The sequence below is a fragment of the Rhizobium sp. PAMB 3182 genome, assembly GCF_052908355.1.
Genome location: NZ_CM128607.1, coordinates 2,343,179 through 2,390,000, shown reverse-complemented (window position 1 = coordinate 2,390,000; position 46,822 = coordinate 2,343,179). Strand labels below are relative to the sequence as shown.

Annotated in this window: 49 protein-coding genes and 1 other annotated feature (2 of these 50 cut by a window edge); of the genes, 17 read left to right on the top strand and 32 right to left on the bottom strand. The window is 62.7% G+C overall.

Annotation, left to right across the window (positions count from 1 at the left end):
- The 5 genes from ACU5AZ_RS11640 to ACU5AZ_RS11620 form a co-directional block, all read right to left on the bottom strand.
- A protein-coding gene (locus ACU5AZ_RS11640) for a SulP family inorganic anion transporter (protein WP_446822538.1) crosses the window boundary here: on the bottom strand, positions 1-1,005 show its 5' portion. 480 nt of this gene lie to the left of the window's left edge; the window shows 1,005 of its 1,485 coding nt (coding positions 1-1,005); the start codon lies at positions 1,003-1,005; its stop codon lies beyond the left edge, outside the window.
- A gap of 62 nt (positions 1,006-1,067) precedes the next feature.
- Positions 1,068-1,123: a sequence feature (sul1 is cis-regulatory element that is thought to sense ions involved in sulfur or methionine metabolism; They are found in Alphaproteobacteria), on the bottom strand.
- Positions 1,124-1,217: 94 nt separating this feature from the next.
- A complete protein-coding gene (locus ACU5AZ_RS11635; RefSeq protein WP_446822537.1) occupies positions 1,218-2,618 on the bottom strand; it encodes an efflux transporter outer membrane subunit in 1,401 nt (466 codons plus the stop codon).
- Positions 2,619-2,740: 122 nt separating this feature from the next.
- A complete protein-coding gene (locus tag ACU5AZ_RS11630; RefSeq protein ID WP_446822536.1) occupies positions 2,741-5,881 on the bottom strand; it encodes an efflux RND transporter permease subunit in 3,141 nt (1,046 codons plus the stop codon).
- 46 nt (positions 5,882-5,927) lie between these two features.
- Positions 5,928-7,130 (bottom strand): efflux RND transporter periplasmic adaptor subunit, encoded by a 1,203-nt coding sequence (locus ACU5AZ_RS11625; RefSeq protein ID WP_446822535.1) that lies wholly within the window; start codon positions 7,128-7,130, stop codon positions 5,928-5,930.
- Between the two features lie 124 nt (positions 7,131-7,254).
- Complete coding sequence (locus tag ACU5AZ_RS11620) at positions 7,255-8,202, bottom strand: phosphoribosylaminoimidazolesuccinocarboxamide synthase (RefSeq protein ID WP_446822534.1); 948 nt, start codon at positions 8,200-8,202, stop codon at positions 7,255-7,257.
- Between the two features lie 155 nt (positions 8,203-8,357).
- On the opposite strand from ACU5AZ_RS11620, the gene ACU5AZ_RS11615 reads away from it, so the two are divergent.
- Positions 8,358-9,005: a LysE family translocator gene (locus ACU5AZ_RS11615; protein ID WP_446822533.1), complete on the top strand. Its 648-nt coding sequence runs from the start codon at positions 8,358-8,360 to the stop codon at positions 9,003-9,005.
- On the opposite strand, the gene ACU5AZ_RS11610 is transcribed toward ACU5AZ_RS11615, so the two are convergent.
- From ACU5AZ_RS11610 to ACU5AZ_RS11585, 6 genes are all read right to left on the bottom strand, one after another.
- Positions 8,898-10,271: an RNA polymerase sigma factor gene (locus ACU5AZ_RS11610; protein WP_446822532.1), complete on the bottom strand. Its 1,374-nt coding sequence runs from the start codon at positions 10,269-10,271 to the stop codon at positions 8,898-8,900. The two genes, ACU5AZ_RS11615 and ACU5AZ_RS11610, sit on opposite strands and share 108 nt — an antisense overlap.
- Positions 10,271-10,624 (bottom strand): YciI family protein, encoded by a 354-nt coding sequence (locus ACU5AZ_RS11605; protein ID WP_446822531.1) that lies wholly within the window; start codon positions 10,622-10,624, stop codon positions 10,271-10,273. Before ACU5AZ_RS11605 ends, ACU5AZ_RS11610 begins: the two co-directional genes overlap by 1 nt.
- Positions 10,625-10,743: 119 nt before the next feature.
- On the bottom strand, positions 10,744-11,916 hold the full coding sequence (rlmN, locus tag ACU5AZ_RS11600; RefSeq protein WP_446825995.1) for a 23S rRNA (adenine(2503)-C(2))-methyltransferase RlmN: 1,173 nt from the start codon (positions 11,914-11,916) through the stop codon (positions 10,744-10,746).
- Positions 11,917-12,226: 310 nt separating this feature from the next.
- Positions 12,227-12,730, bottom strand: a complete 504-nt coding sequence (locus ACU5AZ_RS11595; protein WP_446822530.1) for an invasion associated locus B family protein — start codon at positions 12,728-12,730, stop codon at positions 12,227-12,229.
- A gap of 249 nt (positions 12,731-12,979) precedes the next feature.
- Positions 12,980-13,360, bottom strand: coding sequence for a YkvA family protein (locus ACU5AZ_RS11590; RefSeq protein ID WP_446822529.1), 381 nt, complete (start codon positions 13,358-13,360; stop codon positions 12,980-12,982).
- A gap of 90 nt (positions 13,361-13,450) precedes the next feature.
- Positions 13,451-13,747 carry a 4a-hydroxytetrahydrobiopterin dehydratase gene (locus ACU5AZ_RS11585; protein ID WP_446822528.1) on the bottom strand — a complete coding sequence of 99 codons (297 nt, stop codon included), beginning with the start codon at positions 13,745-13,747 and terminating at the stop codon, positions 13,451-13,453.
- A 57-nt stretch (positions 13,748-13,804) separates the two neighbouring features.
- Here ACU5AZ_RS11585 and ACU5AZ_RS11580 point away from each other — a divergent pair, with 57 nt between their 5' ends.
- Positions 13,805-14,278: a low molecular weight protein-tyrosine-phosphatase gene (locus ACU5AZ_RS11580; protein WP_446822527.1), complete on the top strand. Its 474-nt coding sequence runs from the start codon at positions 13,805-13,807 to the stop codon at positions 14,276-14,278.
- On the opposite strand, the gene thpR is transcribed toward ACU5AZ_RS11580, so the two are convergent.
- Positions 14,218-14,805, bottom strand: coding sequence for an RNA 2',3'-cyclic phosphodiesterase (thpR, locus tag ACU5AZ_RS11575; RefSeq protein WP_446822526.1), 588 nt, complete (start codon positions 14,803-14,805; stop codon positions 14,218-14,220). The genes ACU5AZ_RS11580 and thpR overlap by 61 nt on opposite strands.
- Positions 14,806-14,882: 77 nt before the next feature.
- The gene (locus ACU5AZ_RS11570) at positions 14,883-15,518 is read right to left on the bottom strand and encodes an arylesterase (protein ID WP_446822525.1); all 636 of its coding nucleotides are present in this window, start codon (positions 15,516-15,518) and stop codon (positions 14,883-14,885) included.
- 76 nt (positions 15,519-15,594) lie between these two features.
- Between ACU5AZ_RS11570 and ACU5AZ_RS11565 the strand changes: the two genes are divergently transcribed.
- The 4 genes from ACU5AZ_RS11565 (at position 15,595) to ACU5AZ_RS11550 (ending at position 20,717) form a co-directional block, all read left to right on the top strand.
- Entirely contained in the window at positions 15,595-16,311 is a 717-nt protein-coding gene (locus ACU5AZ_RS11565; protein ID WP_446822524.1) for an ABC transporter ATP-binding protein, read from the top strand.
- Positions 16,308-18,854: an ABC transporter permease gene (locus ACU5AZ_RS11560; protein WP_446822523.1), complete on the top strand. Its 2,547-nt coding sequence runs from the start codon at positions 16,308-16,310 to the stop codon at positions 18,852-18,854. Before ACU5AZ_RS11565 ends, ACU5AZ_RS11560 begins: the two co-directional genes overlap by 4 nt.
- A gap of 209 nt (positions 18,855-19,063) precedes the next feature.
- On the top strand, positions 19,064-19,831 hold the full coding sequence (locus ACU5AZ_RS11555) for a Bax inhibitor-1/YccA family protein (RefSeq protein ID WP_446822522.1): 768 nt from the start codon (positions 19,064-19,066) through the stop codon (positions 19,829-19,831).
- 127 nt (positions 19,832-19,958) lie between these two features.
- Positions 19,959-20,717 (top strand): TSUP family transporter, encoded by a 759-nt coding sequence (locus ACU5AZ_RS11550; protein WP_446822521.1) that lies wholly within the window; start codon positions 19,959-19,961, stop codon positions 20,715-20,717.
- A gap of 57 nt (positions 20,718-20,774) precedes the next feature.
- On the opposite strand, the gene leuC is transcribed toward ACU5AZ_RS11550, so the two are convergent.
- From leuC to ACU5AZ_RS11535, 3 genes are all read right to left on the bottom strand, one after another.
- Entirely contained in the window at positions 20,775-22,184 is a 1,410-nt protein-coding gene (gene leuC, locus ACU5AZ_RS11545; protein WP_446822520.1) for a 3-isopropylmalate dehydratase large subunit, read from the bottom strand.
- A gap of 234 nt (positions 22,185-22,418) precedes the next feature.
- On the bottom strand, positions 22,419-23,270 hold the full coding sequence (locus ACU5AZ_RS11540) for an amino acid ABC transporter permease (RefSeq protein ID WP_446822519.1): 852 nt from the start codon (positions 23,268-23,270) through the stop codon (positions 22,419-22,421).
- Between the two features lie 226 nt (positions 23,271-23,496).
- Entirely contained in the window at positions 23,497-24,294 is a 798-nt protein-coding gene (locus ACU5AZ_RS11535) for a transporter substrate-binding domain-containing protein (protein ID WP_446822518.1), read from the bottom strand.
- Positions 24,295-24,534: 240 nt separating this feature from the next.
- Here ACU5AZ_RS11535 and ACU5AZ_RS11530 point away from each other — a divergent pair, with 240 nt between their 5' ends.
- The gene (locus tag ACU5AZ_RS11530; RefSeq protein ID WP_446822517.1) at positions 24,535-25,041 is read left to right on the top strand and encodes a nuclear transport factor 2 family protein; all 507 of its coding nucleotides are present in this window, start codon (positions 24,535-24,537) and stop codon (positions 25,039-25,041) included.
- Between the two features lie 78 nt (positions 25,042-25,119).
- Here ACU5AZ_RS11530 and rplS read toward each other — a convergent pair whose 3' ends face one another.
- Positions 25,120-25,650 carry a 50S ribosomal protein L19 gene (rplS, locus tag ACU5AZ_RS11525; protein WP_446822516.1) on the bottom strand — a complete coding sequence of 177 codons (531 nt, stop codon included), beginning with the start codon at positions 25,648-25,650 and terminating at the stop codon, positions 25,120-25,122.
- A 275-nt stretch (positions 25,651-25,925) separates the two neighbouring features.
- Between rplS and ACU5AZ_RS11520 the strand changes: the two genes are divergently transcribed.
- Complete coding sequence (locus tag ACU5AZ_RS11520; RefSeq protein ID WP_446822515.1) at positions 25,926-26,669, top strand: sulfite exporter TauE/SafE family protein; 744 nt, start codon at positions 25,926-25,928, stop codon at positions 26,667-26,669.
- Here ACU5AZ_RS11520 and trmD read toward each other — a convergent pair.
- Together trmD and rimM are read right to left on the bottom strand one after the other, a co-directional pair.
- Positions 26,654-27,343, bottom strand: a complete 690-nt coding sequence (gene trmD / locus ACU5AZ_RS11515) for a tRNA (guanosine(37)-N1)-methyltransferase TrmD (protein ID WP_446822514.1) — start codon at positions 27,341-27,343, stop codon at positions 26,654-26,656. The genes ACU5AZ_RS11520 and trmD overlap by 16 nt on opposite strands.
- Positions 27,340-27,912 (bottom strand): ribosome maturation factor RimM, encoded by a 573-nt coding sequence (gene rimM / locus ACU5AZ_RS11510; RefSeq protein ID WP_446822513.1) that lies wholly within the window; start codon positions 27,910-27,912, stop codon positions 27,340-27,342. The genes trmD and rimM overlap by 4 nt, the downstream gene beginning before the upstream one ends.
- Positions 27,913-28,033: 121 nt before the next feature.
- Here rimM and ACU5AZ_RS11505 point away from each other — a divergent pair, with 121 nt between their 5' ends.
- Positions 28,034-28,399: a YigZ family protein gene (locus ACU5AZ_RS11505; protein WP_446822512.1), complete on the top strand. Its 366-nt coding sequence runs from the start codon at positions 28,034-28,036 to the stop codon at positions 28,397-28,399.
- Between the two features lie 60 nt (positions 28,400-28,459).
- Here ACU5AZ_RS11505 and rpsP read toward each other — a convergent pair whose 3' ends face one another.
- The 5 genes from rpsP to ACU5AZ_RS11480 all read right to left on the bottom strand — a co-directional run bounded on the left by rpsP (position 28,460) and on the right by ACU5AZ_RS11480 (position 31,915).
- Entirely contained in the window at positions 28,460-28,834 is a 375-nt protein-coding gene (gene rpsP, locus ACU5AZ_RS11500; RefSeq protein ID WP_446822511.1) for a 30S ribosomal protein S16, read from the bottom strand.
- Positions 28,835-28,886: 52 nt separating this feature from the next.
- Positions 28,887-29,195, bottom strand: a complete 309-nt coding sequence (locus ACU5AZ_RS11495) for a chorismate mutase (protein WP_446822510.1) — start codon at positions 29,193-29,195, stop codon at positions 28,887-28,889.
- A 12-nt stretch (positions 29,196-29,207) separates the two neighbouring features.
- Positions 29,208-30,773 (bottom strand): signal recognition particle protein, encoded by a 1,566-nt coding sequence (gene ffh, locus ACU5AZ_RS11490; protein WP_446822509.1) that lies wholly within the window; start codon positions 30,771-30,773, stop codon positions 29,208-29,210.
- Between the two features lie 219 nt (positions 30,774-30,992).
- Positions 30,993-31,424 carry a DMT family transporter gene (locus tag ACU5AZ_RS11485; RefSeq protein WP_446822508.1) on the bottom strand — a complete coding sequence of 144 codons (432 nt, stop codon included), beginning with the start codon at positions 31,422-31,424 and terminating at the stop codon, positions 30,993-30,995.
- Positions 31,421-31,915 carry a DMT family transporter gene (locus ACU5AZ_RS11480; protein WP_446822507.1) on the bottom strand — a complete coding sequence of 165 codons (495 nt, stop codon included), beginning with the start codon at positions 31,913-31,915 and terminating at the stop codon, positions 31,421-31,423. The genes ACU5AZ_RS11485 and ACU5AZ_RS11480 overlap by 4 nt, the downstream gene beginning before the upstream one ends.
- 289 nt (positions 31,916-32,204) lie before the next feature.
- Here ACU5AZ_RS11480 and ACU5AZ_RS11475 point away from each other — a divergent pair, with 289 nt between their 5' ends.
- The 6 genes from ACU5AZ_RS11475 (at position 32,205) to ACU5AZ_RS11450 (ending at position 38,356) form a co-directional block, all read left to right on the top strand.
- Positions 32,205-33,200 carry an MBL fold metallo-hydrolase gene (locus ACU5AZ_RS11475; protein WP_446822506.1) on the top strand — a complete coding sequence of 332 codons (996 nt, stop codon included), beginning with the start codon at positions 32,205-32,207 and terminating at the stop codon, positions 33,198-33,200.
- A 76-nt stretch (positions 33,201-33,276) separates the two neighbouring features.
- The gene (gene dapF, locus ACU5AZ_RS11470) at positions 33,277-34,185 is read left to right on the top strand and encodes a diaminopimelate epimerase (RefSeq protein ID WP_446822505.1); all 909 of its coding nucleotides are present in this window, start codon (positions 33,277-33,279) and stop codon (positions 34,183-34,185) included.
- Entirely contained in the window at positions 34,182-35,456 is a 1,275-nt protein-coding gene (gene mtaB / locus ACU5AZ_RS11465) for a tRNA (N(6)-L-threonylcarbamoyladenosine(37)-C(2))-methylthiotransferase MtaB (RefSeq protein WP_446822504.1), read from the top strand. Before dapF ends, mtaB begins: the two co-directional genes overlap by 4 nt.
- A 23-nt stretch (positions 35,457-35,479) precedes the next feature.
- Entirely contained in the window at positions 35,480-37,054 is a 1,575-nt protein-coding gene (gene ftsY, locus ACU5AZ_RS11460) for a signal recognition particle-docking protein FtsY (protein WP_446822503.1), read from the top strand.
- Between the two features lie 70 nt (positions 37,055-37,124).
- On the top strand, positions 37,125-37,769 hold the full coding sequence (locus tag ACU5AZ_RS11455) for a septation protein A (protein ID WP_446822502.1): 645 nt from the start codon (positions 37,125-37,127) through the stop codon (positions 37,767-37,769).
- Positions 37,766-38,356 (top strand): DUF2585 domain-containing protein, encoded by a 591-nt coding sequence (locus ACU5AZ_RS11450; RefSeq protein WP_446822501.1) that lies wholly within the window; start codon positions 37,766-37,768, stop codon positions 38,354-38,356. The genes ACU5AZ_RS11455 and ACU5AZ_RS11450 overlap by 4 nt, the downstream gene beginning before the upstream one ends.
- Positions 38,357-38,360: 4 nt before the next feature.
- Here ACU5AZ_RS11450 and ACU5AZ_RS11445 read toward each other — a convergent pair whose 3' ends face one another.
- The 5 genes from ACU5AZ_RS11445 to ccmA all read right to left on the bottom strand — a co-directional run bounded on the left by ACU5AZ_RS11445 (position 38,361) and on the right by ccmA (position 41,477).
- Positions 38,361-38,978 (bottom strand): DsbE family thiol:disulfide interchange protein, encoded by a 618-nt coding sequence (locus ACU5AZ_RS11445; RefSeq protein ID WP_446822500.1) that lies wholly within the window; start codon positions 38,976-38,978, stop codon positions 38,361-38,363.
- A 1-nt stretch (position 38,979) separates the two neighbouring features.
- On the bottom strand, positions 38,980-39,150 hold the full coding sequence (gene ccmD, locus ACU5AZ_RS11440) for a heme exporter protein CcmD (RefSeq protein ID WP_446822499.1): 171 nt from the start codon (positions 39,148-39,150) through the stop codon (positions 38,980-38,982).
- A 13-nt stretch (positions 39,151-39,163) separates the two neighbouring features.
- Complete coding sequence (locus ACU5AZ_RS11435; protein WP_446822498.1) at positions 39,164-39,925, bottom strand: heme ABC transporter permease; 762 nt, start codon at positions 39,923-39,925, stop codon at positions 39,164-39,166.
- 69 nt (positions 39,926-39,994) lie between these two features.
- Positions 39,995-40,654: a heme exporter protein CcmB gene (ccmB, locus tag ACU5AZ_RS11430; RefSeq protein ID WP_446822497.1), complete on the bottom strand. Its 660-nt coding sequence runs from the start codon at positions 40,652-40,654 to the stop codon at positions 39,995-39,997.
- Positions 40,655-40,835: 181 nt separating this feature from the next.
- Positions 40,836-41,477, bottom strand: a complete 642-nt coding sequence (gene ccmA / locus ACU5AZ_RS11425; RefSeq protein WP_446822496.1) for a heme ABC exporter ATP-binding protein CcmA — start codon at positions 41,475-41,477, stop codon at positions 40,836-40,838.
- A 288-nt stretch (positions 41,478-41,765) separates the two neighbouring features.
- Here ccmA and acnA point away from each other — a divergent pair, with 288 nt between their 5' ends.
- Positions 41,766-44,453 (top strand): aconitate hydratase AcnA, encoded by a 2,688-nt coding sequence (acnA, locus tag ACU5AZ_RS11420; protein WP_446822495.1) that lies wholly within the window; start codon positions 41,766-41,768, stop codon positions 44,451-44,453.
- A gap of 133 nt (positions 44,454-44,586) precedes the next feature.
- Here the strand turns inward: acnA and ACU5AZ_RS11415 are convergent, their stop codons facing one another.
- A complete protein-coding gene (locus ACU5AZ_RS11415; RefSeq protein WP_446822494.1) occupies positions 44,587-45,120 on the bottom strand; it encodes an SRPBCC family protein in 534 nt (177 codons plus the stop codon).
- Positions 45,117-45,485, bottom strand: a complete 369-nt coding sequence (locus ACU5AZ_RS11410) for an ArsR/SmtB family transcription factor (protein WP_446822493.1) — start codon at positions 45,483-45,485, stop codon at positions 45,117-45,119. Before ACU5AZ_RS11410 ends, ACU5AZ_RS11415 begins: the two co-directional genes overlap by 4 nt.
- Positions 45,486-45,751: 266 nt before the next feature.
- On the opposite strand from ACU5AZ_RS11410, the gene ACU5AZ_RS11405 reads away from it, so the two are divergent.
- Positions 45,752-46,633 carry a GGDEF domain-containing protein gene (locus ACU5AZ_RS11405; protein ID WP_446822492.1) on the top strand — a complete coding sequence of 294 codons (882 nt, stop codon included), beginning with the start codon at positions 45,752-45,754 and terminating at the stop codon, positions 46,631-46,633.
- Between the two features lie 3 nt (positions 46,634-46,636).
- Here the strand turns inward: ACU5AZ_RS11405 and ACU5AZ_RS11400 are convergent, their stop codons facing one another.
- On the bottom strand, positions 46,637-46,822 hold the 3' end of the coding sequence (locus ACU5AZ_RS11400) for a cupin domain-containing protein (protein ID WP_446822491.1). Its footprint extends 273 nt past the window's final position; only the last 186 of its 459 coding nucleotides appear in the window; its start codon lies beyond the right edge, outside the window; the stop codon is at positions 46,637-46,639.

Below are 46,822 nucleotides of genomic sequence, written 5' to 3'. Positions count from 1 at the left end.
CGAGAAGGTGCCGATCGACACCATGATCATCACCGCGACCAGCGCGGCCATCGGGATGATCCGGACGATATCGTCGAGGATGAGGATCAGGAACAGGAGGAACGCGCCGGCCACGAAGGTCGAAAGCCTGCCGCGCCCGCCGGAGGTGACGTTGATCACCGACTGGCCGATCATCGCGCAACCGCCCATGCCGCCGATCAGGCTGGCGGCGATATTGCCCGCCCCCTGACCGATGCATTCCTGACTCTTGGAACTGGTGGTGTCGGTCATGTCGTCGACGATCTGCGCGGTCATCAGCGATTCGAGCAGGCCGACGGCCGCCAGCGTCACCGAATAGGGGAAGATGATCTTCAGCGTCTCGAAGGTGAGCGGCACATGCGGCAACGAGAAGAACGGCAGGCTGGACGGCAGCTCGCCGAGGTCGCCGACCGTGCGCACATTCATGCCGAAATAGAGCGAGATGCCGGTCAGCACCGCAATCGCCACCAGCGGCGACGGGATGACCTTCGTCACGCGCGGAAAGAGATAGATGATCGCAAGCCCGCCGGCGATCATGTAGTAGGTCGCCGTCGGTACGCCGATCAGTTCCGGCAGCTGTGCCATGAAGATCAGGATCGCCAGCGCATTGACGAAGCCGGTGATCACCGAGCGCGACACGAAGCGCATCACCCTGCCGAGCTTGAAGAAGCCCGCGATGATCTGCAGGATGCCCATCAGGAGCGTCGCCGCGAACAGATAATCAAGGCCGTATTGCTTGACGAGCGAAACCATGACGACCGCGGTGGCGGCGGTCGCGGCCGAGATCATGCCCGGCCGGCCGCCGGTAAACGCCGCCGTGCAGGCGATGGCGAAGGATGCGAAAAGACCGACCTTGGGGTCGACGCCGGCAATCGCCGAAAAGCCGATGGCTTCGGGGATCAGGGCGAGCGCGACGACAATGCCGGAAAGGATGTCGGCCCGGATGTTGCCAAACCAGGAGCGGTAATAGGGGGAGTGTGTTTTCATATGTCCGTCAAATATGGCGAACCGGCTCTAGGAGCGCGCCGGCATCATGCACATCGAAATGGTGTTGTCTGGCGGATAGGCGGCCAGAAGAGCCATCCGGAATTGCACCGGATCCATATGGGATGTGTTCTTATAGCCCGACGGATTGCTGCATCGCAATGAGAAAAGAACAAATTTCTGCCGCAATGCCGGGAGGCACGCGGCAGAAACGCTTACTGGGTGAGCCGTCCCGCCGCATATCCGCCGCCGATGGCGACGTTGAGCGTGACGTAATCGGCCGCCATCTGGCGGACGGCCTGCGCGAGGTTGGCCTGCGCGGTCGAAACCGAGCGCTGCGCGTCGAGAACGTCGAGCAGCGACGACGCGCCGTCCTTGTAGCTCGCCGTCGACAGCTCCAGCGCCTCGCTATAGGAGGCCACTTCGGCACGCGATGCGGAGACGGCCTTGGAGTCGCGCGACAAGGCCACCATGGCGTTTTCGACTTCCTCGATCGCGTTCAACACGGTCTGCTTCCAGGCGAGATAGGCGCTGCGGGCAGCCGATTCCTTGCTCTGCACATTGGCCCTCAACGCGCCGCCGTCGAAGATTGGCAGGTTGAGCGTCGGTCCGAAGGACCAGCTGGTGATGCCGCCGCTGGCCCCATTCGACTTGATGTAGGACGGCGAGATCGATCCGCTAAGCTTGATGCTCGGGAAGAGCTGCGCCTTGGCAACGCCGATCTCGGCAACGGCGGCCGCGAGCTCGCGCTCGGCCTTGCGGATGTCCGGACGGTTGCGAACGAGGTCGGCTGGAATGCCGGTGCGAACTGCGTCATGCGCCACCGGCTGGCCGCTCGACTTCGACAGATCGGAGACGAGCGAGGCAGCCGGCAGGCCGATCAGGGTCGCGACATGGTGGGCCGACTTGCGGAAGCTCGTCTCCAGCGTCGACATGTCGGCCAGCGTGGAATTGACGAGGCCTTCGGCCTGCACGACGTCGAGGCGCGAAGCCGCACCCGCGTCGAGGCGGAACTTGGTCAGCTCCAGCGTTTCCTGGCGGGACTTCAGGTTGTCGCGGGCAATCGCCATGCGTTCCTGATAGTAACGCACGTCGATGTAGGATGTGACGAGATCGGACAGCAGCGACAGGCGCGCCACATCGGCGCTGGCATAGGCGGCATCGAGCGAGGCCCGGGCGCTTTCCTTGGAGCGGCGGTATTCGCCAAACAGGTCGAGCAGCCAGGAGACCGACAGGCCGCCCTCGCTGGTGGATTTGTTCGTCCGGCCGGAATAGCTTCCATCGGAGCCGCTGTAGGTCTGCGATCCGGATGCCGTCAGGCTCGGCAGCGAACCCGCCCCGGCCGAGAGGACGCTGGCCTCGGAAGACTGGATACGCTCGACAGCCTGCAGCACGTCGAGGTTCTGCGCCAGGCCTTGCGCCACGAGACTGTTGAGGCGCTGGTCGGTAAACGCAGTCCACCAAGGCTTCAGGCTCACATTGCCGATGCTGGCGTTGCGGCCTTCGGAAAACTTGACCGGAAGCGGCGTTTGCGGCGCCTCGTAATCCGGTCCGACCATACAGCCGGACAGGGCAACGAACATCAAGGGCGCAAATCGACGAATGGAAAGCGTCATGTTATTCCAACTCTGGTACTGCTGATGACCCCTCGGGCCGGCGTGAGATCTCACCCGGCCTTATCGGCGCAGAGAGTGCCCTGAATGGCGGTTTCATACAATCCCGGCAGGTGACGATCGGGTCACTCATTAGGATCGGCTGACTTATCTGCCACACCTGGCTTGCGCAGGGCCTTCGCTCCGGCGAACTTGCGGATCACCACGAAGAAGCTCGGAACGAAGAAGATGCCGAGCAGCGTCGCCGCCAGCATGCCGCCGAGCACGCCGATGCCGATCGAGTTCTGGGCCTTGGATCCCGCGCCGCTGGCGACGGCGAGAGGCAACACGCCGAGAATGAAGGCGAGCGACGTCATGACGATCGGCCGAAGCCGGAGCCGTGCCGCCTCCAGTGCCGATTCCATCAGCCCCATGCCGGATTCCTGCCTGTCTCGCGCAAATTCCACGATCAGGATGGCGTTTTTCGCCGCCAAGCCGATCGTCGTCAGCAGCCCGACCTTGAAGTAGACGTCGTTGGATTGCGAGAACAGCGTGGCCGCGACAAGCGCGCCGAACACGCCGATCGGCACGGCCATGATGACCGAGAACGGGATCGACCAGCTTTCATAGAGGGCGGCAAGGCAGAGGAAGACCACCAGAACCGAGATCGCGTAAAGATAAGGTGCCTGGTTGCCGGAAAGCCGCTCCTGGTAGGAAATGCCTTCCCAGGCGACGGTATAGCCGCCGTCAATCTCCGAGACGAGGCGTTCCATCTCGTCCATCGCGGCGCCGGAGCTGACGCCCGCCCCCGCCGACCCACTGATGGAAATGGCATTGGTGCCATCGAATCGCGCCAGCGAAGGCGATCCCTGCACCCATTCGACACGCGCGAAGCTCGAGAAGGGCACCATGTCGCCGCTGGTGTTGCGGGCATACCAATAGTTCAGGTCCTCCGGCTGCATCCGGAAGGGCGCATCGCCTTCGACATAGACAGGCTTCAGGTCGCCGTTGAGGTCGAAGTCATTGACATTGGTACCGCCGTAGACCGTCGACAGCATTGCATTGACCTCGCTGAGGCTGATGCCCATAGCACCGGCCTTTTCCTGGTCGATGACGATCTTCATCTGCGATTCAAGCGACTTCGAATTGCCGCGGATCGAGTTGACCAGGGAATTCTGCGCGCCGAGTTCGGCCAGTCGGTTGGCAGCGCTGTTGAGCGCGGTCACCCCCTTATTGCCGGTGTCGACAAGATACATGGAGAAACCGTTGGTGTTGCCCATGCGGGGAATCGCCGGCGGCTGCAGCGCGAAGACCTGCGCGTCGCGAATCGTCGAGAAGAATCGCATCGCCCGTCCGGCAATCGCGCTCGCGCTCTGGTCTGCCCCCTTGCGCTCGTCGAAGTCCTTGAGCTTGACGAACAGCATGGCCGAATTCTGACCCGAGCCGCCGAAGCTGAAGCCGAGGGCCGCGAACACCGCCTGAACGTCGCCCTTCTCCTGAGTCAGATAATAGTTCTCGACCTTCTCGACGACCGCCTTCGTGCGATCTGTCGTCGCCCCGTCCGGCAGCGTGACCATCGTCATCAGGACACCCTGGTCCTCCTGCGGCAGGAAGGAGCTCGGAATCCTGGTGAACAGCCCGGCGCAGCCGATGCCAATTGCCAGGAAAACGACAAGCACCCGTATCGGCCGCTTCAGAAGCCCGCCGACCGTCTTTCCGTATCCGTTGGTGGCGCGTCCGAACCAGCGGTTGAACCATGCGGCCAGCGCATTCGGTTCCTTGTCGTGGTCGATCGGCTTCAGCATCGTGGCGCACAGGGCCGGGGTCAGGACGATTGCGACCAGCGCCGACAAGAGCATGGCCGAGACGATGGTCACCGAGAACTGCTGGTAGATGATCCCGACGGATCCGCCGAAGAAGGCCATGGGAATGAAGACGGCGGTCAGCACGAGCGCGATACCGATGATCGCGCCGGTGATCTCGCCCATGGACTTTTCCGTCGCCGCCATGGGCGACAGGCGTTCGGTCGCCATCAGGCGCTCGACGTTCTCGACCACGACGATGGCGTCGTCGACGAGAAGGCCGATCGCCAGCACCATTGCGAACATGGTGAGCGTGTTGATCGAAAACCCGGTCAGCGACAGAATGCCGAACGTGCCGAGCAGAACGACTGGCACCGCAATCATCGGGATGAAGGTCGCCCTGAGGTTCTGCAGGAAGATGAGAAGCACGAAGAAGACGAGGACAATCGCTTCGACGAGCGTTTCGACGACCTTCTCGATCGACAGCTTGACGAAGGGCGTCGTGTCATAGGGATAGACGATCTCTACGCCGCTCGGCAGACCCTTGCCAATGGTGGCAAGGGCGCTTTCGACGCGTTCCGACGTATCGATCGCATTGGCGCCGGTGGCGAGGTTGACCGCGAAACCGGCGGACGGGCTGCCGTTGTAGCGCGATTCCGATCCGTAGCTCTCCTGCCCGATTTCGATGCGCGCTACGTCACCGAGCCTGACGGTGGAGCCGTCCGCTTCCGTCTTCAGGATGATCGCCTGGAAATCGCTGACCGTCCTCAGCTGGCTCTGGGCGGTAACCGTGACGTTGATCTGCTGCCCTTCGACAGCCGGCAGGCCGCCCAGCGAACCGACGGCAACCTGCTTGTTCTGCGCCTCGACCGCCGATGTCACGTCACTCGGGATCAGCTGGTACTTGTACATCTTCATGGGATCGAGCCAGATACGCATGGCGTAGCCCGAACCGAAGACATTGATCGATCCGACACCCTCAACACGCTGGATCTGATCCTCGATCGAGGTCGACATCAGGTTGCCGAGCTGCGCGGAGGTGCGCTTGCCATCGGTCGACACGAGCGCACCCACCATCAGGATCGAGGTCGAAGAGCGTGTCACGCGCACGCCCTTCTGCTGGACGCTGTCCGGCAGCTGCGATTCCACCAGCTGCAACTTGTTCTGCACCTGGACCTGCGCAATGTCCGGGTCGATCGAATTGCCGAAAGTCAGCGTCACCGAGGCAGAGCCGGTCGATGAAGACGATGTCATATAGGTCAGGTCATCGAGACCGGTCATCGCATTCTCGATGACGGTCGTCACCGAATTCTGCACGGTATCGGCGGAAGCGCCGGTGTAGGTGGCGGAAATGCGCACCGTCGTCGGCGCGATGTCCGGATATTGCGAAATGGCCAGCGTATAGATCGACAGCGCGCCGCCGAGCATGATGACGATCGCGATAACCCAGGCAAAAATCGGTCGTCTGATGAAAAAGCTTGCCATTCAAAAATCCTGTATGGGAATGCCGTCTTGAAAGCGGGGTCAGGACCTATTTGGTCGGCTTTGCTGCGGCGCCGTCCCCTTGCGCTTCCACGTCATGCGCGACGCCGACCTTGTCCAGCGTCACCTCTTTGGTCTTCACGGCCATGCCGTCGGAAATGAATTGCAGTCCCTCGACGATCAGCTGGTCGCCGTCGGCAATCTGCGACTGGACGAGCCAGCTGTTGTTGGAAGCGGTGGCCTTGGCGAAGGTCCGCGTCTCGACCTTGCCGTCCTTGCTGACGAATTGCGCCGTCAGATTGCCTTCCGAATCGCGGCTCGCTGCCCGTTGCGGGATCAGGTAGCCCTTCTGTTCGCCGACGGTCAGGGTCGCGCGGACGAACATGCCCGGCACCAGCATGCGCTTCGGATTGGGGAAGGACGCGCGGATGCTGAAGGAGCCGGTCGCTTCGCTCACCGTCGACTTCGGCACATCGAACGTCCCCGTCTGGTCATAGCGCTCGCCGTTTTCCAGCGTCAGGCTGATAGGAGCCTCACGAACATTGCCCGTCAGTGACCCGGATTCGAGTGAGTTGCGGAAACGCAAGAGGTTCACGCTCGAATCGCTAAGATCGACATAGATCGGATCGGTCTGGCGAATGGTGGTCAATGCATCGCTCTGGCTTGCCGTCACGAGGTTTCCGACGCTGAAGGCGGAAACATCGGCGATGCCGTCGAAGGGTGCCCGGATTTCGGTATGCTGCAGATTGATCTTGGCCGACTGCAGCGAGGCCTGTGTCGAAGAGACGTCTGCCTTGGCCTGCAGGAGCGCCACCTGGGCTTCGTCGAGCGCGATCTCGGTGGCCCCGCCGCTCTTGACCAGTCGCTGATAGCGTTCGTAATTCGCTTCTGCGGAAGGCACGCTCGCCTGCGCCTTGGCCAGCGCCGCTTCGGCTTCCGCAACGGCGGCGACATAGGTGTCGTCCTCGATCTTGAAGAGCAGGTCGCCCTGTTTGACCGGCGTCCCCTCCTTGTAGGCGATTTCCTGGATCATGCCGCCAACCTGCGGCCGGATGTCGGCGGAACGGAAGGAGACAGCGCGACCTGGCAGCACGATGGTCACCGGAGCCGTCACGGCTTGCAGCTTCATGATGCCGACCGTGACTTCACGCCCGCCGGGAGGCCCTCCCGCCTTCTTGCCATCGCCTGAATCGCTACAGGCGGAAAGCGCAAACAAAAGCGGTGCGAGAACAAGGAAAATGCGTCTTTTCATGAAAATCCCGAAATATTGCGCGGCGACCGATAAGCATGCGCTAACATGTCACATCGGTGGCTGCCAATTAATTTCCGGTAATCTAACATCAATCGCCCGCATGACCAGCCCGCGGGCGGATGCCTTATTCCGGGAACAGATGCCGGAGATGCTCGCGAACCCGCGCAAGCGGCGTTTCGAAGCTGTCATCGGGAACGAACGGGCTGCCCGTAATCATCTCATAGGCTTCGATATAGACCTTCGAGGCCTCGGCGATCAGCGATGCGGGAATTTCCGGAATATCGTCCTTGTAGGGGTCGCAGCGTTCGACGACCCAGGCGCGAATGAAATCCTTGTCGAAGCTCTGCGGCCGCCTGCCGGCTTGAAAGGCTTCGTCGTACTTCTCCGAGAACCAGTAGCGCGAGGAATCCGGCGTGTGAATTTCATCGGCAAGGATGATCTTGCCGTTCTCGTCGGTGCCGAACTCGTACTTTGTGTCGACCAGGATCAGACCGCGTTCGGCCGCCAGCTCCTGCCCGCGGGCAAAGAGCGCTAGCGCATAGCCGGAAACCGTGTCCCATTGCTCCTGCGTCAGCAGACCCTTTTCGATGATCTCGGCCGGCGTCAGCGGTTCGTCATGGCCGCCGTCGAATTCCTTGCTCGTCGGCGTGATGATCGGCGCCGGCAGCGCCTGATTGTCGCGCAGCCCGTCCGGGAAGATCACGCCATACATTGTGCGCTCGCCCTTCTTGTAGAGGGTGAGGATCGATGTCGAGGTGGTGCCGGCGAGATAGCCGCGCACGACGATCTCGACCGGCAGGATATCGAGACGCTTGCCAATCACGACGTTGACGTCCGGATAGTCGATGACATGGTTCGGGCAGATGTCGGCAGTCTTCTCGAACCAGTAGCGCGCCGTCTGCGTCAGAACCTGTCCCTTGTAGGGGATGCAGGTCAGGATGCGGTCGAAGGCGCTGATGCGGTCGGTGGAAATGATGACGCGGCTGCCGTCCGGCAGGTCGTAATTCTCGCGCACCTTGCCGCGGTAATAATTCGGCAGTTCCGGAATATAGGCTTCGGTCAGGATGCGCACATCGGCCTCGCATGATGTCTTTGCCGCAACGCGGCGATTGCTGATCCGCGATAGCAAGAAGGCTTGGTGTTGGCAAGGATCGGGGCCGCCATCTTCCCCCGCGTCCGAGCCCGGTGTAAGACGGGCGCTTCGTCTTCGAACCTTGAGAGCAAACCATGGACTTCGTTCCAAGTTTCCCCACCCTGCTCACCTTCGCCGCCGCCTGCATGCTGCTGACGCTGACGCCGGGGCCGGACATGACGCTGCAGATTGGCCGGGCGCTGAAGGATGGCCGGACGGCCGCCTTCATGGTGCTGCTCGGCACCAATATCGGGCTGGTCATCCACACGGTCCTGGTCGCCTTCGGCGTTTCGGCGCTGATCGTGGCATCGCCGGCCGCCTTCTTCGTGCTGAAGACCGGTGGCGCCGCCTATCTCCTCTGGCTTGCCTTCCACGCCATCCGCAAGGGCTCGAATTTCGTCATGGCGGCGGAAGCCGGCGTCGAGCGACGCGGTTCGCACATGGAGGCGCTGCTGAACGGTTTCTGGGTCAACCTGCTGAACCCCAAGGTCGTCATCTTTTTCATGACATTCCTGCCGCAGTTCGTGCAGGCCTCCGATCCGCATGTGACCGGCAAGCTGCTCTTCCTTGGCTTCTATTTCATCGTCCTCGCCCTGCCGGTGACGATCGCCATCATTCTCGCCGCCGGTTGGCTGTCAGGATGGCTGATGGCCAATCGCCGCGTCCTGCGCTGGATCGACTACACCTTTGCCGGTGTCTTCTCCATCTTCGCGGTCAAGATCTTCTTCACCCACGCCCGCTGACGGCAGGGACGGCGTCTCGCAGCGGGCAAGTCGGCGCTCCAGGAAGCGTTTCTCCGCGCTCGACTGCGACAGGTCGATCGCGCTGCGATAGGCGAGACGCGCCGCCTCGATCTGTCCGGAGCGGACGAGAAGATCAGCATGCAACGCATGAAATGGCTGATACTGAACGAGCGCCGGCGCGATCGGCCTCAACAGCGCAAGCGCCCGTTGCGGGCCTTCATGGAACGATATAGCGGCAATCCTGTTCAACTCGAACACCGGATTGTTCGCCATGGATGTCAGCACGCAGTAAAGCAGTGCGATCTGTCGCCAGTCGGTGCGTGCGAAATCCGGCGCCTCGGCATGTAGCGCGGCGATGGCCGCCTGGAGCTGATAGGGGCCGGCCCTGCCGCGCCGCATGGCGGTATCGAGCAGTTTCGTGGCGCGGACAATCTCTTCGTGATCCCACAGCCGACGGTCCTGCTCCTCAAGCGACAGCGGCGTTCCGTCGGACGCTGTGCGCCCATGCCGGCGGGCGTGATGCAACGCCATCAGTGCCGCTAACCCTTCGACCTCGGCCTCGCCGGGCAACAGGCTCATCACCAGGTGGGCAAGCCGGATAGCCTCCTCGCAGAGATCGGTGCGCAGGATCTGGTCGCCGGCCGCGGCATAGCCTTCGTTGAAGGTGAGGTAGATGACCGCCAGGACGCTTTCCAGCCGCTCGGCCCAACTCTCTGGGCCCGGCACCTCGAAGGCGATCCCTGCTGCGGCAATCTTCTGGCGCGCCCGCACCAGCCGCTGCGCCATGGCCGTCGGACTGTCGACGAACGCGTCGGCAATCTCCTCCGTCTTCAGGCCGCTGACGGACCGCAATGTCAACGCCACGCAGGTTTTCCGATCGATCGCCGGATGGCAGCAGGCAAAGATCAGCTTGAGGCGGTCGTCTTCGATCGGCTCGTCCCGGCGCTCGTTCGCCTCAGTGATCGCGTTTTCCAGAAGAAAGGCGATATCTCCGGCCTTCCCGTCGAAATTGGCCGCGCGCCGCAGGCGGTCGATGGCCTTTCGCCGCGCGGCCTGCAGGAGCCAGGCGGCCGGCGATTGCGGCAGCCCGCTTCGCCGCCAGTGCACGAGCGCCGATTCCATCGCGTCCTGAAGACTGTCTTCGGCGAGCTGAAAGTTGCGCAGCGAGCGCACGAGGACGGCCAGCAGCCGCCCCTGGTCTTCGCGCGCGATCCGTTCGACCGCGCGCGAGACTGCATCGGCGCATTCTTCCGCGCCGGCTGGCATCAGCGATCGAACACCATGATCGGCCGCACCTCGACCGAACCGGTCGCAGCGTGCGGGATCATCGCCGCATAGCGGATGGCCTCGTCGAGGGACTGGCAATCGAGGATGTAGAAACCGCCGAGCTGTTCCTTGGTCTCGGCAAACGGGCCGTCCATGGTCTCCGTCTTGCCGTCGCGCACCCGGACGGTCGTCGCTGTGCTGGCCGGCTGCAGCGCGTCGCCGGCCACATAGACGCCGTCGGCATGATAAGTCTTGTTGCAGAGTTCGTAGCCGCCCATCATGCGGCCGAAATTTTCCGTTCCCGGAGCGGGCAAAGTCTGGGGATCCGAATAGATCAAGGCAATGTACTTCATGGTGAACCTCCGTTCGAGCAGCCTGCGCGACTGCCGCACAGGTCACCGCCTTGACGAACAGGATAAGCTCACATCGACATTGCCGACGCAATTTTTTTCGCAGACCGAAAAAAAGGGGATCAGTCGTCCTCCCCGTGGCCTGCGATCATCATCGCCTCGAAGGCCAGCCGCTCGGTCTTGCGCATCCGCTCCGACTCGGACTTCAGCTGACCGCAGGCCGCGAGAATGTCGCGACCGCGGGGCGTGCGGATAGGCGAGGCATAGCCGGCGCTGTTGACGAACTCGGCGAAGGTTTCGATCGTCTCCCAGTCGGAACACTGGTAGTTCGTGCCGGGCCAGGGATTGAACGGGATGAGATTGATCTTGGCCGGGATGCCCTTCAGGAGCTTTACCAGATCGCGGGCATCTTCCAGGCTGTCGTTGACACCCTTCAGCATGACGTATTCGAAGGTGATGCGGCGGGCATTCGACAGGCCCGGATAGGCGCGGCAGGCCTCGATCAGCTCCTTCAGCGGATACTTCTTGTTGATCGGCACCAGCATGTCGCGCAGTTCGTCGCGCACCGCATGCAGCGAGATCGCCAGCATCACGCCGATCTCCTCGCCGGTGCGGTAGATTTCCGGCACCACGCCCGAGGTCGACAGCGTGACGCGCCGCTTCGACAGCGACAGGCCGTCGCCGTCGGTCGCAATCAGGAGCGCAGTCTTGACGCTCTCGAAGTTGTAGAGCGGCTCGCCCATGCCCATCATCACGATGTTGGTGACCTTGCGGTCGCTCGACGGGATCATGGCGCCCTGCGGGACGTCGCGATCCGGGAAGTCGCCGAGCCGGTCGCGCGCCAGCAGCAGCTGCGACAGGATTTCCTCGGCCGTCAGGTTGCGCACCAGGCGCTGCGTGCCGGTGTGACAGAAGGTGCAGGTGAGCGAACAGCCCACCTGGCTCGAAATGCACAGCGTCCCGCGCCCTTCTTCCGGAATGTAGACGGTCTCGACCTCGACGGGGCGGCCGGCGCCGCGCGGCGGAAACCGCAGCAGCCACTTGCGCGTGCCGTCATTGGAGATCTGCTCCTCGACGATTTCCGGACGGGCGATCGAGAAATGCGCCTTCAGCATTTCGCGCATGTCTTTCGAGACATTCGTCATCGCGTCAAAATCGGAGACGCCGCGCACATAGATCCAGTTCCAAAGCTGCGCCACGCGCATCTTGACCTGACGCTCCGGAACGCCCTTTTCGGCCAGCGCCTTGCCCATCTCCTCGCGCGTCAGCCCGATCAGCATCGGCTTTTCAGCCATGCCGAAGCGTGCGGGGCCGCCTGTCTTTGCCACGTCGGATACGAGTACTGCGCTTTCGCCGCTCATGATCGGCAATCCTGTCTCTTCAAGAATTCGAAAAATGCTGTCGGGCCGGTCACGGTCGCGGATCAGGGTGTCAATTCCCGCCGACCAGTCGCCAGCCTCATCGGGCTGCGGCCTTGAAGGGCGCCCTTTAGCACCAAAACACCAGTCCGTCACCCCCGGCGCGGCTCGGGACGCTCGGCCAAAGGAAAAGGCCGGGAAGCCCGGCCTTTCCGAAACGCCTGAATACGGTCGTCCGCTTCAGGGACTACTTGCAGCTTTCGATCTTCTGCAGCGCCGCGGAAATGCCCGACAGCGAGTAGGAATAGCTGGTCGCGGTTCCACGCAGGGAGGTCGCCTTGACGGTCATGTTGGTGCCGGCCTTCATCGCCGCGACGAGCGAAGGCTCCTCGGCGGCGTTTTCGAGCCAGGCGGCCTTGTCCTTGACGAACATGACGAAGGTCTTGCTGTCGATGACGACGTTTACCTTCGAATCCTGCTTCAGCGTATATCCCATCATGGCCTGCGGCTCGTAGGCGATGTTCTGGCCGGGGCGCTGGGAGACGATGAAGAAATTGTCGCCATGATCGACGTTGGCCGGTTCCTTCTTGGTCGGAACCGACAGAACGTAGCAGACCGTGCCATTGCCCGACTTGTAGGAATAGGCGCCCCAAGCCTTGAACTGGTCGATACGGGTCGGCTTCTCAGCCAACGCACCGGTTGCGGTGACGAGAACGATCGAGAGTGCTGCGGTGAGACTTCTTACAAACATGGATTTCCTGCCGGTTGGTATCTTGGTCCCGGGAACGGAGGCCCAGGCAGACAGTTAAGCGGTCTGGCTCATTTTGGATTCATCCTGGTTACCAAACCGTCAACGAGAACGATAAAAGTCAGATGATAAGGCCGCGCCCACCGGCCGTTCGGGATGTCTTTGCGATCTGACCCGTTACCATCTCCTTGCCAAAGACAGAACAAATCTGGCGAGAGTTTGGCGCATTTGGCCAAACTCTCGCCATCATCGCTACGGTTTCATGGAATCATCCGCAAGGGCCCTGTCCGCCGCCTCGTAATGTCCTTCTTTGATATGGCCGCTGATCATCGCGATCGCGGCCGTCAGCACCGCCATGTCGTCGGAAAAACCGATGACGGCGAAGAAGTCGGGAATGATGTCGGCAGGCATGACGAAATAGGCAAGTGCAGCCAGCAGGATGCCCTTGACCTTTCGCGGCGTGTGCGGATCGGTCGCGCAATAGAAGGCGGCGACCGCATCACGACCGAACGGAAGCTGGCGGACCGCCTTCTTCATCGTCGGCCAAAATTTGTCGCGCACACGCTTCTCGCGCCGATCCTGTGTCTTTTCGTCGCCCGGAAGCAGAATTTCGCCATACTTGATGTCGTCCATCGAAATCCCCCTTTCTGAAGGTTTCGGCATTGAGATGGTGACTTTCGCCCAGGTTTGCCAATGAAATCGGACGTCGAGCGTCCGAAATCGTCACTCTCCGGCAGCGTCATCCATCTCGGCCGCGAGCATGAAGTCGAGGTCGGTCAGTCCCTTTGCCGAATGCGTCGACAGCGTGACGTCCACCTTGGAATAGACATTGAACCATTCCGGATGGTGATTGAGCTTCTCCGCCTTCAGCGCGATCCGCGTCATGAAGGCGAAGGCTTCTGTGAAGTCGGCGAATTTGAAACTCTTCGAGATCGCCGTACCGTCGGCATTGACCTCCCAGCCCGAAAGCCCTTCAAGTTTCGATGTGATCATGGCCGGTTCCAGTCTGTCATGTTTCATGGATGTTCTCCCGCTTCTTCCGCAGCCTCCGCAACGATCAAAGGGACCGCCGGTGAAATGACTGCCTGCAACGTGCTTTTCGTCTGTCTCGGCAACATATGCCGTTCGCCTCTCGCAGAGGGTATCTTTATGAAAACCATTGAGGAGGCGGGATGTTCCGCACGGTTTGCCGCCGATTCGGCCGGCACTGGCGCATGGCATCAGGGTGACCCGCCGGACAGCCGCTCCATCGCGGTCGCCCGCAAGCATGGCATCGACATTTCCAACCAGCGCGCCAGACAGGTGCGTCCCGAAGACTTCGAGACCTTCGACCTGATCCTCGCCATGGACCGCAACAATCTCGACCACCTCGCCCGCATCGCGCCAGCAACGCCGCGGCTCGGAATCCACCGTTTCAGCGACTATGCACTTGGCCAGCCGTCAGACATTCCCGATCCCTATTATGGCGGCGCGGATGGCTTCGAAACGGTCTACAGCATGCTCTTGACCGGTTGCGCCTCGCTCGTCGAGAAGCTCGGGAACCGGTCGTGAAGCGGAAAGACCTCTTCCGTCAGATAGGGCCCGCCACCGACGGATTCCTTCGACGACAGCAGCACGAAGCGTGAAACGACGAAGGGCGCGGTATGAAAATCGCCGCGCCCCGCAAGATAGTGTACCACGTCGTCCAGCCTGGACGCGCGCAGTCGCGCCAGCGTCACGTGAGGCGAGAACTTTCGCGGGTCCGGCGGCAGCCCGATCCTCTGGCAGATGCGCTCGATTTCTCCCTGCAGCTGGTACATTTCCGGCGCCTGGGTCACACCAGCCCAGACCGAATGCGGTTTCTTCGACCCGAAGGAACCGATACCGTTCAGACTGATTTCGAATTCGGGCCGATCGATCCGGTCCAGCCGGTCGACGATCTCGTCGGCTGTGCGTCCGTCGACGTCACCGATGAAGCGCAGGGTAATGTGATAGTTCTCGACGTCGATCCATCGAGCTCCAGGCAATCCTCCGCGCAACAATGAAAGACTCATTGCCGCATGACGCGGAATTTCGAGGGCGGTAAACAGTCTCGGCATGGCGAGCTCCCCGAATCTATGACTGGTATTCACAACCGATCATGCATTCAAATGGTACGCAAGTCCTTAATTTTTATTCACTGAATCCCGCTGATGAATTTTTCGGCAAGCGGGAGCGACTTCTCCACCATGATGTCGACGCCCTTTGCATCGGGATGCATCCCGTCCGACAATTGCGTGCCCTTCACGGTCACCACGCCATCGAGAAAGAACGGATAGAGCGGCAATTCGTAGGTCTCGGCAAGCTGTGGATAAATCGCGTTGAAGCGCTTGGCATAGTCCTCGCCCATGTTGGGCGGCGCCATCATGCCGACGAGCATGACCGCAATGCCGCGCTCCTTGAACCGCTCGATCATGGCGACCAGGTTCTTCTCCGTTTCCTCCGGCGCAAGGCCGCGCAGAGCGTCATTGGCGCCGAGTTCGAGGATGACGCCGTCGGTTCCGTCCGGCACCGACCAGTCCGCCCGGGCAAGCCCGTCGCGCGTCGTGTCGCCGGAAACGCCGGCATTGCTGATCGACACGTCGAAGCCCTTGGCCTTCAGCGCCGCCTCCAGCTTTGCCGGATAGGCATCGCCTGCCGGCAACTGGTATCCGGCCATCAGGCTGTCGCCGAACCCGACCAGCTTGAGTTCTTTGGCCTCCGCCACTCCGCCGATGCCGGCAAATAGGCCCGTCATGACGAGGAATTGAACGATTGCGGCTTTAAATGACATGGAGGCTTTCCTAGATTGTTTTGATCTCGGGCCCTGGAGCACCGGATTTCCTTGCAACAATATAGGGCGCCGCATCGTGAGTGAAACCATCATCGAAATGCGCAACGCGGATCTGACGCTCGGCAACGGAGCCGTCTCGGTCCATGTCCTGAAGAATGTCGGCCTGAAGATTGCCAAAGGCGAATCGGTTGGCATCGTCGGACCGTCCGGATCCGGCAAGTCGACGCTGCTGATGGTGATGGCCGGGCTGGAAAGGCTCGACAGCGGCGAGATCCATCTCGGCGAGGCGGCTCTCCACGCGATGCATGAGGATCAACTTGCCGATTATCGCGGCCGCAACATCGGCATCGTCTTCCAATCCTTTCACCTGATCGCCAACATGACAGCGCTCGAAAACGTCGCCGTCCCGCTGGAGCTCGCCCGGGTCAAGGATGCATTTGACATCGCCCGGCGGGAATTGACAGCCGTCGGATTGGGTGAGCGCATGCACCATTATCCCGGCCAGCTTTCGGGCGGCGAGCAGCAGCGCGTCGCCATCGCCCGGGCGCTGGCGCCCTCTCCGGCGGTCCTGATCGCCGACGAGCCGACCGGCAACCTCGATACTGAAACCGGCCGGCAGATAGCCGATCTCCTGTTTGCCCAGCAGGCGGAGCGCGGCATGACGCTGGTTCTCGTTACGCACGATCCGGCGCTCGCCGCCCGCTGCTCGCGCCAGATCCGCATGCGGTCAGGACAGATCGAACCGGCCGCCTCAGCTGTCACTGCCGACAACAGCCAGGCGGCGCTCGCATGAACCAGGCGAAATTCCGTCTTGGCCTTGCATGGCGGCTGGCATCGCGGGAACTGCGCGGCGGCCTGAAAGGGTTCTACATCTTTCTCGCCTGCATCGCGCTCGGCACTGCGGCGATTGCCGCCGTCAACTCCATTTCCGGCGCCATCACCGGCTCGATTTCCTCGCAGGGACGCGACTTGCTCGGCGCCGATCTGCGCTTCGAACTGAACAACCGGGAAGCCTCGCCGGACGAACTTGCCTATCTGCAAGGTCTTGGCGACGTCGCCGTCTCCACCGGCACGCGCTCGATGGCCCGCAAGGCGAACGGTTCCGACCAGTCGCTGGTCGAGGTGAAGGCGGTCGACGACGCCTACCCGCTCTACGGCAAGCTCAAAACCACGCCCTCCGAGCCGACCGCGCAGTTGCTGTCGGAAAAAGACGGCAGCTACGGAGCGATTGCCGCGCCGATACTGCTGGACCGGCTCGGCCTCAAGGTCGGCGATCCGCTCCTCCTCGGCGACCTGAAGCTTGTCATCAAGGCGCGCCTCGACAATGAGCCGGACGCCCTCTCCGAAGGCTTCGGCTTCGCGCCGCGCCTGATCGTCAGCCGCCAGGCGCTGTCTGTCTCCGGCCTTGTTCAGACCGGGAGCCTCGTCGAAACGGCCTACAAGGTGAAGCTGCCTCCCGGTCACGCTCCCCTTCCCCGCATCATTGATGCCGCGAAGGCAAAGTTCCCGGATGCCGGCTGGTCGATCCGCTCCAGCGCCAACGCCACGCCGGCGCTCACCAACAATATCGAACGATTCACGCAGTTCCTGACGCTCGTCGGCCTGACCGCGCTGATCGTCGGCGGTGCGGGCGTCGCCAATGCGGTCCGAGCTTTCCTCGATTCCAAGCGCACGACGATTGCCACCTTCAAGTGCCTGGGCGCGCCCGCATCCGTCGTGGTCATGATCTATCTCATCCAGATCATGATGATCGCCACCGTCGGTGTCCTCATCGGCCTCGTCATCGGCGCGATTGCGCCGTTCATCGCGCTCAAGTTTCTCGCCGGCATCCTGCCGGTCAGCGGTGAAGCGGCGCTCTATCCGTCAGCGCTGGCGATTGCGGCCGTCTTCGGCTACCTGACGACGCTCGCCTTCGCCATTCTGCCGCTCGGCCAGACGCGGGAAATACCGGCGACCGCACTTTTCCGCGAGCAGGGTTTCGAGGGACGCCGCTGGCCTTCATGGCCATATCTCGCCGTTGCCACCGCCTCGCTTCTGGCGCTCGCCGGTCTGGCGTTGCTGATGGCCGACGACCGCTTCATCGCCGGCGTCTTCATCGTCGCGACAGCCTGCGCCTTCGTCGTCCTGCGCGCGGTTGCCGCCGGCATTGCGGCAATCGCCCGTCGCGCGCCGATTGTCAATTCGCCGGCCCTGCGCCTCGCGATCGGCAACATCCACCGCCCCGGCGCGCTCACATCCCCCGTCGTGCTGTCGCTCGGCCTCGGTCTCGCGCTTCTGGTCACGCTCACCATGATCGACGGCAATCTGCGCCGCGAACTGACCGGCAAGATCCCCGATCAGGTACCGAACTTCTTCTTCGTTGGCATCCAGGCCAGCGAGATCGATGCCTTCCGGACGCTGGTGAAGGAAAAAGCGCCCGAAGGCAAACTCGTGGAAGTGCCGATGCTGCGCGGCCGCATCATGGCCTTCAACGGCGAGGATGTGGCAAAGATGAACGTGCCGCCCGGCGGCCGCTGGGTTCTGCGCGGCGATCGCGGTATCACCTATGCCGACGCCCTGCCCGAGAACTCGACATTGACCGAAGGCAAGTGGTGGGCGCCGGACTATGCCGGCGAACCGCTCGTGTCGTTCTCGGCGGACGAAGCACGCGACTTGGGGCTGAAGCTCGGCGACACCGTCACCGTCAACGTCCTCGGCCGCAACATAACCGCCAAGATCGCCAACTTCCGCGATGTCGAATGGCAATCCCTGTCGATCAATTTCGTCATGGTCTTCTCGCCCAATACCTTCCGCGGCGCACCGCACGGCTGGATCGCAACGCTGACGGATGCGGGCGCCAGCGGCACCGAAGAAGCCTCGATCATGCGGGAGGTGACCAACACCTTCCCCGCAGTGACTACCGTCCGGGTCAAGGACGCGCTGGACCTCGTCAACAAGCTCGCCGGTCAGATCGCCACCGCGATCCGCGCCGCAGCCGCCTTCGCGCTCGTCGCCTCCATCCTGGTGCTCGCCGGGGCGCTGGCGGCTGGCAATCGCGCCCGCACCCACGATGCCGTGGTCTTGAAAACGCTGGGCGCGAAACGCACGACGCTGATCCGCGCCTTTACCTACGAATATCTGATCCTCGGTGTCGCGACCGCAGTTTTCGCCCTGCTCGCCGGCACCGCAGCGTCCTGGTATGTGGTCGAGCAGATCATGCATCTGAACGCCGTTTTCCTCCCGGAGGCGGCGATCGCGACGCTCGTCATCGCGCTTGTCGTGACCATCGGCGTCGGCCTCGCCGGCACCTGGTCGGTGCTCGGAAAGAAGCCGGCTTCGGTATTGCGGGAGCTGTAAAACAGGTCGGGCTTAATTAACCAGAGCATTAAAAATCGGTAAGGTTGGGCTCACCCCGATAAATTCGGAGTGATCAGGTCTTGTATCGGATGAAATGTCACCTCATATTTCGATGTGAAATAAAAGTTCCCCGCGCGGGCGCATGCTGACAATGCTTAAGGCGCATATGTCGAAACGCATTGCCGGGCTTCACCAAAGAGAGGAAAACTATGGCAGATCTTCGCAATTTCCAGACCCAAGCCGGCGTACGCGCCGACACGGCCGTGGATCAGGGCCTGCGCGCCTACATGCTGAAGGTTTACAACCTGATGGCAGGCGGCGTTGCGCTGACCGGTGCCGCAGCTTACGGCCTTTCGGCGTTGGCAACGACGTCTGATCCGTCCCAGGCCGCCGCACAGATGGGCGACATCATGCTGACCAGCCTGGGTGTCGCCATCTACACCTCGCCGCTGCGCTGGGTCATCCTGCTGGCTCCGCTGGCTCTGGTCTTCTTCCTGAGCTTCCGTGTTCAGAAGATGAGCGCTTCCGCCGCGCAGACGACCTTCTGGGTCTATGCCGGCCTGATGGGCCTGTCGCTCTCGTCCATCTTCCTGGTCTACACCGGTGCGTCGCTGACGCAGACCTTCTTCGTGGCTGCAGCCTCGTTCGGCGCCCTGTCGCTCTACGGCTACACGACGAAGCGTGACCTCTCCGCCATGGGCTCGTTCCTGGTGATGGGTCTGTTCGGTCTGATCATCGCGTCGCTGGTAAACCTGTTCCTCGCCTCTTCGGCGCTGGACTTCGCGATCTCCGTCATCGGCGTACTGATCTTCGCCGGCCTGACCGCGTGGGACACCCAGAAGATCAAGGAAAACTACTTTGAAGCCGATGGTAACGAAGTGGCCAGCAAGAAGGCGGTCATGGGTGCACTCACCCTGTACCTCGACTTCATCAACCTCTTCCTGTTCCTGCTTCGCTTCATGGGCGACCGCCGCTAACAGCGAACGGACGAAATGGAATGACGGAGAAGGCGGCCCACGGGCCGCCTTTTTCTTTTGCCGTGGACGATGGATCGAATCCGGCGTAATCGGGGTGCAATGACAATCGATTCGTACCGGTGATTGCATGACCGAAATGGCAGGCGCGAGCATCTATCAATATGCACTGGTCGCCGCCGTTGCCTTCTTCGCCTCCATCCTCGGCGGCGTTTCCGGTTACGGGACCGGACTTCTTCTTCCACCCGTCCTCATCCCGATCATTGGCGCACAGGCAGTCGTGCCGGTTATCGGCCTCGCCTCCATCCTGACCAATCTCGGCCGGCTGGCGGCCTATCGCGACAAGATCGAATGGAAGAAGGCCGGGCTGGTGCTTGCCGCCGCCCTGCCCTTCACGCCGCTCGGCGCCTACGCCTACACCTGGCTGTCGGGTGCGGCGGTCACCATGCTGATCGGCTGCATGATCATCATCCTCGTTCCGGCCCGCCGCGTGCTGGCGCGCCGCAACGCCGTTCTGCCGCCGGCCGGCCTGGCAGCGGCAAGTGCCGGCTTCGGATTGATGGTCGGAGGCACCGCCGGGTCCGGCGTCTTCCTGATTTCCATCCTCCTTGCCGCGGGCCTGAGCGGTGCATCGGTGATCGCCACCGATGCCGGCGTGTCCTTCCTGCTCGGCATCGCCAAGACGGCTGTTTTCCAGGCTTCAGGCTTCCTGCCGTCCGCCATGTGGATCATGTCGATCGTCATCGGCGTCTGCGCAATCCCGGGCGCCTTCGTTGCAAGGCGGCTGACCCGGCGCATGTCCGACCTCCACCACGTCTACCTCCTCGACGCCGTCGTCATTTTCGGCGGAGCACTGATTGTCGTGGAAGCCTTTCGCGCCGGCCTCTGACATGCAAAAAGGCCGCCCCGAAGGACGGCCCTTTCAATGTGATCAGGCTTTCGCCGCTTACTTCCAGTCGCGGATATCGACGAAGTGGCCGGCGATCGCGGCGGCCGCAGCCATGGCCGGCGAGACGAGATGCGTGCGGCCCTTGAAGCCCTGACGGCCTTCGAAGTTGCGGTTGGAGGTCGAGGCGCAACGCTCGCCCGGCTTCAGCCGGTCGTCGTTCATCGCCAGGCACATGGAGCAGCCCGGCTCGCGCCATTCGAAGCCGGCCGCCTTGAAGATCTTGTCGAGGCCTTCGGCTTCCGCCTGTTCCTTGACGAGACCGGAGCCCGGCACGACCATGGCGCTGACGGTCGAGGCGACCGTCCTGCCTTCGACAACCTTGGCGGCGGCGCGCAGGTCTTCGATGCGGCCATTGGTGCACGAACCGATGAAGACGCGGTCGATGGCGATATCCGTCATCTTGGTGCCGGCCTTCAGGCCCATGTAATCGAGCGCGCGCTTCTTGGACGTGCGCTTGTTCTCGTCGGCGATGTCGTCCGGGTTCGGAACGACGCCCTGGATCGAGACGACGTCTTCCGGCGACGAGCCCCAGGAGACGATCGGCGGCAGGTTGGCGGCGTCGAGAACGACGACACGATCGAAGTGCGCGCCTTCGTCGGAATGCAGCGTCTTCCAGTAGGAGATCGCCTGTTCCAGCTCCTCGCCCTTCGGCGCGCGCGGCTTGTTGGCGATATACTCGAAGGTCTTCTCGTCCGGCGCGATCAGGCCGGCGCGGGCGCCGCCTTCGATCGTCATGTTGCAGACGGTCATGCGGCCTTCCATGGAGAGCGAACGGATCGCCTCGCCGGCAAATTCGATGACGTGGCCGGTGCCGCCGGCCGTGCCGATCTCGCCGATGATCGCCAGGATGATGTCCTTGGCGGTCACGCCTTCCGGCAGCTGACCATCGACACGCACCAGCATGTTCTTGGCCTTCTTCTGGATGAGCGTCTGGGTGGCGAGCACATGCTCGACTTCCGACGTGCCGATACCGTGTGCCAGAGCGCCGAATGCACCATGCGTCGAGGTGTGGCTATCGCCGCAGACGATCGTCATGCCCGGCAGGGTGAAGCCCTGCTCCGGCCCGACAATGTGGACGATGCCCTGGCGCTTGTCCTTTTCGGAATAGTACTCGACGCCGAAGTCGGCGGCGTTCTTGGCAAGCGCCTCCACCTGGATGCGGCTTTCCTCGTTCTTGATGCCTTCGACACGGTCCGGCGTGGTCGGCACGTTGTGGTCGACGACGGCGAGCGTCTTCTGCGGCGCGCGCAGCGGCCGGCCGGCCATGCGCAGGCCTTCGAAGGCCTGCGGCGACGTCACTTCGTGAACGAGGTGACGGTCGATGTAGAGAAGACAGGTTCCGTCGGCCTGTTGGTCGACCAGATGGTCGTCCCAGATCTTGTCGTAGAGTGTGCGGGGTGCGCTCATGGCTTCATATCCGTCTTGTTTTTTGAAATGGGAACGTGCAGTCGTCCGCAAGGGCTGCGGCAGTCATTGCGTCAGGATAGGCGGCTGGTGAGCGCCCCGGAAACGCGCGCGAAAAAGCGTGCCGGCAGACGCTTGTGGTCCTGCAGCACGTAGATATGAGGCGCGAGACATCCGAATTTAGATCCCATGGGCGGGGCTCATACCAATTTTTCGCCAGAGTGGCAATTCATATCGTCAGGCCGAACGGGCCGTCTTGTCGCGCCCGCCCTCGATGCGAGACGGCATCGCGCTCATTCTCCGCTCCAGCCTGCGCAGGAGAAGCGACAGCCCGATCGTCAGGATCAGGTAGACATAGGTGACGATCGAATAGGTCTCGAAGAAGCGGAACGAGCCGGACGCGTAGACCTTGCCCATCTGCGTGATGTCCGCGACGCCCAGCACGGAGACCAGCGACGAGTCCTTGACCATCGACACGAAGTCATTGGAGAGCGGCGGCAGGATGATCCGGACCGCCTGCGGCAGGACGACGAGCCGGAAGCGCTGGAAGCGCGAGAGCCCGAGCGCTTCGGCTGCCTCGATCTGTCCCTTGTCGACCGACTGGATGCCGGCCCGGAAGATTTCGGCGATGAAGGAGGCATAACCGAGCGTCAGCGCGATGATCGCCCGCCACATCAGCGAGACGTCGCGCACCAGCAGCGGTTCCATCGCGCCCCGCTCGATCAGCGGCGTCATGATGAAATTGACAGCGGCGACGATGCCCGGCGCGCCGACGAAGGCGACATAGAAAAGCAGGACCAGCATGGGTATGCCGCGCACCACCTCGACATAGAAGCGGGCGATCTGCCTCAGCGCCACATTGCCGGCCATGCCCAGAAGCGCGATGCCGAGGCCGAAAACGGTCGCCAGGCTGAACGCGACGATCGTCACGAAGACCGTGGTCCACGCCCCCTTCAGCACCACCTGGAAGACCTGCGCATAGATGTCGTTGACCGCGATGACCACAGCCAGCGCCAGCCCGATCAGGACAAGCGTGTAGAGCCACCAGGGGCGATCGCCCCCATTGGTGGGCTGCGTCTGCATGGTCATGAGCGTGTGCCCCCGCCATTGCTTCCGCGCGAGCACCCCTCCCCAACCCCTCCCCACAGGGGGGAGGGGCTATCCAGCCCGACCCAATTCCTATTTTTGGGCAAGTGGCGCGTCATGTGAATGCGTAAGTTACGCAGGAGATGTGCAGCACGGAGCCCCTCCCCCTTGTGGGGAGGGGTTGGGGAGGGGCTTACAGCCATGTTTGACCGGCAGCTCAAGATTGCGATCACTCGCCCATCTTGTAGTCGAGGAACCACTTCTTGTTCAGCGCATCCATGGTGCCGTCGGCCTTCATTGAGGCGATGGCGGCGTTGACGGGTGCTACGAGGTCGGAACCCTTCTTGAAGATGAAGCCGAAATCCTCGGAGCCGAGCGGGCCGCCGACGATCTTCAACCCGCCATTCGACTGGCTGACATAGCCCTGGCCGGCCGTGTTGTCGGTCAGTACCATGTCGACGTCGCCGGTCTTCAGCGCCTGGACCGTCGCACCGAAGGTCTCGAAAAGCTTGATGCGTGGGTTCTGCTCGTTGCCGTCCAGCACTTCGTAGACGGCCGTGTAGAACTGCGTCGTGCCCGGCTGCGAGCCGATCAGCAGCTTGTCATTGGCACCGAAGGTCTTCGCATCGGTGAAACGGTCCTCGTCACCGCGCACCAGCATGAACTGCTCGGAGCGCATGTAGGGATCGGAGAAGTCGACCTTCTCCTTGCGGTCGTCCTTGATCGTGATGCCATCCATGCCAATGTCGAACTGGCCGTCGGAAACGGCCTGGATCATCGCGTCCCAGCTGGTGTTCTGGTAGGAGACCTTGGCGTTCAGCCGCTTGGCGATCTCGTTCATCGCGTCATATTCCCAGCCGATCTGCTCGCCGGTCTTCGGATCGACGAACTGCAGCGGCGGATAGGCGTTTTCCGTGACGACCACGATCTCCTTGCCGCCGAGGTCCGGCAGCCCGTCCGCATGTGCGGTGAACGGAAGAAGCGAAAGGGCGGCAAGCCCGGCGAGAAATGCGCGTCTCAGCGGCATGGAAATCTCCTGGATTATGGCGGCGAAACACTGTCACAACAGGACGGTCGATTGCAAGGCGAACGAACGGAAGACCCACGACTTGCGAACGCGACGGTTCCCTGAACCTGCCTATCGGCGGAAAAGGTGCCTTCTTTCAAATGTCACCGCCCGCTTCTATCTCAAAAGTCCCCGGATCGATGCGCAACGCTGCGCATGATCGCATCGCCACCCAAGGCTGAACAGGAAAGGGATACTCCGATGAAATTGATGCCGACCCTCGCGATTGCCGTAAGCCTCCTTGCCGGCACGGTACCGTTCGCAACGCCGGCCTTCCCCCAGGAGGCGGTCGTTGCCGCCGCCGACAAGGAGGCGCTGTTCACCAGCCCCGATCCCAAGCTCAATGCCAACAAGCAGGTCGCCTATCACATCATGCGCGATCTCCTGGAGGCAAATCACTGGGAGCTCGCCGACAAGTATCTGACCGAACGCTACATCCAGCACAATCCGAACGCCGCCTCCGGCCGCCAGTCGGTCATCGACTTCTTCGTCAAGGTGCTGAAAGCGAAGCCGACGGCGATCCCGGAGAAGCTCGGCCTGCCGGTGGTCTTCGTCAACGCTGAAGGGGATTACGTGACGGTTGCGACGGTGCGCACCGAGAAGGACCCAAAAGACCCGACCAAGACTTACACCACCACATGGTACGACACCTGGCGCTTCGTCGACGGCAAGGCGGATGAACACTGGGATTCGTCCCCGAAGTTCTGATCCGAAACATCAGGCAGAAACAGGAAAAGCCCGGCGATGTTATCGCCGGGCTTTTCAAATTCGGGATTGAACCCGAAATTATTCGGCAGCGCCGTCCTTGGCTGTTTCTGCTGCCGCTGCTGCTTCAGCGGCTTCTGCTGCTGCCTTTTCGGCGGCCAGAGCCTCTGCTGCTGCGATCTTTTCAGCTTCCAGACGTGCCTTTTCCTCGACAACGGCCTGACGCTCGGCTTCGTTGAGCTTGCGGGCGCGGACGTTGGTGTTTTCGGAGATACGGGCAGACTTGCCGCGACGGTCGCGCAGGTAGTAGAGCTTGGCGCGACGGACCTTACCGCGACGGACGACTTCGACGCTCTCGACGAGCGGGGAGTAGACCGGGAATACGCGCTCGACGCCTTCGCCGTAGGAGATCTTGCGGACCGTGAAGCTTTCGTTGATGCCGCCGCCGGAGCGGGCAATGCAAACGCCTTCATAGGCCTGTACGCGGGTACGGTTGCCTTCCGTCACGCGAACGTTGACGCGAACGGTGTCACCCGGGGAAAATTCCGGAAGCTTGCGCTTGGCTTCAATCTTGGCGGCCTGTTCGGCTTCCAACTGCTCGATGATGTTCATCGCTTAAACCTCTGATTTCTTCTAAAACAGCCAGAGCGCTCGACACGGTGTCCCTTGGCACTTGGCCTCCGGACATGCCCTTGCGGGCGGGAGCGGGTACGCGGTTCTTTGTTGCTGGTTTACGGGGTTTTCCCCATGTCCGCGTGGGCCTCTACACGAGAAAACGTCCGTTGTCATCCCCCTGCCCGCCATTTTTACCGTCTGGCGGCCGGAATTGAGCGGTTGCGACGGCTGAAGTGCCGGTCTATTCATCCATGGTCGCATGAGGGGGGATCATGACACTCGTTTCCATCTGCCTGCTGTTTCTCGCCGGGCTCCTGTCGGGCATGGTCAATGCCATTGCCGGCGGAGGCACGTTCCTGACCTTCGGCGCCATGACGCTGGCCGGCCTGCCGCCGATCACGGCGAACGCCACCTCCTCGATCGTGCAGTTTCCCGGCTATATCACCTCGGCGCTCGCCTATGGGCGGGAGATCCGCGGCATGTGGCGGGCGGCCATCATCCTCGGCATCGTCTCGGCCGTCGGCGCGCTCGGCGGCTCGCTTCTTCTCCTGTCGCTGTCGAACCCGTCCTTCCGCAGCCTCGTACCCTGGCTCCTGCTGGCCGCCACCGCACTCTTCGCTGCCGGCCCGAAACTGAAGCCGAAGACGGAGAAGGAACATCCGCCGCACAATGCCAAGGGCATCGTCAGCCAGTTTTTGACCTCCATCTATGGCGGCTTCTTCGGCGCCGGCATGGGCATCATGATGCTCGCATCGCTGAGCATCGCCACGGGCGGCGACTATCATCGGCTGAACGCGCTGAAGAACTTCCTGTCGATCGTGATTGCCGCCATCGCCATCATCGTCTTCACCGCCGGCGGGGCGATCAACTGGCTGTATGCGATCGTCATGCTGCCCGGCGCGGCGCTTGGCGGCTATTCCGGCGTCTGGGCGGCAAAGCGCGTGCCGCAGCACATCCTGCGCTGGCTGGTCGTCGCGGTGGGCCTGTTCCTCGCGGTGTATTACTTCCTGAAGTGACCCGGCAGCAGGTCCGGGCGACGTTCTTCCGTCAGCTTGCGGGCTTCCGCCTCGCGCCACTCGGCGATCTTCTTGTGGTTGCCGGACGTCAGCACCTCCGGGATCTCACGACCTTCGAATACCTGTGGGCGCGTATAGTGCGGATGCTCCAGCATGCCGCCCTCGAAGCTTTCATGCGTACCGGATTCGTCATTGCCCATGACGCCCGGCAGGATACGCACGACGGCATCGAGCAGCGTCAGGGCCGCCGGCTCGCCGCCCGACAATATATAGTCCCCTATGGAAACCTCTTCGAGCTGCCGCGCGTCGATGACGCGCTGGTCGACACCCTCGAACCGGCCGCAGACGATGACCACGCCTTCACCGGCCGCAAGTTCGCGCACGCGGGCCTGCGTCAAAGGCTTGCCACGCGGGCTCATCAGCAGGCGCGGTCTCGTATCACCGGCAATCGAATCGATGGCTATCGCCAGCACATCCGCTCTCAGCACCATGCCCGCGCCACCACCGGCAGGCGTATCGTCGACGCTGCGGTGCTTGTCGGTGGCGAAATCGCGGATCTGCACTGCCTCCATCGCCCATTGCCCGCGCTCCATCGCCTTGCCCGCCAGCGAATGGCCGAGATGACCGGGAAACATCTCCGGATAGAGCGTGAGAACGGTGGCCTTGAACGTCATTCGTCGTCCCTTGAGGGGCGGCGCTTGCGGCTGCCGGGACCGTCACCGTCCGTATCCACCAGACCGGCGGCGATCGGGTCGATCAGAAGCCGGCCGTCCTCGAGATCGATTTCGAGAACAGCGGCTTCGGAAAACGGAATCAGCACCGGCCGCTTGCCCGGACCCTTGACCTCCAGCAGGTCGCCGGCGCCGAAATCGAAGACCGCGCTGACAGTGCCGTAGGAGGTCCCGGTGTCGTCAACGACCTCGAGGCCTTCGAGATCCGCATAGTAGAACTCGTCGTCGTCGAGTTCCTCGTCCGGCAGGTTCTCCCGCTCGATATAGAGTTCCAGGCCGTTCAGCGCCTCGGCGGTGTTGCGGTCGTTGATGCCGCGGAACCGCACGATCGCGACGTTCTTCGCCGATCGGATCTCGAGCACCTCGAACACGCGGCCGTCCTCGGCATGCAGCTTGCCGTAATCGCCAAGCGACAGCGGATCGTTGGTGTAGGACTTCACGCGCACTTCGCCGCGGATGCCCTGGGCACCGCCGATCGTCGCCATGAGAACCGGATTTGTCAGCTTCGCCATGAAGCCCCCTTCATTCTTAAATTTCCGCCTCTCTTAATCCGAGCGCCCACCGCTTCACAAGGAAAACCGTATCGGGGCGGGAGAGTTGCACAGGCGAGCGGCGGGCCTTATGCCGGAAGACATGCTCGTTCTTGAAAACATCATCACCGATCGCGGCTCGAAATACGCGGTCTCCGGCGGCCCCTGCAAGTCGGCGGAAGAGGCCAAAGCTTTCATCGCCGAACTGAAGCGCAGCAAGAAATTCGCCAAGGCGACCCACAACACCTGGGCGCTGGTCTGCGCCGACGGGGCGATCAAGGCCGACGACGGCGAGAGCGGCGCCGGCATGATCATCCTGCAGATGCTGCAGCACGAAAACCTCACCGACCACATCGTCGTCGTCACCCGCTGGTATGGAGGCAAGCATCTGGGTGGCGACCGCTTCCGTCACGTGCAGAACGCCGTCCGGGCCTATCTGACAGAACTTGGCACCGGCTCGCAAAAATAAAGGCTCCCCCGCACAAGGCGGAGGAGCCTCCATTCGAAAAACCTGGAAAGGTCGAAAGGCTTACTCGGCAGCAGCTTCCGCAGCAGCGGCAGCGGCTTCGGCAGCCTTCATTTCCTTTTCCTTCTGGCGCTCGACAGCCTTCTTGCCCGGCTTTGCCTTTTCCGGGTTGCTGCGGGCGTCGCGCTTTGCCAGGCCGGCTTCGTCGAGGAAGCGCAGAACGCGGTCGGTCGGCTGTGCGCCCTGCTCGATCCAATGCTTGACGCGGTCGCCGTCGAGGCTGATGCGCTCGGCATTGTCCTTGGCCAGCATCGGGTTCCAGTGGCCGATCTTTTCGATGAAGCGGCCGTCGCGGGGCGAACGGGCGTCAGCGACGACAACGTGGTAATACGGGCGCTTCTTGGAGCCACCGCGGGCGAGACGAATTTTCAGTGCCATTTCATTTCTCCTTCAAGGCATGTCTGACCGCTTCGTTTGAGCGGCATGTTGGTTACTTGCCGTTATGTTCGGCAGCGATTGCTTCATGGTGCCGGATCACTTCCCTGATGATGAAGTTCAGGAACTTCTCGGCAAAGTCCGGGTCCAGATTGGCCTCCTTGGCGAGCCTGCGCAGGCGGTCGATCTGGTATTCTTCGCGCGCCGGATCAGACGGCGGCAATTCGTGCGTGGCCTTCAGAACGCCCACAGCCTTCGTGCAGGCAAAGCGTTCGGCCAGCATGTGAATGAGCGCCGCGTCGATGTTGTCGATCGACTGGCGGTACTTTGCGAGCTGGTTTCTGATTTCGGAATCGGTCGTCATTCAGTTACCCTCTCACTTCTTCTTCGGCAGGCCGGGAAGGCCCGGGAGACCGCCACCGCCAAGTCCGGGCAGCTTGCCGCCGCCGAGACCGGGAAGGCCACCCGGAAGTCCACCCATACCTTTGCCAAGACCGGAAGCTTCGGCCTGCTTGGCCAAGGCTTCGAGCTGCTTGGGATCCATACCGGACAGGTCCGGCATGCCGCCGCCCATCATGCCGCCAAGGCCCATTTTGCCGGCAAGACCGCCCATCATCTGCTTCATCATGCCACCGCCCTTGCCCTTGCCGCCCATGGCTTTCATCATGTCGGCCATCTGGCGGTGCATCTTCAGAAGCTTGTTGATGTCGGCGGCGTCGGTGCCGGAGCCGGCTGCAATGCGCTTCTTGCGCGAATGCTTCAGGATGTCAGGATTGGCGCGCTCGGCCTTGGTCATCGAGGAGATAATGGCGAGCTGGCGCTTGAAGACCTTGTCGTCGAGGCCGGCGGCAGCGATCTTGTCCTTCATGCCCGACATGCCGGGCATCATGCCCATGATGCCGCCCATGCCGCCGAGCTGCTGCATCTGCTTGAGCTGTTCGGAAAGGTCGTTCAGGTCGAACTTGCCCTTGGCCATCTTCTGGGCCATGGCCGCCGCCTTTTCGGCGTCGATCGTCTCGGCGGCCTTTTCGACCAGCGAAACGATGTCGCCCATGCCGAGGATGCGGTCGGCGATCCGGCGGGGATGGAATTCCTCCATCTCGTCCATCTTTTCGCCGGTACCGATCAGCTTGATCGGCTTGCCGGTGACGGCACGCATCGAAAGCGCCGCACCGCCGCGGCCGTCGCCGTCCATGCGGGTCAGCACGAGACCGGTGATGCCGACGCGCTCATCGAAGTTGCGCGCGAGATTGACGGCGTCCTGACCGGTGAGGCTGTCGGCAACCAGCAGGATTTCGTGCGGGTTGGACTTCTTCTTGATGTCGGCCATTTCCACCATCAACGGTTCGTCGATGTGGGTACGGCCGGCGGTATCGAGGATGACGACGTCATGGCCGCCGAGCTTGGCGGCCTGCACGGCGCGCCCGGCGATCTCCGTCGGCGACTGGCCGGCAATGATCGGAAGCGTGTCGACGCCGGCCTGAACGCCGAGCTGGCGAAGCTGCTCCTGGGCTGCCGGACGGCGCGTGTCGAGCGAGGCCATCAGGACCTTCTTGCGCTCGCGGTTCGTCAGGCGCTTAGCGATCTTCGCCGTGGTCGTGGTTTTACCGGAGCCCTGAAGGCCGACCATCATGACGACGACCGGAGCGGCGGCATTGAGATCGATCGTCTTGCCTTCGGTGCCGAGCATCTCGACCAGCTCGTCATGGACGATCTTGACGACCATCTGCCCCGGCTTGATCGACTTCAGCACGGCGGCGCCGACGGCCTTCTCGCGCACGCGGTCGGTAAAGGAGCGCACGACTTCGAGCGCGACGTCGGCTTCGAGCAGCGCGCGGCGGACTTCGCGCAGCGCTGCCGAGACATCGCTTTCCGACAGGGAGCCACGTCCGGTCAGTCCATTCAGAATGGCGCCAAGACGGTCCTGGAGGTTTTCAAACATCAGCTCTTCCTTTTCGCATCCGGGGGAATCGGTTCCCGGAAACGTGGTTTACCGTGACGCGTAAAACAAGGCGCAAAGCCAAAAAGCACCCGAGGGCGCAACGCGCTGTCGGGTGTTGACCTCCGGGATCTCTTTATACCTTCACGGGTCCCGGTCGGCGGCTTCAAGCTTGTCACTTGTCAGCAGATGGCGCGGGTAAACAGGAAATGCCGCAGAAAGTCAAGGCTTGCCGCGCTTCTGGGTCAAAAGCACGCCGGCGACGATGAGGACGACCCCGAGGCCTGCCGCCCAGAAGGCCGGAGGATGACCGCCGGCCGCATCGAAGGCGATGCCCGAGACCATCTGGCCGGCAATGACCAGAAGCGCCGTGTTGGCGGCGCCGATGCGGGCGATGAGCCAGCTGCCCGAGGCGACGAAGATGACACCCAGCGGCCCGCCGATATAGGCATAAAGCGGCGCGTCCGCAGCGCCCGGCAGGAAAAGCTGTCCCAAAAGCAGGCCGACGACAGTCAGGAAGACGAAGCCGACAAGGTGATTCCAGAACGAGGCGATCAGCGGCGAGGTCGAAAGGCTCAGCCGACCGTTGACCTGGCGGCTGACGACCACCAGCATTCCGGCGAGGATGGCAAGCAGGACGGGCAAGATCGTCATACAGCCCTCACCCCGAAGACAATGATGAGGAGGCTTCCGGCGGAAATCAGCACCACGGACAGGATATCGCGAAGGGTGATCCTGCGCGCCGCCATACCGAAGAGCCCCCAATGGTCCGAGGCGAGGCTGAACACCACCTGCCCGGCAAGCCCGAGCGCCAGCGTCCCGGTCAGCGCAATGGGTGAATTGACCGTGATACCGCTCAGCATGACGGTGACCGCTCCGGAAAGCCCTCCGAGATAGGCCCAGAGTGGCGCCCGGCCGGCCGTCGTGGACGTCTCAGGCCGCGGCCAGCGTCCGCGATTGAGCATCAGCAGGTAGACAACCGCCGCAATCGTGCCGGTGCCATGCGCGCACCAGGAGGAAAAGAGCGGCCCGCCGAAATGCGCGAGCTCGGCATTGAAATGGATCATCAACGTCAGAAGCCCGCCGGATGCGAGGGCGGCAAGGATGTGGAGCGGGCTCATCCGCCCGATAGCGATGTTGGTCATCGGCAGGTCACCGGAGGAAGAAGAAGACAGGAAGGCGATTTGGCTGCAAACTGCCTTTCCCGACGTCACAACACAAGCCGGAGAAGAGGAAGCAAGCGCAGGCCGGATTTAAAAGACAGGAATATCAAAAACTTACACAGCACGCAGCCGACGCATAAATTATGCGGCCGCGACCGGAGACCACGCCGCATGCCGTAAGGCGCATGCCAATAATCGATCAGCTGATTGAAAGTTGCCGTGGAGAGTCCCAGTTTAACGCATTGACGACAATGATATGGCCGGATCTTTCATGCCCAAGAACCCCTATTACGCCGGTCCTGTGTCGGACCATTTCGACGGAACCCGCTTCTTCAATCCGGACGGCGTCGAGCCCGGCGGGCTGAGCGCGCTTCTGAAATGGCAATTCTGGGAAAGCCGCTCCAAATGGCCGGAGAGCCTCGAAAGTCCCTTTCCCCGCAGCCGGCCCGCGGCCAGGATCGACGGCGACGCGCTTCGCGTCACCATGGTCGGTCACGCCACCTTTCTCATCCAGGTTGCCGGCCTCAACATCCTGACTGATCCCGTCTGGTCGAAACGGGCAAGTCCGCTTTCCTTTGCCGGGCCGAAGCGCGTCGTCGAGCCGGGCATCCGGCTGCAAGACCTGCCGGATATCGACATCGTCCTCGTCACCCACAACCACTACGACCATCTCGACATCGCCTCGCTGCGCAAACTCCATCAGGCCCACGCACCGCACATCGTCACGCCGCTCGGCAACGACGCCATCATCCGCAAGGCAGCGCCAGCGGCGAAGCTCAGCGTCATGGACTGGGGCGACCGCCTCGAGCTCCCTAATGGCGTCACGGTGGATGCCGAACCCTGCCACCACTGGTCGGCCCGCGGCATGGGCGACCGGCGCATGGCGCTCTGGGCGGCTTTCGTGCTGACCACGCCCGCCGGCAAGGTCTACCACGTTGGCGACACCGGATTTCACGACGGCATCAACTATCGTGCGGCGGCGGACAAGCATGGCGGCTTCCGGCTCGCTAACCTGCCTTTCGGCGCCTATGAGCCGCGCTGGTTCATGAAGGGCCAGCATCAGAACCCGGAAGAGGCCGTCAAAGGCATGCAGCTCTGCAACGCCGCCCATGTCGCAGGCCATCACTGGCGCACGTTCCAGCTGACCAACGAAGCGATCGAGGCGCCGAAGCAGGCGCTCCACCATGCCCTCGACGAAGCCGGCATCGCCCGCGAGCGCTTCCGGCCCATGCACGCCGGCGAGGTCTTCGACGTACCGATGGCCTGAACAGCCGCGAAATCACTGGAAATCGGCGATGATATCCGCCATATACAGGCCGAAATCCAACAGGTTCCGGTAAACGATGACTGACGACCGCGTAGAATTTGCGAAGATGAACGGGCTTGGCAACAAGATCCTCGTCGTCGACATGCGCGGCCGCAAGGATCAGGTGACGCCAGAGGCCGCGATCGCGCTGAATGCCGATCCCGACACCCGTTTCGACCAGATCATGGCGATCCATGATCCGAAGGCGGCCGGCACCGACGCCTGGATCGACATCCTGAATTCCGACGGAACCAAGGCACAGGCCTGCGGCAACGGCACGCGCTGCGTGGTGCAGGCGCTCGCCGCCGAAACCGGCAAGAAGGCCTTCACCTTCCAGACGGTCGCCGGCATCCTCAATGCGCGCGAACACGAGGACGGGCTGATCTCGGTCGACATGGGCCAGCCGGTCTTTGCATGGGACAAGATCCCGCTCGCCGAGGAATTTCACGACACCAGCCGGATCGAACTGCAGATAGGGCCGATCGACAATCCCGTGCTGCATTCGCCTTCGGCCATGTCGATGGGCAATCCGCACGCGGTTTTCTGGGTCGACCGCGACGTCAACTCCTTCGATCTCGAGCGCTTCGGGCCCCTGCTCGAAAACCATCCGATGTTTCCGGAAAAGGCAAACATCACCATTGCCCAGGTCACGTCGCCGACGACGATCACGACGCGGACGTGGGAGCGTGGCGCCGGCCTGACGCTTGCCTGCGGATCGGCCGCCTGCGCCACCGCCGTCTCCGCCGCGCGCACCGGCCGCACCGGCCGCAAGGTGACGATCACGGTTGCGAGCGCCATTCCGCCGGGCGTGCTCGAACTCGAATGGCGCGAGCGCGACAACCACGTGATCATGACCGGCCCGGCCGAATGGGAATGGTCCGGCGCCGTCAGCCCGAAGACCGGCGACTGGTCGCGCGAAGCCGAAAGCGGAGCCGAGGCGCAGTGAGCGGCGTCGAGGTCATAACCTTCGGCTGTCGTCTCAATACCTATGAATCCGAGGTCATGAAGGCGGAGGCCGAAAAGGCCGGCCTGAACAATGCCGTCCTGATCAACACCTGCGCGGTGACGGGTGAAGCCGTCCGCCAGGCACGCCAGGCAATCCGTCGCAAGCGCCGCGAACATCCAGACGCCCGCATCATCGTCACCGGCTGCGCCGCACAGACGGAGAAGGACACCTTCGCCGCCATGGCGGAGGTCGATGTCGTGCTCGGCAATGAGGAAAAGCTGAAAAGCGCGTCTTACCGGTCGCTTCCCGATTTCGGCGTTTCGGCGGAAGAAAAGCTCCGCGTCAACGACATCATGAGCGTCACCGAGACCGCGCCGCAGATGGTCCGACACATCGACGGCCACGTGCGCGCCTTCATCCAGGTGCAGAACGGCTGCGACCACCGCTGCACCTTCTGCATCATACCCTATGGGCGCGGCAATTCCCGCTCGGTGCCCATGGGCGCGGTCGTCGATCAGGTTCGCAAGGTCGCCGACAGCGGCTACCGCGAAGTCGTGCTGACCGGCGTCGATGCGACCAGCTACGGCGCCGACCTGCCGGGCGAGCCAACGCTTGGCCTGCTCGCCAAGACGATCCTGAAGATGGTGCCGGAGATCCGCCGCCTGCGGCTCTCCTCCATCGACAGCATAGAGGCCGACCGGCACCTGATGGACCTGATCGCCGACGAACCGCGTTTCATGCCGCACCTGCACCTCTCGCTGCAGCACGGCGACGACATGATCCTGAAGCGCATGAAGCGGCGGCATTCACGCGCCGATGCGCTGGCCTTCTGTCGGGACGTTCGTCGTCTTCGACCGGAGGTGAGCTTCGGCGCCGACATGATCGCCGGCTTCCCGACGGAAACCGAGGACATGTTCGCAAACGCCGAACGCCTTGCCGAGGAGATCGGCGTCGCCCATCTGCACGTCTTCCCCTATTCGCCGCGCCCCGGCACGCCCGCCGCCCGTATGCCGCAGCTCGACCGAGCGCTCGTCAAGGAACGCGCCGCCCGTCTGCGGCTGACCGGCGAGCGGCTGCATGCGGCCCATCTCGACCACCTCGTCGGCAGCCGCCAGACGATCCTCGTCGAAATGAACGGCATGGCGCACACGGAAGACTTCACGCTTGCCGACGCCGGCGAATTTATGCCGCGCGAATTCGTTTCGGTGCTTGTCACCGGCCACAATGGCAAGCATCTTGAAATCAAGACGGTCGCCGCCGCGGCGGCCTGATCATCGAATAACACGGACACTGTATGGCTCTCGGTTTCATCAAGAAGGTCTTCACATTCGGCAAGGACAAGCCGGTTCAGGCGGTCGAAAAGCCGCATGACGAGGTCACCGCCGAAGACGTGCTGGCAGAAGCCGAGGCTGTCACGATCCTCGAAACGCTCGAAGAGACGCCAGCGGAAGCTACTGAAACGCCGGCCGAGGAAACGACACCCCCCTCTGTCCCTTCGGGACATCTCCCCCACATGGGGGGAGATCGGCCGGAGGATGTGGCTACGTCCGAACATCAAGCATCGGAACCGCAGACGCCTTCGGCTGCTGTTGCGGAAGATGAACTGGCTGCCGACCCCGAACCTAAGGAATCACCGGTCGAAGAGGATCTGTCCAACTCGCCAGCCGTCGCGGCAGACGAAGAGCCATTGGCCCCAACGGCGGAAGTGGATGAACAGGCTTCCGCTCCGGAGACTATCGAGGACGAGCAGGACGCCCCCCCTTCGATCTCCCCCCTTGTGGGGGAGATGTCCGGCAGGACAGAGGGGGGTAATGCCGAGGAGGTCGAGGAGACGGACGCAACCTCCGCCGATCTCGAGCCGGCCACACCCGCCACCCCAGCCCTCCCCAAGGGCTTCGCGACCGCCGAGAAGACCGTCCAGCCGGACGCTCCACTCGTGCCGCCGCCGAAGCTTTCCTGGTTCCAGCGCCTGCGCGCCGGCCTCGCCCGCACCTCGCAGCAGCTCTCCGGCCAGATCGCCGCGCTGTTCACCAAGCGCAAGCTCGACGACGACACGCTGCAGGAGCTGGAAGACCTGCTGATCCAGGCCGATCTCGGCGTCGAGACGGCGATGCGGGTTACCGACACGCTCGCCTCGGAACGCTATGGCAAGGACGTGAGCGGCGAGGACGTCTCGCGCATCATGGCGAGCGAGATCACCAAGGTCCTCTCCCCGGTTGCCAAGCCCCTGGCGCTCGACCTGTCGCACAAGCCACATGTCATTCTCGTCGTCGGCGTCAACGGCACCGGCAAGACGACGACCATCGGCAAGCTTGCGGCCAAGCTGTCTGGCGCCGGCCTCAAGGTCATGCTGGCCGCCGGCGACACTTTCCGCGCCGCCGCGATCGAGCAGCTGAAGATCTGGGCCGACCGCACCAAGTCCGGCTTCATCGGCACCAAGATCGGCGCCGACGCAGCGGGCCTTGCCTTCGACGCCTTCAAGCAGGCGAAGGAGAACGGCTCCGACGTGCTGATCATCGACACCGCCGGCCGGCTGCAGAACAAGACCGAACTGATGGCGGAGCTCGAAAAGATCGTCCGCGTGCTCGCCAAGCTCGATCCGGATGCGCCGCACACCGTGCTGCAGACGCTGGATGCGACGACCGGCCAGAACGCCATGAACCAGGTCGAGATCTTCAAGAACATCGCCGGCGTCAACGGCCTGATCATGACCAAGCTCGACGGCACGGCGCGCGGCGGCATCCTCGTCGCCATCGCCGCCAAGCACAAGCTGCCGGTCTATTTCATCGGCGTCGGCGAAGGCGTCGACGATCTGGAGCCCTTCGAGGCGGCGGATTTTGCCGAAGCCATTGCCGGATTGACACCATAATGCCCAAAATGGGCTTCAAGCAGCCCCGCACATCAACCCGATCGAGCGGAGCATCAAGGAAGTGCAGAGCGTGACGAACGTCGAAAACAGGGCCGCAATCAAGGAAAATCCGCTTCTGAAGCTGGCGCTGGAGCTGGGACCGCTGATGGTCTTCTTCTTCGCCAACCTGCGCGGTGCCTGGCTGATCAAGACCTTCCCGGCGCTGGAGGCGCTCGGCGGGCCGCTGTTCGTGGCAACCGCGCTGTTCATGGCCGCCACGATCATCTCGCTCGTCTGCTCGAAGATCATCGTCGGCCACCTGCCGATCATGCCCTTCGTCTCCGGCATCGTCGTCCTCGTCTTCGGCGGCCTGTCGATCTACCTGCAGAACGAAACCTTCATCAAGATGAAGCCGACGATCATCAATACCCTGTTCGGCGTCGTGCTGCTCGGCGGGCTTTTCTTCGGCAAGAGCCTGCTCGGCTACGTCTTCAACGCCGCCTTCGAACTGACCGACGAGGGCTGGCGCAAGCTCACCATCCGCTGGGGCCTGTTCTTCCTGTTCCTGGCGGTGCTGAACGAAGTCGTCTGGCGCAATTTCTCCGACGACACATGGGTTGCCTTCAAGGTCTGGGGCACCATGCCGATCACCATCCTCTTCACCATGGCGCAGATGCCGCTGATCATGAAGCACACGGTCGAAACGAAGGAAGAAGAAACCGGAGCCGCCGAGTGAACGTCACGGGGACCGCGTCCGGGAAGAGCAATTCCGCCAGTTTCTGGTTCGTGGTCTTCCTGGCGCTCATCGCCGCGCAGGCGATCAGCCTCTATCTGATGGGCCGGGTGCCGATCTGCACCTGCGGCTACGTCAAGCTGTTCGAACCGGGTGTCAACACGCCGGGCAATTCCCAGCACATTTCCGACTGGTACACGCCGTCCCACATCATCCACGGCTTCCTGTTCTATCTCGCCGGCTATCTCATCTTCCGCCGCCGGTCGTTCGGCTTCCGCCTGACCTTTGCCGCGGTCGTCGAGATCGCCTGGGAGCTTCTGGAAAACTCGCCGATCATCATCGATCGCTACCGTTCGGCGACAATCGCCAACGGCTATGAGGGCGACAGCATCCTGAACTCGGTGATGGATACCGTCGCCATGGCGATCGGCTTCTTTTTCGCTTCAAGGGCGCCGATCTGGCTCACCGTCCTGATCGCGATCGGGTTTGAACTCCTGACCGGCTGGATCATTCGCGACAATCTCACGCTGAATGTGCTGATGCTCGTCTGGCCAGTCGACGCCATCCGCGAATGGCAGGCGGCACTTTAGGAGGTCAGCTTCCGGCCTTCGCGCTGGCCAAAGCCTTCTCGATTGCCGGAAAAAGCCCTTCCTGCAAGCTGAGATCGTCGAACGGTCCGACACGCTTGTAGACAATCGTGCCGTCGGCGGCCACCAGATAGCTTTCCGGAATGCCATAGACGCCCCAGTCGATCGCCGCCTGTCCCTTGGGATCGACACCGATCGCCGCGAAAGGATTGCCAAGCTCGCCGAGGAAGCGCAGCGCGTTGTCCGTCTTGTCCTTGTAGTTGATCGCCACGACGTTGATCCGCGGGTCGTTGGCGAGCTGCATCAGGATCGGGTGTTCCTGTCGACAGGGAACACACCAGGAGGCGAAGACGTTAACGAGCGTCAGCTTGCCCTTGATGGCGACATCCGTCAGCGCCGGACGGTCGGAACCCTCAAGCGGCGGCAGGTTGAGCGAAGGGGCCCTCGTGCCGATCAGCGCGGACGGAATCGTCGAGATGTCCTTGCCGTTGACGTCCTGGTCGTAGAGCATCTTTCCCGCCGTACCGGCGATGACCGCGAAAACGGCGAGCGGCAGGAGGGCAAGCACATAACGGCTCATGCCCCGCTTCGGCTGCTCGCTGGGGACTTGGGTGTCGTCGGCCATGTCAGCTGGTCTCTTTTTCCTGTTGCGCCGAGCGGCGGCGGATGCCGGCCGCCTCCAGCGCCTTCAATTCACGCTGCCGGGCCCTGCCGTCGACAAAGATCCAGCCGATCAGGATGGCGACGATCGCAACCGTCAGGCCGTAGGCCCAGTAGATGTAGAATGCGTGATCCACCCGAGCTCTCCCGTCAGTTTGCGTTGCTGGCCATACGGGCGGCGATGCGACGCTGGGCCGAGACCCGGCGGCGCCAGATCTCGTTGCGCATCGCCATCAGATGCAGCGTGAAGAACAGGAAGGTGAAGGCGAACGCCATGGTGAACAGCGGCCACAGGAATTCCGGATCGATCGCCGAACCGCCCATCCGCATCACGCTTGCCGGCTGGTGCAGCGTGTTCCACCATTCGACCGAGAACTTGATGATCGGGATGTTGACGAAGCCGATGAGGATCAGCACCGCACAGACCTTCGCCGCCTTGGACGGATCGTCCATGGCGCGGTTGAGCGCGATCAGGCCGAGATACATCAGGAACAGAATGAAGACCGAGGTCAGCCGCGCATCCCACACCCACCACGTGCCCCACATAGGCTTGCCCCAGAAGGAGCCGGTGATCAGCGCGATCAGCGTGAAGGCGGCCCCGAGCGGCGCGGCGGTCTTGTGGGCGACGTCGGCCAGCGGATGGCGCCAGACCAGCGTGCCGATCGCCGACAGCGTCATGATCGTGTAGCACATCATCGACAGCCAGGCGGCCGGCACATGGATGTACATGATCCGGACCGTGTCGCCCTGCTGGTAGTCGCCTTCGGTCGTGAAGCTCAGATAGAGCCCGACGGCCATGAGGACGATGGTGATGACCGCCAGCCACGGAATGAGCCGTGTCGCCAGCGCCAGAAAGCGGGTCGGGTTGGCGAGATCGCCGATCTTGGAAAGAGAGAGGCTTGTTCCGTTCATGGCCGCTTCATACCCCGATACGGGAAGCCCCGCAATTGATCCTGGTCAAGCCTGGCGTTCAAATCCGCGTTAGTCGGAAGCATGCCGGAGCGCCAGCGCCGCGCCAAGCGGACCGATTGCCGCAAAGAACAGCATGATCGCGGTCAGGAACATGAAGGGCGGCAGGAAGGGCGCCGGATCCTCGACCGCCGCATAGGTCGCCGACACCCCGAAGATCAGCACCGGGATCGTCAGCGGCAGCACCAGGATGGAAACGAGCAGCCCGCCGCGCGGCAGCGCCACGGCGACGGCCGCACCGACCGCACCGATGAAGGTGATCGCCGGGGATCCAACCAGAAGCGTGACGAAGGCCGCCGCGATCGCCGTCTCGCTCATGTTCATGAACAGCCCGAGCAGGGGCGAGGCGATGACCAGCGGCAGCACGGTGGCCGTCCAGTGCGCCAGGCACTTGACGAAGACGGTCAGCGCCAGCGGCGTTTCCTGCATGAGGATGAGGTCGAGCGACCCGTCGTCGCGGTCGGCCTGAAACAGCCGGTCGAGGCCGAGAAGTGCTGCCAGCAGCGCCCCGATCCAGATGATCGCCGGGCCGATGCGCGCCAGGAGATTGAGATCGGGGCCGACTCCGAACGGAATGACCGCGACCACCGTCAGGAAGAACAGGATGCCGATCAGCGCCCCGCCGCCGGCCCGGATCGACAGTTTCAGGTCGCGCAGGAAGAGAGCGGTCATCGGAGGCTTCCCTCTGTGAGTGGGGGCGGATACCCCCCTCTGTCGGCTTCGCCGACATCTCCCCCACAAGGGGGGAGATCGGGTGCAGCCGGCATCGCCGCGATCAATCTCCCCCCTTGTGGGGGAGATGCCCGGCAGGGCAGAGGGGGGTGAGCCTCAATGACCATCATCGCTTCAGACATCAAACCTCCTCCTCCAGATACTCGAACCCCTTCATCTTCAGCTCCTTGGTATCCTTGAGCCCGAGCGGCTGGTGGGTGGCGGCGATCACGATGCCGCCGATGGCGAGGTGGGTTTCGACCAGGCGGGCGAACATCCGGTCGGCGCTGGCGTCAAGGGCCGCGGTCGGCTCGTCGAGCAGCCAGACGGGGCGATAGGCGGTCAGGAGCTTGGCCATGGCGAAGCGCCGCTGCTGGCCGGCCGACAGATAGCCGTAGGGAAGATGAAGGATGCCCGCCAGGCCGACGACCTCGGCCGCCGCGCGGATATCGACGCGCATGTTGCCGTCGAAATCGCCCATGAAGGACTGCCAGAAGAGGAGGTTCTCTTCGACCGTCAGTTCCTGCTTCATGGCATTGCGGTGACCGAGATAGTGGCTCGCTTCCCGCAGCGGATGCTCGGTCGAGCCATCAACGCCGGTAAAGACGACGCTTCCGGTCTCCGGCCGAATGAGGCCCGCCAGCACGCGAATCAACGTCGACTTTCCCGAACCGTTCTTGCCGGTCAGAAGCAGGGCCTCGCCGGATTGAAGCTCGAACGCGATGTTGCGGAACAGCAGATCCTCCCCGCGCCGGGCGGAAACATTTTCGACGGTGAGCTTCATGAGCGAAGGCGTATCCTGTCTCGGTCCTGCGGCAAGCAATTTTGCGCATTGCAAAAAATATAGAAATTGACCGCTGAATGGTCTGGCACCTTTCTTAGAAATTATCTATAACGCCCGCAACCACGCCAGCGGCCGGCGTGTTCATTATCCAAGCGCCGAACATGAAAACCTTTCTGGTTCTCACGTGCGGACAGCGGAAATGGTCGCACCCGCATCCCATTTGCGCTTCAAATGCGCCGGGCGTTCGCACGTCAGTTTTGGCTGATCAGACGAAGCGGGGTTCTATCCGTGGCTAAATCACTGGACAGTTTCAATTGTCGCACCACCTTGTCCGTCAACGGCAAGGACTATGTCTATTTCTCGATCCCGAAAGCCGAGGCCAACGGTCTCGCCGGCGTTTCGAAGCTTCCCTATTCCATGAAGGTTCTTCTGGAAAACCTGCTTCGCAACGAAGACGGCCGCTCGGTTACCAAAGCCGACATCGAAGCTGTCGCCGCCTGGCTTGCCAACAAGGGCAAGACGGAACATGAAATCGCCTACCGTCCGGCCCGCGTCCTCATGCAGGACTTCACCGGCGTGCCGGCCGTCGTCGACCTCGCCGCCATGCGTGACGCGATGGTCAACCTCGGCGGCGATCCGGAAAAGATCAACCCGCTCGTCCCCGTCGACCTCGTCATCGACCACTCGGTCATCGTCGACGAATTCGGCACTCCGACCGCATTTGCCCGCAACGTCGAGCTGGAATACCAGCGCAACGGCGAGCGCTACCGCTTCCTGAAGTGGGGCCAGCAGGCATTCGAGAACTTCCGCGTGGTTCCGCCCGGCACCGGCATCTGTCACCAGGTCAACCTCGAATATCTCGGCCAGACCGTCTGGACGAAGGATGAGGACGGCGACACCGTCGCCTACCCCGACACCTGCGTCGGCACCGACAGCCACACCACGATGATCAACGGTCTCGGCGTTCTCGGCTGGGGCGTGGGCGGCATCGAGGCCGAAGCTGCCATGCTCGGCCAGCCGGTCTCCATGCTGCTGCCGGAAGTCGTCGGCTTCAAGCTGACCGGCAAGCTGAAGGAAGGCTGCACCGCAACCGACCTCGTCCTGACCGTCGTTCAGATGCTGCGCAAGAAGGGCGTGGTTTCCAAGTTCGTCGAATTCTTCGGCCCCGGCCTCGACAACATGACGCTCGCCGACCGCGCGACGATCGGCAACATGGGTCCGGAATACGGCGCGACCTGCGGCTTCTTCCCGGTCGACGGCGAAACCGTCAACTACCTGACCATGTCCGGCCGCACCGAAGAGCGCATCGCCCTCGTTGAAGCCTATTCCAAGGCGCAGGGCATGTGGCGCGATGGCGACGGCTCCGATCTCGTCTTCACCGACACGCTGGAACTCGACCTCGGCGACGTCGTGCCGTCGATGGCCGGCCCGAAGCGTCCGGAAGGCCGCCTCGCGCTCGAAACCATCGCGCCGAACTTCGCGACCGCGCTTGAGAACGACTACAAGAAGCCGGGCCAGCTCTCCAATCGCTACGCGGTTGAAGGCACCGACTACGATCTTGGTCATGGCGACGTCGCGATTGCCGCGATCACGTCCTGCACCAACACCTCGAACCCGAGCGTCCTGATCGCCGCCGGCCTTCTCGCCCGCAACGCCGTTGCCAAGGGCCTGAAGACCAAGCCGTGGGTCAAGACCTCGCTGGCCCCCGGATCGCAGGTGGTTGCGGAGTATCTCTCCAATTCGGGCCTGCAGAAGGACCTGGACTCGCTGGGCTTCAACCTCGTCGGCTTCGGCTGCACGACCTGCATCGGCAACTCCGGCCCGCTGCCGGCCCCGATCTCCAAGACGATCAACGACAAGGGCCTGATTGCCGCCGGCGTTCTCTCCGGCAACCGCAACTTCGAAGGCCGCGTCTCGCCGGACGTCCAGGCGAACTATCTCGCCTCCCCGCCGCTCGTCGTCGCCTACGCGCTCGCCGGTTCGGTCCAGATGGACCTGACCTCCGAGCCGATCGGCGAAGGCAAGGACGGCCCGGTCTACCTGAAGGACATCTGGCCGTCGTCGAAGGAAATCCAGGAATTCGTCATGAAGTACGTGACCCGCGAGCTTTACGCGGCGAAGTATGCGGACGTCTTCAAGGGTGACGAGAACTGGCAGGCCGTGCAGGCACCGTCGGGCCAGACCTACACCTGGGACAATGATTCGACCTACGTGCAGAACCCGCCCTACTTCGTCGGCATGGGCATGCAGGCCGCCGGCGTCACCGACATAAAGGGCGCCCGCGTCCTCGGTCTCTTCGGCGACAAGATCACCACCGACCACATCTCGCCGGCAGGCTCCATCAAGGCAGCATCGCCGGCTGGTGCCTACCTCACCGAGCATGGCGTCGGCGTGGCGGACTTCAACCAGTACGGCACGCGCCGCGGCAATCATGAAGTCATGATGCGCGGCACGTTTGCCAACATCCGCATCCGCAACCACATGCTCGGCCCGAACGGCAAGGAAGGTGGCTACACCATCCACTATCCGTCGAAGGAAGAGATGTCGATCTACGATGCGGCCATGAAGTACAAGGAAGAGGGCGTTCCGCTCGTCATCTTCGCCGGCGTCGAATACGGCAACGGCTCGTCGCGTGACTGGGCTGCCAAGGGCACCAACCTGCTCGGCGTCCGCGCCGTCATCGCCCAGTCCTTCGAGCGTATCCACCGCTCCAACCTCGTCGGCATGGGCATCGTGCCCTTTGTCTTCGAGGAAGGCACGACCTGGGAAAGCCTCGGCCTGAAGGGTGACGAGACCGTGTCGATCGAAGGCCTCGACGGCGTCAAGCCGCGCGAGAAGAAGATCGCCAAGGTCACCTATGGCGACGGCACGGTGAAGGATATCCCGATCATCTGCCGCATCGACACGCTCGACGAAGTCACCTACGTCAACAACGGCGGCATCCTGCAGACGGTTCTCCGCCAGCTGGCCGCATAAGACAGACGTCATCCCTCATCCCCGGGCTTGTCCCGGGGATCCAGAGAGACTAGCGAAAAACAAAACCGCCGGGTGAGAGATCACCCGGCGGTTTTTTGTTGCTTATCGCCGTCTCCATTTCCCGGGAAGTGCCTCACTTCGGAATGCGCGCCTCATACTCCTCCCTCAGCGCGAGCCAGTGATCCCAGAAGGGCTCCGGCCGGGTGTCCGAGATCCGGGCGGCGAGGATGTCGAGATGGGCGTGCCAGCCGGCGCCGATCATGACTTCGTTCTTGCGGTCCGAGATGCGCTTGTGAACGAGCGTCAGCAGCACTTTGTCGCCTTGCGGGTCGAGGTCGATCACCACCTCGCCGCGTTCGCCCCAGGCAAAGGCCAGCCGGTAGGGCGCATGCAGTTCGGTGATGCGGGTCTCCATGCTGTGCTCGTCGCCGAAATCGGCCGGACGGTTGCCCGGCGGATCGGTCAGCTCGTCGTTGCGCCAAGTCAGCTTGAAGGGCGCGCCGACCGCCATGCTCATCTCTCCGCCGGCAAGCCACTGGCGGCGCTTGTCGCTGTCGGTGAGATAGGCCCAGACCCGCTCGACGGGTCCGGGAAGCAGCCGTTCGATCTTCAGCGTCGCGGGCTCGGCCAGTGTGCCGTAGCCATCCAGGGTGAGGGTATCGGTCATTCTCTCTCTCCTTTTTCGGGATCGTTTGCCTTGCGCTGGTCTTCATCGCGCAAGAGCTGCTCGAGCATGTCGAGGCGGCCGGTCCAGAAGCGCTCGTAGACGCTGAGCCATCGGCTGGCGGAGGCGAGCGGGCCTGGATCGAGACGGCAGAGATGGACCCGCCCGCGCACCTCGCGGCGAATGAGTCCGGCATTTTCCAGCGCCTTGATGTGCTTCGACGCGGCGGCGAGCGACATGGAGAAGGGCTCCGCGAGCTGGCTCACGGTCTTCTCGCCATCGATCAGGTCGCCGAGCATCCGGCGACGCGTTGCGTCGCCAAGGGCGTGGAAGATGATATCGAGCTCAGGATCTTGTTGCTTAACCATGCGGTTGAATATACATGGCCGCAGAAAATAGTCAACCACATGGTTTAATATCAATCACAGCGCCGCCGCTGCCCTTGCCGGATGACGGCTGTGGACGAATATGCCGGATGGCGCTTGTCGTTAAAATTTCCGTTCGCTTATTAGCAATTCGGTAAATACCGGCCCCTAGTTTGGGCCGGCGACAGGGCTTGGGACAGACAATACGGGAAGGTCACTCACCGATTATGCCAGCTTTGAGTTCTGTCACGCGGATTCTTCGCAAGTCATTGACGCTGAAGATATTCGTCACCTGCTTCGCCTGCATTCACCTGCCCCTGATTGCCGCCGTCGCCTATCTCTCCTTCGGCTTTGCACTGGATACGAAAAGCATCCTCATACTGCTGACGGCCGCCACGCTCGTCGGCACGGTCTCCTGTCTCGTGATCCTCAATATCTATCTGCGTCCCCTGCGCGCCATGGCCTCGGCGCTGCGCGCCCATCAGCCCGGTGGCGCGCCCTGGAGCCCGTCATGCCCCGGCAGGGAGGACGAGATCGGCGTCCTTTCAGATGCGATCGACGCGATGACCCGGGACATGGGCGCGACGGTGAAAAGGCTCAGCCGGCAGGCATTGTCCGACGATATGACCGGCCTCGGCAATCGCCGGTGGCTGACGGAACGGCTGGAGGAGGAAATCGCCAAGGCGGGACGGAGCGGCAAGCCGCTGTCCGTCGTGCTGTTCGACCTCGACAACTTCAAATCGATCAACGATCGCCACGGGCACGACGTCGGCGACAGCGTGCTGGTTGCGACCGGCGAGGTCTTGCGCACCTGTCTGCGCAGCTTCGACATCGCGGCCCGCATCGGCGGCGAGGAATTCTGCATGGTGCTGCCAGATACACCGCTGGACGAGGGCTGGCAGATCGCCGAGCGTGTCAGGAAAGCGATGGAGAATCTCAGGCTGGAACCGCTTGCGCGCGGCGGCATCACGGCGAGTTTCGGAGTCAGCGAAACACGCGGAACCGAATGGCTGCGGGATGTCTTCAAGCGCGCCGACGAGGCGCTCTACAGCGCCAAGGCAGCCGGCCGGAACCGCACCCTGCGGGCCCGGCCGGCGGAGCAACGTTCACCCATGGCCGGGACGGACAAGGTGCAATACCCCGAAGCATGACCGCTAGGGGGTTATGGGATTTCCCGCCCGGTCGGTCAGAACTTTCCGGCCGTCCGTTTTCGTCAGCAGCCGGTCCTTGGTGGAATAATGCACGATATCATTCTGGGACCGCGTCCCAACGACAAGATAGCGCGCATCGGCGGTCGACCGGTTTTCCAGCCGGTGGCCGAGCGCAACGCCGGCCTTGAA

Excerpts from the sequence above, each read along its gene's own strand:
- ACU5AZ_RS11635 (WP_446822537.1), bottom strand. The coding sequence starts at position 2,618 with ATGACGCTTTCCATTCGTCGATTTGCGCCCTTGATGTTCGTTGCCCTG.
- ACU5AZ_RS11630 (WP_446822536.1), bottom strand. The coding sequence starts at position 5,881 with ATGGCAAGCTTTTTCATCAGACGACCGATTTTTGCCTGGGTTATCGCG.
- ACU5AZ_RS11625 (WP_446822535.1), bottom strand. The coding sequence starts at position 7,130 with ATGAAAAGACGCATTTTCCTTGTTCTCGCACCGCTTTTGTTTGCGCTT.
- ACU5AZ_RS11615 (WP_446822533.1), top strand. The coding sequence starts at position 8,358 with ATGGACTTCGTTCCAAGTTTCCCCACCCTGCTCACCTTCGCCGCCGCC.
- ACU5AZ_RS11610 (WP_446822532.1), bottom strand. The coding sequence starts at position 10,271 with ATGCCAGCCGGCGCGGAAGAATGCGCCGATGCAGTCTCGCGCGCGGTC.
- ACU5AZ_RS11605 (WP_446822531.1), bottom strand. The coding sequence starts at position 10,624 with ATGAAGTACATTGCCTTGATCTATTCGGATCCCCAGACTTTGCCCGCT.
- rlmN (WP_446825995.1), bottom strand. The coding sequence starts at position 11,916 with ATGGCTGAAAAGCCGATGCTGATCGGGCTGACGCGCGAGGAGATGGGC.
- ACU5AZ_RS11595 (WP_446822530.1), bottom strand. The coding sequence starts at position 12,730 with ATGTTTGTAAGAAGTCTCACCGCAGCACTCTCGATCGTTCTCGTCACC.
- ACU5AZ_RS11590 (WP_446822529.1), bottom strand. The coding sequence starts at position 13,360 with ATGGACGACATCAAGTATGGCGAAATTCTGCTTCCGGGCGACGAAAAG.
- ACU5AZ_RS11585 (WP_446822528.1), bottom strand. The coding sequence starts at position 13,747 with ATGAAACATGACAGACTGGAACCGGCCATGATCACATCGAAACTTGAA.
- ACU5AZ_RS11580 (WP_446822527.1), top strand. The coding sequence starts at position 13,805 with ATGACTGCCTGCAACGTGCTTTTCGTCTGTCTCGGCAACATATGCCGT.
- thpR (WP_446822526.1), bottom strand. The coding sequence starts at position 14,805 with ATGCCGAGACTGTTTACCGCCCTCGAAATTCCGCGTCATGCGGCAATG.
- ACU5AZ_RS11570 (WP_446822525.1), bottom strand. The coding sequence starts at position 15,518 with ATGTCATTTAAAGCCGCAATCGTTCAATTCCTCGTCATGACGGGCCTA.
- ACU5AZ_RS11560 (WP_446822523.1), top strand. The coding sequence starts at position 16,308 with ATGAACCAGGCGAAATTCCGTCTTGGCCTTGCATGGCGGCTGGCATCG.
- ACU5AZ_RS11555 (WP_446822522.1), top strand. The coding sequence starts at position 19,064 with ATGGCAGATCTTCGCAATTTCCAGACCCAAGCCGGCGTACGCGCCGAC.
- ACU5AZ_RS11550 (WP_446822521.1), top strand. The coding sequence starts at position 19,959 with ATGACCGAAATGGCAGGCGCGAGCATCTATCAATATGCACTGGTCGCC.
- leuC (WP_446822520.1), bottom strand. The coding sequence starts at position 22,184 with ATGAGCGCACCCCGCACACTCTACGACAAGATCTGGGACGACCATCTG.
- ACU5AZ_RS11540 (WP_446822519.1), bottom strand. The coding sequence starts at position 23,270 with ATGACCATGCAGACGCAGCCCACCAATGGGGGCGATCGCCCCTGGTGG.
- ACU5AZ_RS11535 (WP_446822518.1), bottom strand. The coding sequence starts at position 24,294 with ATGCCGCTGAGACGCGCATTTCTCGCCGGGCTTGCCGCCCTTTCGCTT.
- ACU5AZ_RS11530 (WP_446822517.1), top strand. The coding sequence starts at position 24,535 with ATGAAATTGATGCCGACCCTCGCGATTGCCGTAAGCCTCCTTGCCGGC.
- rplS (WP_446822516.1), bottom strand. The coding sequence starts at position 25,650 with ATGAACATCATCGAGCAGTTGGAAGCCGAACAGGCCGCCAAGATTGAA.
- ACU5AZ_RS11520 (WP_446822515.1), top strand. The coding sequence starts at position 25,926 with ATGACACTCGTTTCCATCTGCCTGCTGTTTCTCGCCGGGCTCCTGTCG.
- trmD (WP_446822514.1), bottom strand. The coding sequence starts at position 27,343 with ATGACGTTCAAGGCCACCGTTCTCACGCTCTATCCGGAGATGTTTCCC.
- rimM (WP_446822513.1), bottom strand. The coding sequence starts at position 27,912 with ATGGCGAAGCTGACAAATCCGGTTCTCATGGCGACGATCGGCGGTGCC.
- ACU5AZ_RS11505 (WP_446822512.1), top strand. The coding sequence starts at position 28,034 with ATGCTCGTTCTTGAAAACATCATCACCGATCGCGGCTCGAAATACGCG.
- rpsP (WP_446822511.1), bottom strand. The coding sequence starts at position 28,834 with ATGGCACTGAAAATTCGTCTCGCCCGCGGTGGCTCCAAGAAGCGCCCG.
- ACU5AZ_RS11495 (WP_446822510.1), bottom strand. The coding sequence starts at position 29,195 with ATGACGACCGATTCCGAAATCAGAAACCAGCTCGCAAAGTACCGCCAG.
- ffh (WP_446822509.1), bottom strand. The coding sequence starts at position 30,773 with ATGTTTGAAAACCTCCAGGACCGTCTTGGCGCCATTCTGAATGGACTG.
- ACU5AZ_RS11485 (WP_446822508.1), bottom strand. The coding sequence starts at position 31,424 with ATGACGATCTTGCCCGTCCTGCTTGCCATCCTCGCCGGAATGCTGGTG.
- ACU5AZ_RS11480 (WP_446822507.1), bottom strand. The coding sequence starts at position 31,915 with ATGACCAACATCGCTATCGGGCGGATGAGCCCGCTCCACATCCTTGCC.
- ACU5AZ_RS11475 (WP_446822506.1), top strand. The coding sequence starts at position 32,205 with ATGCCCAAGAACCCCTATTACGCCGGTCCTGTGTCGGACCATTTCGAC.
- dapF (WP_446822505.1), top strand. The coding sequence starts at position 33,277 with ATGACTGACGACCGCGTAGAATTTGCGAAGATGAACGGGCTTGGCAAC.
- ftsY (WP_446822503.1), top strand. The coding sequence starts at position 35,480 with ATGGCTCTCGGTTTCATCAAGAAGGTCTTCACATTCGGCAAGGACAAG.
- ACU5AZ_RS11445 (WP_446822500.1), bottom strand. The coding sequence starts at position 38,978 with ATGGCCGACGACACCCAAGTCCCCAGCGAGCAGCCGAAGCGGGGCATG.
- ACU5AZ_RS11435 (WP_446822498.1), bottom strand. The coding sequence starts at position 39,925 with ATGAACGGAACAAGCCTCTCTCTTTCCAAGATCGGCGATCTCGCCAAC.
- ccmB (WP_446822497.1), bottom strand. The coding sequence starts at position 40,654 with ATGACCGCTCTCTTCCTGCGCGACCTGAAACTGTCGATCCGGGCCGGC.
- ccmA (WP_446822496.1), bottom strand. The coding sequence starts at position 41,477 with ATGAAGCTCACCGTCGAAAATGTTTCCGCCCGGCGCGGGGAGGATCTG.
- ACU5AZ_RS11415 (WP_446822494.1), bottom strand. The coding sequence starts at position 45,120 with ATGACCGATACCCTCACCCTGGATGGCTACGGCACACTGGCCGAGCCC.
- ACU5AZ_RS11410 (WP_446822493.1), bottom strand. The coding sequence starts at position 45,485 with ATGGTTAAGCAACAAGATCCTGAGCTCGATATCATCTTCCACGCCCTT.